This window comes from Microbulbifer sp. HZ11 (assembly GCF_000708675.1).
Lineage (GTDB): Bacteria > Pseudomonadota > Gammaproteobacteria > Pseudomonadales > Cellvibrionaceae > Microbulbifer.
Map to the genome: position 1 here is coordinate 1 of NZ_JELR01000006.1, position 57,671 is coordinate 57,671.

Genomic DNA, 57,671 nt, shown 5'->3' on the forward strand with positions numbered 1-57,671 from the left:
TCTTTAACTTTACTCAGTAAATGAGGAGACACGTTCCATTTTTGGCCGCCTTCCGTAATAACTGTGACCGTCTTTTTATTGTACTTTACTAACGTACCGATTTGGCGGCCGCGACCTGGAGGCTCAAAGCTAACCTTCTCACCTGGATTGAACTGCATCATCTCTTTATGAGTATGCATAGATTCAAGAAATTTCAGGCGCTCAACGATTCTTTGATTGAGAACGATCAACTCATCTTCCGACAAACTGTCTATATCTATATTCATTGCTTTACTCGATACCGAGATTCATAACGCCCAGCGCAGGCGCAGCCAGCGCGGAGCGCATTTTGTGTTAATGTTTGAGCGCCAGCGAGTAACACAAAAGGTGCGTAGCGTTGGCTGTCGCTCTGCCGCTGATTGTTATGGGGATTACTCCTCGGCAACGTAAATTGCTTTGCCCTTAGCCACCTTACCTTTGCTGGTGTCTGTAATAAATGTGCCATAGCCATTTCCGGCAGGAACATAGACAGTATTAGAAGAACCACTTTCAGAGCCGACGGTAGCGATTAGAACTCCATTAGCTCCCAGGCTTGCTGCCTCCATTTTCAATCTCCGAATAGCCTCATCTACTAATGCTTGATCACTTTGGAAGTCGTGTGCAGCCGTAGATTCAATTAAAGCAATTTCTTCAAATTGTTTTGGAGGATTGCTATATACCTTAACTTGACTTATATCAATGGCTGGACGAGCCTGACCGACCAGAACGTGAGAACTATCAGCAATGATACAGCCAGACAAAAAGAGAGCAAAAAGTAGCGCCGTGTATTTCATATTTGTTTCCTTTCTTCGCACCATTAAAGTAGCGAGAACAGCTGATTCACTCTACTATTCCAAAAACGTGAAGAATATTTCAAGATCGTCTGATGGCTTGTAGCTATTATTCAGTTTTGAGTGAAATGCCATCTGCGCACGTTTTCTGTGATTGATGTTGTCAATGCTATCTATTTCTGACTGATTGTATTTCATAGTCATTAACGTATCGCCTTGGTCATTTTTGACTTCAACTAGTACATGAGCCACTTCTTAAGTTCCTCAATAGTCCAGGGGCATCCGAAGAGCCCCATAACGCCGCAATCAGCCGCGGCTTACTTTATGCGCTTTTTGCGTTTTTTGCGTTTTTTGCGTTTTTTGCGAGAAAATGGGAGCGTAGCGACCGCGCAAAAGGTGCAGAAAGTAAGACGTCGGCTGCATTGCATTGTTAGGCTCACCAGAATAAGGAGAAACCACTTTTATTACAGGCGCTTTGTTCGAGGTTCACGTATGCAGAATCTGAATGATACTCTAACTCAGCATATAGCGGAAAATGATCTGACGGCCACCTGTATTCATTGTCAATACTATCGAAGTACGAATAGCGGACAATTTCTGGTCCACCAACCACTTCCAGTCCGCGCAGAAAGATATAATCTAATTTGGCGTCATGTTTACAGTCGACGCAGAATCCGTTAAATGTGGCATTATAGTCAGTTCCCGAAGCATCGAACATGGGCTTCTGATTTTCATGAAAGCCCTTTTCGAAAGTACATATTTCATACCCACCATATAGAGAATTTAGGTCTCCCAACAATATTACCGGCAAACCTATTGATTGAACTTCAATATGATTACGAATGCACTCCATCTGCTTTACTCTAATTTCAGTATCTCTTGCTTTGTGGTGAAGATGCACGTTAACAACGAATAGCTTATTACCTGATTCCAAATCAACTAGCGTTGCCCAAGTTATGCTTCTGGCTTTGCCTTCTCCATTCGACCCGGGACATATATTTGATCTCGAGTCCGGCCATATATAATCGGCACCAGAATTTTCATGCTCCACACTAAATTTTGTTTTCCTGTAGAAAATATCTTTAGGCGATCCTCCAATACCCTTATAGAAATCGTATTCGAACTCTAAGTGAGTGCGCACGTAATCACGCGGATCAATTGTAGTTGATGGATCCGCTGCCATTTCCTGAACACCCAATATGTCAGGAATTTTAGATAGGACCGCATTAATGACTTGCTGATCACGCTTTCCTTCCCATTTATTGCCATTTTCAGCATCTACTTCTTCGCCGGAATGACGTAAGTTAAACGTCATAACGGAAAATGCAGAATCTGCAAAACTCAGAGGAGAACCGATAATGATTAAGAACTTCAGAAGTACAAATGATAGAAACATTCTCATACAGGAAACCTATTCACTGGCATAAACCCTGATATATTCCGGTGTTTTGGCATCACCCCACTCTCCAATATCGCTACCTTTACAGCTAGTAACGTCTTCATATTTCAGTTTTATCTGCATATGAAACTTTGCAGCGTCTTGAACAGTTAACATCCAAGCCTTGCAAGCCTCTGCACTTACTCCTCCCATAGAACCATCGAGCTTACATAAACCTTGGGAATTATCAGATTCGTTCCAGTCACTATCTATGTAAAGCGTTCCCCAGCGGGCGACCTCCCAGTCTTGTATATAACCAGTACAATATTGTACGTTGGCATAAATTTTGCTCGAGAAAATGACCAACTGGATAACAACGATCTTTGAAATATTTCTCATAATAAGTCTCATTAAGTACAAGATTAGTAAAAACAACTATCAGCCTAACGCCCGCAGCAGGGGCGACCAATGCTATGCACATTTTGTGCGAAACTGGGAGCGCAGCGACCCGCACAAAATGTGCATAGCGTTGGGCGTCCCGCGGAGGCCCGAAGGGCCGTAGCAAACTGCCTGCGTTTGTTAAGTGTTCAATATTTTGTAGATTACCCAGAAACAAAAGAACCCTGAAAAAATAGCGACCAATATAGGAATACTCTTTATTTTCGCTAGCAGCACTTTATCTAGAAATAAATATGCTTCAATAACAACCTTTTCAAAAGCATGCTTAGATTTTCGATACTCTCCATTCTCCACGTAATCAAGCCAGTAATTTCCGGGATAGTTATCTTCATAGAACAATCGGAGAATATCTAGCGCTAACTTTCGCACAAAAAGTGGAGCGACAATCGCCACCACGAAAACCAGGACGAAAAATCCTTTTAGATTTTCAACGCTCATAGACACTTAACGCCGCGCTCAGCCGCGGCTAACTTTGTGCGCTTTATGCGCGAAAATGGGAGCGTAGCGACCGCGCAGAAAGTGCACAAAGTTAGACGTCGGCCTGCAGCGCATTGTTAGCGTTTTCTACTTGGAAAACCCTGCAGAACCCAATGAAAGGATGCCCAAAGCCCGTAAGAAATAAGCCAAATAAGCGCAGGGATTACGATAGTGTAAAGGAGCCACGCACCCATCTTCGGAAGAATTACATACGAATTAGGTTCCGATCCGTCAACAGTTTCCCAAAAAACTCTTGGGTTAGCTGAAACTTCATATAGCACTTTATTAACTTGACTCAAAGTGCTGGTGTCTGTTCCAGGCATGTCATAAAGCTCATACGCCGCATATGAAACTATAGAAATTATGTAAATCGCAGTAACGACAACACCCAGCCGGATATACCCACTCATTTTTGAGCCCTATACATTTAATCTTTTAATAACATCTGCAAGCGAAATCTGAACTCTACTACCGTCACTCATCTCCACCTCCACATATCCATTATGAGGAGTAGATAGTACGGTTGCTATTACAACTTGACTTGCTGATTGGCTATCAATCTTAATTTGATCACCAGGTTTTAAATTTTTTTCCATCAGATTCTCCAAAACCACATGAAACGCTAACGCCGCGCTCAGCCGCGGCTTGCTTTGGGCGCTTTACGCGCGAAAATGGGAGCGCAGCGACCGCGCGTAAAGTGCACAAAGTGAGCCGTCGGCTGCAGCGCTTGGTTATGAGCGCTTACGAAGTGCACCTCTTACCCCACCCAACTTAACCGGACCAAATCTTCTGAATAGTTGGTCTACCAATAGTGGCAGAATTACAAGCACGACAAAAAGCCCGACCCAACTAAAGTAAAACAATAAATAAAAGAAGGCCGCCGTACCAAGTGCTGATGCAACCATTGCCTCTAGTAAGTTGGCCCACCATGGTTGATGAAATATTGACACGCACTCTGAGCATACGTAGTTGTTGCTCAACACTGGCACACTCAGTGTCTTCCGAGAGCAATTTGGGCAGTTCCGTTTAAGCATACTCGATTAGCTCATAACGAGCCTGTAGAAAAACAACTCCCAGCAGTCGTCGCCTCAAGGCTCTTTTCTCGTTTACATACTGACCGCCATTTAACCACACTAATTTCACTTACTCACGCATGCGCGTATTTTCACCATATCGCCCCAAAATTAATGCAGAAGCCCCTAGGAATTAATGTACTGCGCCGTATCGCATCAACTTTTCGATATTATGCACCAAGCAGAACATCTGCCACTGTCCCTGCACCTTGTGTTTTCCACGCAACGAGAAGCGACTCAGTCGCTTGTTTGTGCCAATATTACCGAAGACTGGCTCGACCACCGACATGCGATGACTGTAAATTGTCTTGCCTTCCACGCTATCGACCCGTCTTTTCATCCAGTCCGTTGCTGTTTTACCATTCGTCCAAGTAAAAGAGACTTGTCGTCCGTGGCCATCCCGGGTATCCGCCGATTCGGGATTGCGCATACATTGGCTTTTTAGCGGGCAGTGTCGACAGTCTGTGAGTCGCCCTTCAAAGTGAAGTTTTTGCTTCCCCTCGCTGACGCGCTCATCTCGGTAGAGCAACATTTCATTGCCGGCGGGGCAGATACAGGTCTTACTTCTTTTATTGAGTCTGAACTCGCTAGCGGGCAGAACCTGCTTAACGCCCTTTACCGTATCTTGGTGACGCTTACCGTGTTTTTCTTTTTGCTTGGCAAACGCCTTGTCGCGGGAACGGAACTGGTTGTCGGGAATGAAGGCATTGACACCTTCACTTCTCAGCATCTCGTTATTAGATTCACTTGAGAATCCGGTATCTGCGGTAACAATGACCTGGTCCGAAAGAATATCCTCGGCGATACCTGCGTTCCGATAACGCGTGTTAATGCCGTCAAGAATCGGCTTTAAGGTATGCGCTTCCTGCCCTTCCCCGAAGGCTTGCGCCTCCACGACAATCTGATGTTTCTTGTCGACCGCCGCAATTCCGTTATAGCCCTGGATGGTGCCTTTACTAGTCTTCATCTTGGCCGACTCGTTGTCGGTGATGTTACTTTTTACTTCTTTCGGTTTCTTGCCCTGCCCCATCCTTGGGGCTTGCGTCTTTAGGAAGTTGTCGATCTTTTCAAAGTGCTTCTCCAAGGTCTTCTGCGCCTGCTCGAGACGCTGCTTTCGCTCCCGTTCGGCGGGCTTCCTTCCATCCAGCTTCTTATGCTCTGAGAGACAATGACGGATCTTCTTGCGGATCTTCGCCTGCTTTTGCTCGAGCTCTTTAAAAGTTCCAGAGTGTGACTTGCTGGCATTCGACGACATCTTGCAGCCATCAATGGCAAAGAGTTCATTACCCAAAAGACCTTCCTGGTCGCAAACCATCAGCACCTGCTCAAAGACAGACTGTATGGCATCGGGATAACTACTGACAAAGCTGGCAATGCTGGTGAAGTGCGGCACGCTGTCACAGGACAGAGCTTTGAACAGTATATTATGCTCACACTGCCATTGGATCTCCCGGCTAGACGTGATGCCTTTGGAGTAAGCGAACAGGATAATCTTCAAGAGAATAGCCGGATCGTATGCAGACCGCCCACCACCTTCATTCTTGTACTTGTCGTAGAAAGCGGAAAGATTGATACGGTTATCGATCAGGTGATGCAGCGTGTACTCGAAGGTATTCGGCTGCAATTGATCTTCGAAATTGATTACAACCATTGTGTCCTGGCTGTAATTATAGGGCTTGAAGTTGGGCATGACGGGATCTCGGAACCGGGCCCGCAGATTTTATCAAAATCTACTAGGTTTTTAGAGTTTTTCTACAGCCTGAACGCCCACAGCAGGGGCGGCTTACCTTATGCGCGTTTTGCGCGAAAATGGGAGCGAAGCGACCGCGCAAAACGTGCATAAGGTAAGACGTCCCGCGGAGGCCCGAAGGGCCGGAGCTTTACTGCCTGTGATTGTTAGCAACTTGGTGGCACTCACTCTGCAGCAACTACCCCACCATATGGCGATTTAGGGAGCTTCGCACCACACCAAGGGCAATACGATATGAGATTCCCTCCGCCAATCACTCTTTCGGGAACCTCAATGTACCAGACTGAATCTCCCTGGAATGATCTGGTGTATTTAACAATAACTTCATCACCACTCACGGCTTCTTCAACAGAAGAAAACAGGCCTACACAGCAGTAATTTTGTAACTTCTCGACTCTATCCATATTACTCAGCGAAAAGAAAGTTCACGTCATTCGTATTGCTAACGCCGCCGGCAGGGGCAGCTTACCTAGTGCGCGTTTTGCGCGAAAATGGGAGCGCAGCGACCCGCGCAAAACGTGCACTAGGTAAGCTGTCCCGCGGAGGGCCGCAGGCCCGGAGCGAATTGCCCGGCCTTGTATGGTCAAATTCCCCATATCTTCGATAAAGTGAGGCCCGTAACTTGCCTCCACAAGTTACCGGTGTGGCAGCTCGATGCCTGGCAGGAGCAGGTTCTACCTAGCCCGTTAACAAGCGTGTAGCGCCACACCGACCCTATGTATAACCCGAACAGTCGAATGGGCCTCATGAGCCCGAATGTAGCAAGGATGGGATGATCTCACAATGCGCGAAATAGCTACAAAAGGGGTAAACGTCGGTGCAGATATTGGAAAGGCTTTTCTTGATATCTACATCCACGAGCGAGACCGGTATTGGCAGATTGATAACACCAAAACCGAGATCAATAAATGGATCAAGGCGATACGCCGGTTCAAGGTCGAAAGGGTCGTGCTAGAAGCGACTGGCCGGTATGAGCGCTTATTTTACGAGCAGTTGGCTGAGGCCGGTATTCCCGTCGTCATAGTCAACCCTTTAAAGGTCCGACGCTATGCAGGAGCTGCCGGCATCCTCGCCAAAACCGATAAAGTCGATGCCAAGCTGATTGCCGAATTTGGTGCGGTAATGCAGCCAGAGGTGATGCCTCCGGAGTCAAAAATTCAGCGTCAAATCAAAGACTTACTGGTTAGGCGGCGGCAGCTTATGACGATGCGAACGATGGAGAAGAACAGAGGCAAGATAATGCCGAAGTGCCTCCAAGCTGATTACCGCCGCCACATTAAATTCCTCGAAAAGGAAACTGAGAGAATCGACGAAAAGCTCGATAAAGCAATTAAAGCGGAGGAGCTTTGGCGCGCCAAGCGCGAGCAGCTCGAATCGGTTCCTGGGGTAGGCAAATTACTGGCTACTACGCTAATAGCGGAACTGCCGGAGCTGGGTAACCTGAGCCCCAAGGAGATCGCAGCACTCGTCGGCGTAGCACCATTTAATAGAGACAGCGGATCACTCAGGGGGAAGCGTCGAATAAGAGGTGGCAGAGCATCTGTTCGAACGATTCTCTATATGGCGACCCTTTCATCGACGATTCACAATCCGATGATCCGAGAGTTTTATAAACGGCTCGTGAACCAGGGCAAACATAAAAAAGTCGCCCTCACGGCCTGCATGCGGAAGATGATCGTAATACTAAATGCCATGGTGAGAGACGGAACTTACTGGGGAGAAAGCGACCTCAAGTTGGCAGCTTGACATCACAGTCGCTTGTTAATTGGCGCCACCACTTTTTCCGCGGGTCCTATTTTCTATTACCACGATTTAACCACCAAAAGCGGACAGTCGCTACAAAACTGATTGCTAGTGCTAACGGAACTCCAATTCCTAGAAAGAGAAGTTCTGGGTACGACTCATCGGGCTTACCCGAAACTATCCAAACAATAGGCGTAAATGAAAAAACCAGCATGATGACAAGCAAAGTAAAGCTCGCGACTAAGGTTTTTAATCCCTGTCTCATCATGGGGTTATACTCCTTGCTCGCGCCAATTAACGCCGCCAGCAGGGGCAGCTTACCTTGTGCGCTTTTTGCGCAAAAATGGGAGCGCAGCGACCGCGCAAAAAGTGCATAAGGTAAGCTGTCCCGCGCAGGCCCGAAGGGCCGGAGCCTCGCTGCCTGGCCTAGTTATAGCAGGCGCGCTCGGACTACCTTAGTGGCACGATGCCAGCCGCTCACGGCTGGCCGCCCCCGAAAAGAATGAGAGGAATAATTTGAACTCCCCTCACCCACTAAAATTCCCAATGGCATTCCACAATACTGCAGCGGGCTTGCCGATTCCCATTGCGCCCAAAAGAAAGCACAAGGAACGAAACTGCTCAACTGAATCTCGGCACTTTCTCCGTTACCGGACTCTCCCCTATTGGCACGCTCTCCCTGGTTGACCGCAAACCATTTTAAAAATTGAACCCGCCTCTATAACGCCCACGGCAGGGGCGGATTACCTTATGCGCGTTTTGCGCAAAAATGGGAGCGAAGCGACCGCGCAAAACGTGCATAAGGTAAGCCGTCCCGCGGAGGCCCGAAGGGCCGGAGCATCACTGCCCGTGATTGTTAATGTTGGAGGCCTGAAAGTGACTTACCAACTTAAAAACCGCCAATCCTGAACTCGCTAACTACCAGCGAACTACGGGTGGCACGATTGGCTGTACCCTACCACGCTTTCCCTGGAGCGGCTTATACGCCCAAAAGGAAAACCCTACAAAATTTCTTCCGCCGCCAGTAAATACCTTAACGAAGGGAAGCCACTGCTGGCTATTTATATCAACCGTCAATCCCTGCTAGCGATGCAGCTTCTACAACGACATAAGCCGCCAAATGGCTCATCAAGCACACTGAAAATTTTAGGCGGCGGCATGATGAACCTGAACATTAACGCCCACGGCAGGGGCGGATTACCTTATGCGCGATTTACGCGAAAATGGGAGCGAAGCGACCCGCGTAAAACGTGCATAAGGTAAGCCGTCCCGCGGAGGCCCGAAGGGCCGGAGCATCACTGCCCGTGATTGTTAATGTTGGGAAACTTAAAGTGACTTTGCCTCTTTAAATCACCAAACCTGAAGCCAGCAAAGGCTAACATACTACAAACGGCACAATTGGCTGTACCATGCCACGCTTTCCCTGGAGCGGCTAATGAGCCAAACAGGACTGCTCCCCTACTCTACTTCCGGCGCCACCAATAAATGCAAAGAATGGAAGCCACTGCTGTCGATTAAAATCAACCGTAAAATCCTGCCAGCGATTACGCCGCAACAAGGCCGACAGCCGCCGAATCACTAGTAAATTGCCTCACAACTCTCGATGGCGCCGGCATGATGAACCGGAACATTAACGCCGCGCACAGGGGCGGCTTACTTTATGTGTTTTTTGCGCAAAAATGGGAGCGTAGCGAGCAGCGCAAAAGACGCATAAAGTAAGCTGTCCCTCTGCTGCGCTTTGTTAGCACCGTTGCCAAAAAATTGTAATTAATACACCACAGGAACGATTGTTACCTTTTCAACCGGACCAGATTTAATCTCTGACTCTTTATTGCCAGTTTCAGACTCGATCCAGAAAGTAGCTAAACCCCCACTTCGTCTGGCCTTTAACACGTACGATTTTCCTGCCTCAGCCAATAGCTCAGTATTTGATTCAAGCACGTAGTGAAAAGTATTTTGAAAACCTATTTTTTGCGCAGTAGTTTTTTCTGGTGTAAATACAACTCTTACACCAATGTCTCTTTTTCCTGGAGAAACTGGAAAAATTGCCTCAACAGGTGCTGTCCATGGCCCTGGACGAAGCCTTTTGCCATCGACTGATGTAAAGATGAGAGAAACACCACCATCTGTTTTTTCCCGACTATTTTCTAATACACCGTTTTCGGTTCGATCAATTGCTGGGTTCGTAGAACATCCACATATCGCCACCAATACCAGCAAAAATAATTTCGTTTTCATCGTTTATCCGAATTAGTGCTAACGCCGTGCTCAGCGGCGGCTTACTTTATGCGAATTTTGCGCGAAAATAGGAGCGTAGCGACTGCGCAAAAGGCGTATAAAGTAAGACGTCAGCTGCAGCACCTTGTTAAGTGGAATTACGCTAGGCTACCTTTGCCATGAGATGAACATCCGCGTACTCGCCGTCTCTGAAAGCATAGGCCTTAGCAGTTCCCTCAATTTTAAAGCCGAACTTCTCATAGAGGCCTATAGCGTGCTCATTATCAGTATAAACCTCTAACTCTATGCGCCGAATTGCCAGCCAGTTTATGGCGAGGTTTAGCATAGCCTCAAGGAGCTTAGAGCCAACACCAATTTTCTGATGTTCCTCGCTAACCGCCATGCCCATATTCGAGACATGCTTCCTTCGCGGATTGGTAAACACCTCCATTCCAATTTGGCCCACTACTTTTCCATCTAATACCGCAACTAAGCTATAGAAATTTTCCGGAGTATTTCCAAGAAATTTTTCCCACTTATCAATTGATGGATAAGGCAACTGCAGCGTGCCCGCATAGCATGACGACTGAGCGTAGATATCCCGAATCTCCGGAATATCTTCTTTATTGCTATGCCTGATTTCAACGCTCATAGTTTATTTCTCGTGACACTTAACGCCCAGCGCAGGCGCAGCCAACGCGGAGCGCCTTTTGTGTTAATGTTTGAGCGACAGCGAGTAACACAAAAGGCGCGTAGTGTTGGCTGTCGCTCTGCCGCTGATTGTTATGTGAGCTCTACAATGGATGAAGTTAAGCACACCAATGCGATGGCCAAGTATGTAAACTGGGACAATCTAAACAAAACTTTATCACGTTTCTTTTGAATAATCGCGTATGGTAAAAATATAACCCCGCTAAACTCAGACTTCAGGATAGCGAATGGTATATACAGGGAAATTTCCAAAAACCATATTGTTCCCGCAACTCCTGAATCACCCTCATAAAATGACGCAACGATGAACCCTGACACTATAAATACGGCGAGAGAAATTGCAGCATATCTATGTATTCTCGACACCGTTTCTATATCCATGAACCATGAACCATGACCAATCACATAACGCCGCGCTCAGCCGCAGCTTACTTTGGGCGCTTTGTTGCGCAAAATAGGAGCGGAGCGACCGCGCAACAAAGTGCACAAAGTAAGATGTCGGCTGCAGCGCCTGGTTATGGCTGACGCGCTCCGAACTACCTACGCGCACCGAATGCGCCGAAGCTCCTTAAAAACGAGGAAAGAAATTCCAACTTCCCCAACCAATTGTTTTCTTATTGGCACACCATCTTACTGCAGCGGAGTTGCCGTGTTTCCCATGAGATTAAACGAAAGCTCTAGGAACGAAACTGCTTAATTTTATCATGGCAGATAGCCAAATGCTGCGTGCCAAAATAGAGCTCTAAATTACACGCTGGCACAGACCACCATTTTTACAGCCCGGCACCATAACGTCCGCAACAGGGGCGACCAATGCTATGCACATTTTGTGCGAAATTGGGAGCGCAGCGACCCGCACAAAATGTGCATAGCGTTGGGCGTCCCGCGGAGGCCCGAAGGGCCGTAGCATCCTGCTTGCGTTTGTTAAGTGTGGAACTTGGCACGTATCTCTGACTTGCTATTTTCTGGAACATTTTGCCAGATTGTATTATTTGTGAGATACAAAGAAATGCCCAACCCTGAAGCAGCGACGCTTACTATGTACTCGTACCAATCTGAATAGCTCCATTTTCTAGGTTGAGGTGATTTGAAACCTTTCATACCTTCTACCCAGCACACTTCTTCGGCTTCACGATAGATATACTGATACATCGGTTTTCCACCATTTTTCAAAATGACGTACATCTCACCGCTTTCAACTATCTCTACTTTCGATATTTCTTCTGTTTCCATGGACACTTAACGCCGCGCTCAGCCGCAGCTTACTTTGGGCGCTTTGTTGCGCAAAATAGGAGCGGAGCGACCGCGCAACAAAGTGCACAAAGTAAGATGTCGGCTGCAGCGCCTGGTTATGGCTGACGCGCTCCGAACTACCTACGCGCACCGAATGCGCCGAAGCTCCTTAAAAACGAGGAAAGAAATTCCAACTTCCCCAACCAATTGTTTTCTTATTGGCACACCATCTTACTGCAGCGGAGTTGCCGTGTTTCCCATGAGATTAAACGAAAGCTCTAGGAACGAAACTGCTTAATTTTATCATGGCAGATAGCCAAATGCTGCGTGCCAAAATAGAGCTCTAAATTACACGCTGGCACAGACCACCATTTTTACAGCCCGGCACCATAACGCCCTGCGCAGGCGCAGCCAACGCGGAGCGCCTTTTGTGTTAATGTTTGAGCGACAGCGAGTAACACAAAAGGCGCGTAGAGTTGGCTGTCGCTCTGCCGCAGCTTGTTAGTGTTTCGGGCCTCTTCCTGACTATATTTTGTACGCCCTAGTTCGACGCAACCACTGACAAGAACGAACGGTTTAACCCCTACAATACCTGAAAATACCCCGGTGCGGTGCCGCCAACTTGGCACACACTTTCCGGCTATACCCAAATCGTGGGCGAAGCCGACGTTTAGCTTTTGCGGCACGGCACAAATAAAGTTGCCGGAAATTGTGCTGAAGCCGACTTGCCAATGTTCAATAGTGGAACCACGATTTCACGTTACCAATTCTGGCCACACCAGGAGCCGGAACCACCGTTTGTTGCACCAGACTTCCGAAAACCAAAACCCAAAATTCCACTGCTGTAAAAAACACTAACGCCGCGCTCAGCCGCAGCTTACTTTGGGCGCATTTTGCGCGAAAATGGGAGCGCAGCGACCGCGCAAAAGGTGCACAAAGTAAGATGTCGGCTGCAGCATATTGTTAGTGTTGTGGCCCTCTACGAGCGCCCCGTCCTGGTTTATTGCCCGCCGCAACCACTATGGGGAACGAACGGCACAAATCTATGCGAAATTGAAATATACCACGGTGCGGCGCCGCGCTCACTGGCACAATGCTTCAGCCTGGGATCGTGGGCGAAGCCGACGATGGACTAAATTCGCGGCGCGGCACAAGTAGATTTGCTGATAAGAAATCTAATGCCTGACAGCAAAGGCCAAATATTGGAACCACGTTGTTTCCATTGCCTCGGAAGAACCCGGCCCTATAAGCGGCCCCTTTTCCCATCGTTGCTTTCTACGAAGCACGATAATTTTTATTTAAGTTGCAGTAAAACACTAACGCCTTGCTCAGCGGCGGCTTACTTTATGCAACTTTTGCGCGAAACTGGGAGCGTAGCGACCGCGCAAAAGATGCATAAAGTAAGACGTCAGCTGCAGCAACTTGTTAGGCATTTTTTGACCACCTTGCGTAGATTAGTGAGGAGGCAACCAAAAAAGGAATGCCTACTAATAAAACACTCAGTACTGAGGCAAAGTATTGTGGAAGGTTTACTCCACCCTGAAGTAAATAACATACAAAAAATGCCGTGACTACCATCGGCAGAATGCTAGATAGCAAACCCGAAATCAATACGTTGAGATAGTGATTAAGATGCGAGAAAAACTTTGTGGAAACCTTGAATATCGGAAATCCAATTAAGCAAACCCCAACAGCTGTAGGGAGTGCGAACAGTAGAATAACCATTGCTATAACATGGAAATCCGGCACAAAAATCATACCAATCATGAAAATTACAAACCAAGTTGCCATCGTCCCAACGATTGCAGATGCGATGTATTTAACGACTTGGTGCTCGATCATTCCTGATGCCTAACGCCCACGGCAGGGGCGGCTTACCTTATGCGCGATTTACGCGAAAATGGGAGCGAAGCGACCCGCGTAAAACGTGCATAAGGTAAGCCGTCCCGCGGAGGCCCGAAGGGCCGGAGCATCACTGCCCGTGATTGTTAATGTTGGGGAGCTAAAAGCTACATGGCGCCTAAAAAACCACCAAACCTAACCCCGGTAATGGCTAACATACTTCGGGCGCCACAATTGGTTTTACCCTACCACGCTTTCCCTAGAGCGGCTTAAAAGCCAAGCAGGAAACATCCACACTACCTCTTCCGCCGCCACCCCGAACCATAAAGAATGGAGGCCACTACTGGCTATTTATATCAACCGTCAATCCCTGCTAGCGATGCAGCTTCTACAACGACAGAAGCCGCCGAATGGCTCATCAAACACGCTAAAATTTTTAGGCGGCGGCATGATGAACCTGAACATTAACGCCCAGCGCAGGCGCAGCCAGCGCGGAGCGCTTTTTGTGTTAATGTTTGAGCGCAGCGAGTACACAAAAAGTGCGTAGAGTTGGCTGTCGCTCTGCCGCTGCTTGTTAAGCAGCTTTGGCACGGTCTTGCTCGAGCCAGGCAGCTACAAATTGTGTGTAGTCATTGAAAGTCATTTCCTTTGGCTTGATCTTTGCGGCTTTGCAAAGCTCTGGTAATTCCTCTCTAAACTCTCTATAACGGCGTACAATTTCAGTGCCGCCTGAAATCTTCCGCTTAGGGTTAGCATTCCTCAGCCAAGCAGAAACAACTTTGATGGACTCTTCTGGATCTCCATTATGAGAGCGAATATCCTGCCCCGCTATATCCGAAAGAAATATTTGATAGCGCCAAGGCTCTTTATCTAGAACCATGCATAATTTTCTCTTCTGATCGGAATTTCCATACTTCTTTGCACCCAAAAATATTCCGAGCTCTAGCGGCATATTGAATCTTGGTAAGCTTGTTTTCTTGCAAAGCTCGGTTCTACTGATGTCGTGTATTCCGTATTTGCACTGAGAAATTATTTTTGAAATTTTCTCTATTCGGACTTCACCTGCATCCTCCACCTCTTGCGCGCAGCGCGCAATAAAGCCGCAATCGAAAATACAAAATATTTTTGCGTGAAAGTGATTGATGTAATCATCATCAAAAGGGCAGTTTATGAATACGCTGTCATTGTAATTTTTTGCTGCCATTTTACTTCCTCCGAACTGGAGATTTTCGCTTGACAGCAGATTTTTTGGCCGGCGCTTTCTTTGCCGGTGCTTTCTTAACTGCAGCTTTCTTAGTAGTTACTTTTTTTACCGCTGCCTTTTTTGCTGCGGCTTTTTTCGCGACAACCTTTTTGACGGCTGCTACGGCTACAGATCTTGTCACCTTTCCCGATTTTGCAGGCTTAAGAACCTTTGCCTTTGCTTTAGCCTTTTTGGCTACCACCTTTTTTGGTGGAGACTTCTTTGTTGGCACAATATTCTCCGAATTGATGCTTAACGCCGCGCTCAGTCGCGGCTAACTTTGGGTGATTTATGCGCGATAATGGGAGCGCAGCGACCGCGCATAAAGTGCGCAAAGTTAGCCGTCGGCCTGCAGCGCTTTGTTAACTTTACAGGGCCTCGCGGGAGAAGTTGACAATATTCTCGCCATACTTTTCTATTGCTTTTTCTCTTAGTGGATCTAAAAGCAGCCTTACCTCAATTAAGTCATTACCAACATCTGCTATTTCATCTTCATTATGAGATGTTTCACAAATTTTTGACATTTTTGACTCTAGCTCACACAGCGCCTCTAGAACAATCTTTACTTCGGACTCAACAAGAGAAAGTTCAAATTTTTTCATACGACTTGACCTTCTTTCTTAAAGACTCTTGTTGCAGAAAGAGCCATCTCCTCAAGTAAGCCTTTGTATTTATCCAAAGGCATATTCTGAACAGGTGAAATACAATAGTGGTGAGGCTTATCTTGAACCATTTTCAACCCGATGGGCGGGCGTGTATTTGGAGAAAAGCGCCACACCCACCCAGTCATTGGCGATTTCTTAATACCCTAAAGATCAAAAACGCTGATTCCTTTTCCGTTGGCAATAATTACCGTAATGCCGTTGACGTCCATTGTATCTATATCTCTTGGTCTGATATTCCCCAGCTTAGGGGAGGAGGAATTTCCAAGACGAAATAGCTCTTCTGGAAGAATGTAAAACTCTTGTGGGAACATGATGAACTCCATTTCATGGGAAAAGTTAACAGTTTTATTCATACGCCAAGGGCTTGTTTTGTAAACACGATTGTCCTGTGGCGGAAAAAGCCACATCCCCTCTCAAATAGCCAACAGATCAATACTTTATATTCGGCCCTTCGGTATTCTTGCCCTCAAAAAGAAGCCTATGGCTTTTGTTCTTGATATTGATACCGGCGCCCTTCGAACCTGTGAATTCGATATATATCAAGGGGTTAGGCTACCCCATTACTTGTACACACGCCATAGGCTGCTGAATCTAGGGTTGACGGCCTGCCCGAACAAAACTACTGTATATAAAAACAGTCGTCGTGGGTGATTTATGGACAACATCAGACAGCGGATTCCTGTACGGCCGGTTCGTTTTTTGGATACCCTGCGATTACACATGCGTGACGCTGGGCTGGCATATACGACAGAACGGACTTACATACACTGGATTAAGCGTTTTATTCTGTTTCACGATAAAAGGCACCCTCAGGATATGGGCGTGCCCGAGGTCGAACATTTTCTGACCCACTTGTCGGAAGAGCGCGACTGCTCGGTGGGAACTCAGCGCATTGTACTGAACGCGCTGGTTTACCTGTTTACTCGCTTTCTCGGAGTCGAACTGGAGGGGCTTTCGTTTACTCAGGCGAAACGGCCCCGCAGGTTGCCAGTGGTATATAGTCGCTCGGAGATTACACAAATTTTATCCCACCTATCCGGACCGGGCCGGTTGCGTGTACAACTGCTTTACGGGTCCGGTTTGCGCTCGGCGGAGCTGCTCTCACTGCGGGTCAAAGACATCGATTTTGGCAGCAATAATATTTTTGTGCGCGCGGGAAAAGGCAATAAAGATCGCACGACTATTTTGCCCCAGGGGCTCGTAGCGGATCTGAAGCGTCAGATTGAGCGTGTGCGCATCCTGCATGAGGAAGATTTGGCAGACGGCGTGGGAAATGTTTACCTGCCGGATGCTCTTGCAAAAAAATACCCCAATGCGGTGAAGGAGCTCGCGTGGCAATATCTATTCCCGGCCTCCCAGACCGGCCCCTGCCCCCGTACTGGAGAGGTGCGACGACATCACCTTCACCCAACAGCACTGTCGAAGCAGATTCGCCGTGCTGTAAAAGCGGCGGGTATTCACAAACCTGCGCGGGCCCATGCGTTTCGGCACAGTTTTGCGACGCACCTGCTCGAGTCAGGGTATGACCTGCGAACAATTCAGGAGCTGCTCGGGCACTCGGATATCAGTATTACCGAGATTTATACGCATGTGGTAAACCGTGGCAGTAAGGGTGTCCTGAGCCCAATGGATTGCCTGAATCACGGACTTTCCGCCTTGAGCGCCGCAGACAATCGCCTACCCAGAAACAAGGTAACGGAGCCTGAGCCGATATATCGGATCGCCTGTTGATGCGCTCTCCAAACTGGAGGTCACGGCTATTCATGCATAAAAAAACCCCGCTAAAGCGGGGTTTTTTTATGGTTTGGCTGGAGGCCGGCTTACATCATGCCGCCCATGCCACCCATTCCGCCCATGCCACCCATGTCAGGCGCAGCCGGCTTGTCTTCCGGAATTTCTGCAACCATGGCTTCGGTGGTGATCATCAGGCCAGCGATAGAGGCTGCTGCCTGCAATGCAGAACGGGTTACCTTGGCTGGGTCGAGAATGCCCATTTCCAGCATGTCGCCGTACTCGCCAGTACCGGCGTTGTAGCCGAAGTTGCCTTCACCCTGCTTCACTTTGTCCACAACAACGGAAGCTTCGTCGCCGGCGTTGGTGACGATCTGACGCAGCGGCATTTCCATCGCACGCAGTGCAGCAGCAATACCGTGGTTCTGGTCTTCGTTGTCACCAGTCACTTTGATCGCCTGGGTCGCGCGAACAAGTGCAGTACCACCACCAGGAACAACGCCTTCTTCTACCGCAGCGCGAGTTGCATGCAAGGCGTCTTCTACGCGGGCTTTCTTCTCTTTCATTTCGACTTCGGTGGCGGCGCCAACCTTGATCACCGCAACACCGCCGGCCAGTTTGGCAACACGCTCTTGCAGTTTTTCTTTGTCGTAGTCGGAAGAGGATTCTTCGATCTGGGCGCGGATCTGCTTAACGCGCGCTTCAATATCGGCAACGTCGCCGGCACCGTCAACGATTACGGTGTTCTCTTTGGACAGGGTGACGCGCTTGGCAGTACCCAGGTGCTCCAGAGTGGTGGATTCCAGTTCCAGGCCAACTTCTTCAGAGATCACGGTGCCGCCTGTCAGGATTGCGATGTCCTGTAGCATAGCCTTACGACGGTCGCCAAAGCCAGGTGCTTTAACCGCAGCTACTTTCACGATGCCGCGCATGCTGTTGACTACCAGAGTGGCCAGCGCTTCACCTTCTACGTCTTCAGCAATGATCAGCAGCGGCTTGGAAGCCTTGGCTACTTGCTCCAGCAGAGGCAGCAGGTCACGAATATTGGAAATTTTCTTGTCAACCAGCAGGATGAACGGGCTGTCCAGCTCGGCGGTCATGTTTTCCTGGTTGGTGATGAAGTAAGGAGACAGGTAGCCGCGATCGAACTGCATGCCTTCTACGACGTCCAGCTCGTTTTCCAGGCCGGAACCTTCTTCAACAGTGATGACACCTTCTTTGCCCACTTTTTCCATTGCTTCTGCGATGATGGTACCAACCTGCTCGTCGCTGTTGGCGGAGATGGTGCCTACCTGGGCAATGGATTTACTGTCTTCACAAGGAGTAGACAGGCTGGCAATGTGCTCAACGGCCGCAGCGACAGCTTTGTCGATACCGCGCTTCAGATCCATCGGGTTGAAGCCAGCAGCCACGGATTTGAGACCTTCGGTTACGATGGCTTGGGCCAGTACGGTAGCAGTGGTGGTGCCGTCACCGGCGGTGTCAGATGCTTTGGAAGCAACTTCTTTCACCATCTGTGCGCCCATGTTTTCGAACTTGTCTTTCAGTTCGATTTCTTTGGCTACGGATACACCATCTTTGGTTACGGTCGGCGCACCGAACGCTTTGTCCAGAACCACGTTGCGGCCTTTCGGGCCCAGGGTGGTTTTTACGGCGTCGGCCAGGATGTTTACGCCGTTCAGCATTTTTTGGCGAGCGTCATCACCAAATTTAACGTCTTTTGCTGCCATGGTCTTAATTCCTCAATTCTGTTCGTCGTTATCAGATACTGGAGCTAATGGCCGAGCCCTTAGCCTTCCAGTACGCCGTAGATGTCACCTTCGCTCATGATGATCAGCTCTTCGCCGTCCACCTTGAGGGTGTTGCTGTCGGCATAGCGACCGAAAACTACGGTGTCGCCGACTTTTACGGACAGTGCACGAACGTCGCCGTTCTCCAGCTGCTTGCCTTCGCCCACGGCAACCACTTCGCCCTGATTCGGCTTTTCTTTCGCTGCGCCTGGCAGAACAATGCCGCCTGCGGTTTTCTGTTCTTCTTCCTTACGGCGTACGACTACACGGTCGTGTAAAGGACGAATTTTCATGGATTGGATCTCCAATGCGTCGATTTAGGGTTGCAATTACAAGGGGCCGCCCCTTGCGAAAGGGCCCGGCCAGCCCCAGTTCCGGTATCCGGCCCTGGGAAAAATCTTGAGTGGAGCCTATATGTGGGGGCGCAAGAGCAATTTCAACAGCGGTGGAGAAAAAAACTGGGAAATTTGAGAAACAGGGCCACTGGAGCATAAGACGCCAGTAACTCGATAGTAGAAGAGGCCGGGAAATCGCTGGACAGATGACCTGTTAGCCGCGACCAGTCAGGCTTGGACCGCTTCAAGCCCAGCAGCGGTACAAATTTTAATCAGGGTTATGCTTGGAATCCGGGTCATCGCGCTCGAAATCCCCCTCGATTACGTTACGCGCCCCCTGCCCCTCACGGCGGTTGTTCGTACGGCTATCCGGGCCTTGACCGGATTGCTGCTGGTATCCAGCACCGCGAACCACAACAACGTGGTTCAGAAGGCGACCCAGTACCAGCTGGCGGATACCGGGGATCAGGCAGATAAAACCAAAGGCATCGGTAATAAATCCTGGAGTCAACAACAGCACACCACCTACCGCGAGAAAAATGCCTTCAGCCATTTCTTTGGCGGGCAACTCGCCCACCTGCATCTTTTGCTGGGCCCGCATAATGGTCGAGATACCCTGGCGTTTGAGCAATGCCAGTCCGACAACCGCAGTCAACAGGACCAGGCCAATGGTGGGCAATGCGCCGATTTCCTCTCCGACACTGATCAATACCCACATTTCGAGAATGGGTAAAATAATAAACAACAGTAATAGAGGACGCATGAGCCCGGACTCCAGAGGAAAAATGGTGTGATGGCGACGCTTTCTTTAGCCTGGCCTGCAAAGTCAGGGGCCTTCGCCAAATCAATTACATGCGGGCGCCGCCGTCAATTTCCACCACTCGCCCCGTCAAATAATCATTTTCGATAATGAACGAGACGGTGCTGGCAATTTCGTCCGGCTCGCCAATTCGGCGCAGTGGAACCTGCTTGACCAGGCTATCCAATATTTCCGGACGCATCTGGGCCACCATATCGGTACCGATGAAGCCCGGGGCAATGGCGGCCACCCGCACGCCGAAGCGTGCCAGCTCCTTCGCCCAGGTAACGGTCATGGTAGCAACGCCGGCCTTGGAGGCGGAATAGTTGGTCTGCCCCATGTTGCCCGCGCGGGATACGCTGGAAATATTGATGATCACACCGCCGCCACCCTTCTCCGCCATGATTCCCGCTGCGGCACGGGTACAGAGGAAAACCCCGGTCAGGTTCACATCGATCACAGACTGCCACTGGGCCAGCGACATACGTTCGGTCACTTTGCCGTCTTTTACTTTGAGCAGCATGCCATCACGCATGATTCCGGCATTGTTAATCAATACATCCAGTGCACCGAAATCTGCGCTAACCGCCTCAAAGCAGTGGTCTACCGCGTCCTCACTGGACACATCCACCACGTAGCTTTTGGCTTCTGCGCCAACGGCTTCGCAGGCGGCGACGCTCTCGTCAAGCCCCTGCTGATTTACGTCCAGTAGCGCCAAACGCGCTCCGCGCTGGGCAAGATACACCGCCATTGAACGCCCGAGGCCCTGGCCGGCACCGGTTATGACTACAACACTCTTTTCCACGTTCATAATTTATATATTCCTGAAAGCCTATCCTAGAAACTCCAATGCCGGGGTTTCATCTGGCCAGCCAAGGTACACGACCGGCCGCATAAAATTGCATGCTGCCACGCTACCAGGAGTAACCCACGCCAACCGTCATCTTGGTGTCTTGCTTCTCACTATCGATAGAGGGCGTATTATCGTATTGCCACGCGTATTTCACCTCCATCAATATACCTTTGACCAGTGGCGTACGGACGCCGATTTCAGCGGTACTCTGGTAGTCGTCACTGGACTCAAAGGATTGCAACAGTTCCTGGTTGTAGTAGACCTCTGGGCCCATATCGAACTTATAGCGGTAATTCCACGCGGAGCGGCCGGCAGCGTAGCGGTTATCCCCGGTTTCGTTGAGGCTCGGGTCAATATATTCATCCTTAAGGCTGCTCACACCGCCCTGGATCGAGAACGCTGACTTGTCGGTATCGAAAAACAGGTAACCGAGGCCAAGACCGAGAGTCGTCGTCAAGTCGATATTTCGCGCCTCCTCATGTACCAGAGAACTGTTACCCGCAGCAAACCACTTTTCAGCAAAGATCCACCGCAGATCGTAGCTCAGGCGGTATTTTTCCAGATCATCAATTTCCGGATTGTTCTGGTTCTGGTACTGAGTGCCGATAATGTGATGGAAATCGCCATTGCGCACGTCGAAGTTGGCGTTGATGTCCCAGTCTTCCCGCTCACGGTTACCTTCTTCAAAAATCCCGGAGGCGGCGACGTTGCCGTGGAAAATGACCGGATTTCCAACAAAATTAACGTAGGGCTCAGCACGATCAATCGCCGGGAAGTCCATCACCCAGCCAGAGCCTTCATCACAATACAGCTCCCACTGCTCCTGGCGGTGGCCAGCCAACGCACAGGGCTCATCGCGCCCGGCAATCTTGAGATCTTTATCGGTCTCCAGTGACAGGATCTTGCCTTTCTCGACCGTAATCTCGCCAAAGGTTTCTGAATTCCAGACCACATTGTCTTTTTCCACCAGTACCAGCTCACCGTAAATTCGGTCGCCATTGGAAAGGCTCAGCACCCCGGCTTGCACCGGCGAGGCAGCCGCGATAAAGGCGAATAGAATGGCCGCACTCTTGATGGAGAAAAATGCGGAAATCTTTGTGGTAAACGGGGAAAATCGGGGGACAACAGACAGCACGAAACAACCTTTCGATAGCTTTACATTATTAATTGTTCGAAACTAATAATCTAAGAGTTCGACACAGCGCAGAAGTTCAAACGACTTCAGGAACGGAATTGGTGCAGAAACCTACATCAACTGACAATGATGCCACAACTCGCATCTACCTTGCACTCGCGCAGGTTCCGGAAGGACGGGTAGTCACCTATGGGAGGCTGGCGGAATTGGCGGGGCTACCGCGAGCAGCCCGGCTCGTTGGCAGCACCCTGCGGAAACTCCCCAAAGACACCTCCCTGCCCTGGCACCGGGTACTCAATGCCCAGGGAAAGATCTCTCTTCCCCAGCCCGGTTTTCAACGGCAGAGGGATCGCCTGCAGGCGGAAGGTGTCGCATTGATCAGCGGCAGGGTGGATTTGACTCTGTATGGGTGGCCACGGCAGGGCGAACTTTAGGCTTCGAGCCACAGCGCGGGTGCGCGCCTCTCTACGAACCCTAAAAGTGAACCAACCGTCCAATCACCGCCGGCCGGTTCAGCCGGGTGCCGCTTCTTTTGCCAACACCTCTTCGCGACGGCTGCGCCACCATAGATAGATGGCCAGCAGAATCGCGGGCAGTCCGATAAGCGCGGCATAAGTAAAGAACAGGTTGTACCCCTCTGCATCCACCACGATACCGGAAAAACCACTGATAAATTTTCCGGGTAAGGTCATTAGCGAACTGAACAACGCGTACTGGGTGGCCGTGTAGGCCTGGTTGGCGAGGCTTGAGAGATAGGCAATAAATACCGCATTGGATAACCCGGCACTGACATTGTCGGCGCTGATCACCAGTGCCAGCCAGGTTTTATCAGGACCGATATTCGCCAAGTGAGCGAACAGCAGGTTGGTTGCTGCCACCATAACCGCACCGAGAATCAATGGGCGCATGATGCCAAAACGCACTACCAGCAGCCCCCCCAGGAAAGACCCGAATATAGTGAAGAAGAAACCAAATACCTTGGTAATCTGGGCAATGTCACTTTTGCTGAAGCCGAGGTCCAGATAGAAAGGATTTGCCATCACCCCCATGGCGATATCACTGAGCCGGTACACACCGATAAACAAAAGCAGAACCAGAGCGAAACGACCATTACGCTGGAAGAACTCGATAAACGGGCAGGCCACCGCACGTACGAACCACTCCCAGATACGGCTGTGCTGACCGCCACCCAGCATCCGGTCCACCCAGGCGTGCTGGAATTCTTCTGCCATGGCTTTGACTTTGGCGTGATCCGGCTCCGAGATTAGCAAAGTGGTGATGACACCGACCCCCATCAACCCCGCCATGGTGGCATAGGCCACGGACCAGTTTGCCAACTCCGCCACGTACAGAGCCCCGGCTCCCGCAACCAGCAAGGCTATCCGATAACCGAACACGTAGTTCGCGGCCATTGCCCCCTGCAAGTCCCGATCCACCGACTCAATGCGAAACGCATCGATCACAACATCCTGGGATGCGGAGCAGAACGCCACGATAACCGCGAGAACTGCCACCTGAGTCAGAGCCAGTTGCGGATTGACACTCGCCATCCCCAGCAGGCCAAGGGCCACGCCGATCTGCGCGGCAAGCATCCAGCTGCGTCGCTTGCCCATCACCCGCGTCAACACGGGGATTTTCAGGTAGTCGATGACCGGCGCCCAAAGCACCTTGATAGAAAAGGTAATACCCACCCAGGCAAAGAAGCCGATTGCGGTGCGGCTAACGCCGTAGTCGCGCAACCAAGCTGTCAGGGTAGAAAACACAAGCAGCAACGGCAGGCCGGCGGAGAAGCCGAGAAAAAACATCGCCAGCACTTTGGGCTTGAGGTAGACCCTAAGTGCTTCACCCCAGGTCATGTTTTGTTTTTGCATGGGCAGGCTCTGGTTCCTTTTATGGGCTTGCCTGATGTGCGGTACCGCCGCCAACGCTCAAGCGGCGGCTAGCGTCCAAATTTTAGTTCCAGTTGCGCTTCTGCCAGCTTATTGGCATTGATCTGATACGCCACCATCGCTGCGGGGCTGCTCTCATCCAACAGCAACTGTTCAACCTTGAGCGCATATACGCGAAATTGGTAACGATGCTCACCCTGCCCCTTCGGCGGACAGGCACCGCCATAACCGGGGCTGCCAAAATCCGTGCGACTCTGAATCGCCTCTGGAATCAGCCCATTCTTGGGGTCTCCCGAGCCTTCGGGCAGGCTGCTCACCTGGGCCGGAATATTGAAAACCACCCAGTGCCACCAGCCGCTACCGGTGGGCGCATCCGGATCGTGCATCACCACGGCAAAACTGCGGGTCCCCTCGGGGGCACCGGACCACTTCAGGTGCGGAGAGATATTCTCGCCATTGCAGCCAAAGCCGTAATACAGGTGCGCAGCGCGCATTTTGTCGCCCTCGGCATAATCCGGCGACGTCAGTACGAACGATTCAGCACCGACATTCAACGGGAGCGCCAGAGCGAATGCAGCAATTGCCGGGAACAATATTCTCCCCAGTGTAGCAGTCCGCGAGCGACCGCCGCGCCAGAGGCAAAATGCCAGATCCTTCATACCACTCCTCCCAAATGGCAACCACAAACAGCGCTTAATTGTCCGTCGTCATCATGTTCGCTACTGCGGCCAAATCCATATTGCCACCGGTTAATACTACGACAACCCGCTTGCCCCGAAATCGCCCAGAGTGCTCCAGAACTGCCGCCAGCCCAGTTGCCGCAGATGGCTCCACCAGTTGCTTGGTACGCCCCCATAGCAAAGACAGCGCCTGTACAATACCTTGCTCGGACACTGTCACGATGTCGTTGACAGTTTCCCGGATCACCGCAAAATTCCGCTCACCCAGTGTGGTACGCAGGCCGTCGGCAATGGTGTGGGGAGTTTGTTCAGTCACGCGCACGCCACCGCGAAAGGAGCGGTGTGCATCGTCAGCCCCGGCGGGCTCGGCACCCAGAACCTTGATTTGCGGCGCCAAAGCCGAAACCGCCAACCCCACACCAGCCAACAAGCCGCCACCACCTACCGGTGCCACCAAAAGGTCCGGCGCAAAACCCAATGCCCGGCACTGTCCGATAACCTCCTGAGCCACAGTCCCCTGACCTGCAATAATGCGCGGATCATCAAACGGCGGCACTTCATGAGCACCGGTCTCTTTGACCACCTGCGTCAGTGTTGACGCTCGAGCGGCCAACGTTGGCGCGCACAGCACAATATCGGCGCCATACGCAGCAACGGCGTTTTTTTTGGCTTGCGGCGCATTTTCCGGCATCACCACCGTACAGCGGAGATCTCGCTGTGCTGCAGCCCAGGCCAGTGCGGCACCGTGATTTCCCGAAGAATGCGTCGCCACCACCGTTGTGCCCGGCGGCAAGGAAAACAGAGCATTGGCCGCACCACGCGCCTTGAAGGCACCGACCTTTTGCAGGTGTTCACACTTGAAATAAATCTCCGCCCCCAGGCTCTCATTGAGTGTGGACGAGTAAATCAAGGGTGTGCAGTGAACTAACCCGGTGAGACGCTCAGCAGCGGTGAAAATGTCTGCCGCCTCTGGCAGGTCCAGAGAGGGAGAAGGAGAGCAGGATGAAAATTCAGACACAGAGATTCGGATTCCGCAGGTAGCCGGTTACCAAAACAGCACATACAGTGCCATCAGTGTAATCCACATCAACAGCGCCCGTGAAAGTAGCGCCTGCATGGCCTCCACCTCGGCGCCGCACAGGCGCTGCCCCTCGTTGACCGCCACACCGGCACTGCATTCACTGCTATCGATACCTCCGAGCGCTCCTTCCATATAATGCTCGAGTACGTCCTGGGTAGTGGTTTCACGGCAGGTAAGGCGTTCGCGCCAGACGCGATAACAACCGGCAAAGTTGCCCACGATCGCCAGAGTGAACCCGAGAGCACGCACGGGCAGCCATTCAATCAGCCACAGCCAGCGTGTTGCCAGGGCTTCATTCTGTTCGCTTATGCCGCTGACGGCCGACTCCTGAGAATTGCGAGAAAAAGACTCCAAAGCCATCTGACTCATTCGGTACAGCAACGCACCGGGCACGCCCAGTAACAGGAACCAGAACAGCACCGCAAACAGGCGCTCGAAGGCACGATAAATAGTCGCCCGGAACACCACCCGATGGAGAGTCTGAGCATCCGGCGCCTGCGCCGCAGCATCAGTATCCCGTGCCGTCATCAGCGGAGCGGCAGCGTCTCTCGCAGCCTCCAGGTCCCCCTGGTACCAGGCGCGCAGATAATTAGACAGCGCATCATTAAAATGGCCTCGCCCGAAGCTGTACAGCAGTGCGGGCACACTCACAAGAATGGCCCCAAGCCAGCCGAGCAGCAACTCCGCCAGGGCCAGTACAACGGCCACGGCCACTACCGGCGCAAGTACTAATACTCCGAAGCCAATTCCGGCTCTTTCCCGCAAGGCCTGCCGCCGAAATACCAGTGATTGCCAGTGTCCAAACCAGGCGTCGCGGTGCAGAGGTCCGCCAGACCCCCAGATCTGAACCAGCCCCAATGCCAACAGCACGATCAGAAGTGCCATAGCTCCCTCGCTATCGTTTATCGGTTCAACCCGGGTCCGGGTCTTCTACCCGCAGGACTAGGTGCCCGTGGCCGGCCCGGTCAGTTGATCCAATTTATTAAAATAAAGGTCCCAGTCAAACCCCGGACCAGGATCCAGCTTGCGCCCCGGTGCAATGTCGGAGTGCCCAGTAATCCGCGACCGCTCGATGGCCGGGTAGGCTTGCTGAATGGCTACAGTGACCTCCGCCAATGCCTCGTACTGCGCCGGAGTGTAAGTGTCGGTCTCCAGGCCTTCCAGCTCGATACCGATGGAAAAATCATTGCAGTTTTCACGTCCGCAAAACATCGACTGCCCCGCGTGCCAGGCACGTGCATCAAAGGGGACGTACTGAGTAACCCGCCCATTGCGGTCAATCACCAGGTGGGCAGAAACTCGCAAAGTGGCGATTTCAGAAAAATAGGGATGGGCGTCGATGTCCAGATGACCGAGAAAAAACTGGTCAATGTAGGCGCCGCCGTACTCACCGGGCGGAAGGCTGATGCTGTGGATAACCAACAGATCCACTTCGGTATCGTCCGGACGGGCATTGCAATGCGGACTTGCCACGCGGCGAACGCCGGACAGCCACCCTGACTGGACCTGATATTTCAAAACTGAACTCCACCGGAACTGAGCAGGGAGCTATTTTATGGAAGCGACGAAGTATCTGCCAATAGCGGCCCACGTTTATGGTCAATCATATACCAATCCGGTGTACCGCTGGCAGTTATCGGAAGGTCAGACTCGAATAGGGATCTTGCTGTCGCCGCAACTGCCCACCACATATTGCAGAGCTCGCTCAAACAGTGGCCCCTGCTCCAGTGGCAGTAATTCTTCGTCGCGCAGCGCGTGTGCAAGTTCAAGGCGGGAGTAAACACCCACTTTCGCACCCTGGCGGTTTACAAACATAAACTGATCCAGTTCGCGGATGATCGCCGCAAGACGACAGCGCACCGGCAGCTTTTCCGGATGACGCAGTAAAAACCAGCTGTCTTTGAGGTGGTAGGTTTGCTGCCAGTGGTTGTCGTCGCTGGGCAGCGGCTTGAGATCAGCCGGTGCCAGTACCGCAGCCTCTGTCACCACCTGCTGGATTTCCTCCACATCGGGCAGAGCCTTCTGATCGGCAGGCAGCTCCCGAACCTCATCCAGCACCTCAGTGTCGAGCGCTCCTTTATCTTCGGGCGCGACTGCCTCCACCACTGGAATAGCCAGCACACTGTCCGCTTCCCGGCGCAACTCCTGCACCAGTCGTTCACGGGTACGACGCTCCCGTTCGGACTCCACTCGTTCCCCCAGGGTCTGGCGCTCGCGGTACAGGACTTCCAGGCCACCCATCAGGCGCTGGCGGTCGCCGGCGCTCATGGAGAGAGATTGGGCACCCTCCTCCAGCCGCTTTTTCAGGCCCGGTAACAAGCGCTGCATTTTCACACTGCTCTCGGGCATCGGCGCCACCACGCTCCAGATCAGGTCGCGCGCAGTAAGTACATGCTGACGCCACACACCACTATCGGTACCCTCTTTCAGACAGGCGCGGAACAGCACGCTGCTCCACACGCGATTCAACCACTCGTGTACGATCTTAGGCAGTTTCCGCTCCGCCGTCAGGGTGTCGTAAACCGCCGCTACCCGGGCTTTGGCAGCCTCTACCCGCGCCGTGCCCTGCGCCTCATCAATGGTACGGCGTTCCATAACCTCCGCACGCTTGCGCTCTCGCATAGAAAACGCACGGAAAGACTCCAGCAGACGCAGGAAAACACGGTCATCCTGGTCGTACCGGGACAGTACCTCTTCTACAATCGTACAAACCTCGCGATACAACGGGTCATTCAGGTAATTTTCCCCCGGCTGCCAGCCAATTGCAGCATCGGCCAATTCGTTCAACAGACGCCTGGCGGGGTGCCCGCTCTTGCTGAAAAACGCTTTGTCACTAACCGCCAACTTCAACATTGGCAACTGCATGCGAATCAGCTGAACCTTTATCGGCTCCGCGAGGTTGCGGTCCTCGAGCATAAACGAGAACAGCATGTCCACCAGCCGAATGACTTCGCTATCGAGCTCGTGAAGTGAAGCGCTCTGGCGGTTTTCAACCAGGTGCTGCTGTAGCAACTCTGTGACGTTGATCAGTTGGCCTGACACACCACTCTGTGCGGGCAGCGACATCTGGAATTGACCCAGATGCTGCAACAAGGTGGGCGTAGCCATAGCCGGCGCACCGGCACCCGCAGGAACAAGCCCGGGTACACCGGTATAGCTACCCTCCGAGACGGTACCGGCATTGCTTCCGGCAACACTGCTTGCCGCGACACTGGCTCCAGCAGGATCTGATCCGCCCCCAGTAAGCACGTGTCCCGCCGGCGCATAACTGCCAGACGGAGCACCCGACACGCCACCTGGTACCGCTCCCGGCGACAGCGCGGAATCGGCCATTTGCGAAGGCATTGCCGCGGCAACCGGCGGTACATTCGCTCCACTCGCCGGCCCACCGGCAGCGGGGGCGTTTGAACGGTTTCGATGGCGCAGCGGGTCTTCAATGGTGGGCAGAACCCCCTGCTCTATGAGTAGCTGGTTACAGGCTTCATACAGCTCGCCCAGGCGGTTTACCAGATGTAATTCAAACTTTTTCAGCAGGGTCATGCGCGCGCGCAACGACACCTCAACATCATCCAGCACTTCGGCAAAGGCACTGCAGATCGCAGCGGGCCCCAGGGGCAGATTTTCATCGTAAATTTTGCATGAGACCAAGGTGTCAAGACGCAGGGATAAAGCAGCGATCGCCTCCGCGTGATCGCGACGGATATTCGACACCATTGAGCGGATCGCAACCTGCTGCTCCAGATCGTCATTATTTACCAGGGAAAGGTTCTTCAGGGAGCTGCCCAGGTCTGGGCTGACATCCTCACCGGGTGCATCATTACGCGGGTTGTGAAAACGATCCTCGATGCCATCGCAAAAACCATCGATCAGGTTGCTCTGTTCGACCCGAATAACGCGAATCGCCTGAAAAAGTTGATCCTGCTCTTCCTGCTGATGGGCCTTTTCCGCCATCATAAACAGAGAGTCGTCCACCTGCGTAAAGACTTCCTCCACACGGGACTGGATCCACTGAATTGTTTTCTGATTTACGAGACTCACATTTCTAGACAACTGTCTGGTATTTGGGGATCCCGATAGGTTAGACTGCCTGGCAGCCCCACCTTTTCCACCACCGGTAATCACAAATAGTTCGTTATTATTTCTTTCCATTTCGTCCTTGCTCACCCCGGCACGCCCTCCTGGCATCGGTTACGCCACTCTCATCAATGAGAAACCGTTGCGCGCAATCCCCCTAAACAAATACCCCGTAAAGCGCCCGCAACAGAAACTACAACTGGCAGCCGCCACAGAACCCCGGCACCGACACACTGATCAGTGCGGAACTGCGACAAGCTGATACATAAAGATTGAGAAAATCCTGACTTCCGCGGCGGTCATACCGGCGGAATTGAAGCTGAGATCCAATATCCAGCAATCCTAAACGACACGCAAGTGCCAGAAAGGGCCATTTTTCGTGAATTTCTTTGAAAATTGTGCCGATATTGCGACACGACAGGAAAGACAGGAGAAAAAGTAGGACAGTATTGCTAAAAGCTTCTGATTGAAAAGGGGCTAGCTGAATTGTTGCACTTTTTTGACAGACTGCGAAAGCGTCATTTGTGAACGCTCGTCATAATTCCCGGCGCAGTGTCAACAACGTTGTTACGCGCCGGGAATTACACGGATTTTCACCACCGGCGAATCAGCGCATTTCACCACGGGACTGACGTACGGTACCGATTACCGACTGCAATGCACGCTCGAATAACATACCGTCATCCATCGACATCAGCTCCCCTTTGCGCAGCGCTATCGCCAGCTCCGCACGGGTAAACTCCGCCACCTTGGCACCGTTGCGGTTCACGAAGATGAACTGGTCGATATCTTTGATAACCGCTGCAAGGCGGCAGCGGAACTGCTCTTCATCACCACGTTTCAGCTCAAACCAACTTCCCTGGGCGAGGCGGAAGGTCTGCTGCCAGTGGGAGTCCGTCTCAGAAATCTCTTCACTGACGTGTGAATCTGCCTGCAGCGCTACTTCCGCCACAGCCTGCTCAAGCTCTTCCATTTGCGGCAGCTCCACAACCGGCTCAGGCTTGACCTCACTCACATTCACTGGCGCCGTATCGCCCACCTCTTCCGCCAGGGCTGCTTCCTGCCCCGCCGCTTCGGCGGCCATAGCGCGCGCCTCTTTCTCGACTTCGCGGCTGCGCTCTTCCAACAGCCGCTGTGCCAGGGCAAAGCGCTCGCGGTAAATTTCCTTGAGGCCGGCGAACATACGGCGCGCTTCAAAGGTGTTGAGTGATACCGCTTCCACACCGGCTTTCAGTCGCCCCTGCAGCGTCGGCAATAATCCCAGCAATTGCTTGCGGCTCTCAGGCATAGGAGCGTGGACACTCCACACGAGATCCCGTGCGGTGCGCACATCACGGCTCCAGCTTTCGCTCTCCGTACCCTCTTTGATACAGGTCAGGAACAGCATATTGGCCCAGACTTTTTCCAGCCATTCGGATACCACCGGCGGCAGGTCGCGCTCGGCCATCAATGCATCCATCACCGCCGCTACCCGCGCGCGCGCAGCTTTGGTTTTTGCCTTGCCGTCGGCCTCGTCCACAATACGCTGCTCAAGGCGCTGAGCACGCTTGCGCTCGCGCTCGATAAAGTCGCGGAACGAATCCAGCAATGCAGAAAATATATTGATGTCCTGATCAAATTCCGCCAGTACGCGGCCAACCACTTCGCTGATTTTCTTGTACAGCGGATCTTTTTCGTAATTGTCCTTTGCCTGCCAACCGGTGCAGGCATCTGCCAACTCGTTCAGGAGCTTGCGTGCAGGGTGGCCGCCCTTGCTGAAAAAGGATTTGTCCGCGATGGCCACCTTGAGCAGTGGCAACTGCAGGCGCCCAAGCTGGGATTTGACTGGCTCGGCGAGATTGCGATCTTCCAGAATAAAAGAGAACAGCATCTCCACCAGTTTGATGATATCGCTGTCCATTTTCGCCAACGCTGCCGACTGGCGCACTTCCACCAGGCGTTCCTGCAGCATGCTGTTGACGTTTAGAAGCTGAACTTCACCCTCGCCATAGCTCTGAGGCAGATGTGACTGCAGCGCCCCCAAATGCGACAGCAGATCTTGCGGTGGCATCGGCGCTGCGCCACTACCCAGCGGCATCAGACCGTGACCGGCATAGCCCCCGGATTGTGACTCCGCATAACCACTCTGCGGTGCACTGGAGCCCGCTGGTTGCTGAGGGCGCGAAGCCGGGCGCTGTTGACGGGCGGCACGGCGCTGCTGTTTTAGTGAGGGCAAAACCCCCTTCTCGATAAACAGATCATTACACTGATCATATATTTTGCCCAGATTCAGCATGACCAGCTGCTCAAACTTTTTCAGCAGGGTCAGGCGGGCGCGGATATGAAGATCCAGCGACCGTGAGGCCTCGACAAACGCATCGCAGATGGCGTCGGGACCCAGCGGGTTGTTCTTATCGTAAATCTTGACGGAAAGCAGCGTGTTGAGACGCAGGGAAATTTCGGTGAGAGGCTCGGCAAAGTCACGTTTGGCATTGGCGACCATGGTATCCACAGCCACCAGCTGCTCCAGGTCATCGTTGTGTACCAGAGACAGATTGTCCGCTGAATAGGGATCTTCCTCGTCCGCACTGACTTCGCGCACCTGGAACCCCTGATCGAGCGCTTCGGCAAATCGATCCACCACCCGGCGGCGCTCGACGCGCAGCAAGCGCAGCGCCTGAAAGAGCCCATCCTGCTCATCCTGACCATGGGCTTTTTCCGCCATGGCAAACAGGGAGTCATCGACTTTGGCAAACACCTGCTTGGCGTGATCCGTCAACAGAGCCTTCGCCTTATCGCGTACCGCCACAACCGGCGGCGGGAGGGTAACCGGGCCACCGCGGCGGTTCTGCCCCTGCTCTCCCTGGGCACCGCGCATGGAAACCACATTGGACGCGACGTTAGTAGCTACGCTATCGGTGTCTTTCATTGCCATCTAGCCTCGCCGGCAGTCACCTTCATCTATGAAGTGGCCGGGTGATGCGACACAGCGGCTCTGGGAAGCCCACTGTGAATGGTTTATTTAATTTCCAACCCTTTTGCCTGAATACCTATCTGCTCAATTTCCGATCACCTGCAGTGATCAGCAGAAGAGGAGCACAAAAGAACGGAGCAACCTATATTGGTCGACCGTTGATTCTAAGTACAGCCACCATGAAAGCACAACCTCGGGCTACCTGGCACTATCGTTTTTGCGACCCTATTCACAGGCACTGAGTAGATCTGGCGCCCGCTGGATAACAGAAAAAGCATCCAGTGAACACTCGCTGCTCGGCCAGATTTGCTAATATTGCCGCCGTCTGGCCGCAGACTCCAGGCTTACCCTTTCCCGCCCTCAATACCGGACAGGTTGTGGGCGCAGTACTATCGAGGTCCCAGCATGACACCGGCCGCCACCAGGATTCCCAACCTTTTCTCGGATATCGAGCGCTCAGTGAGAGACGCGCTGACGGAAGATGTGGGGGATGGCGATATCACCGCGCAACTGATTCCTGCGGACCGCTGCGCCCGTGCTCGCGTGATTACCCGCGAGGACTGCGTGTTCTGCGGCCGGCCGTGGGTGGACGAGATCTTCCGGCAACTGGATCCCCACATGCGGGTTATCTGGCATGTGCAAGATGGTGAACGAGTGGCCGCTAACAGTGTGCTGTTCGAACTCGACGGTAACGCCCGCAGCATCCTCACCGGCGAACGTTGCGCACTGAATTTCGTGCAAACTCTATCCGGCACCGCCACCACTGCGGCCGACTATGCGGCCCTGGCGGCGGGCACCGAAATCAAAATCCTCGATACCCGCAAAACCATTCCCGGCTTGCGCACCGCGCAGAAGTACGCCGTATTGTGCGGGGGCTGTGAAAATCACCGCATCGGCCTGTTCGATGCATTCCTGATCAAGGAAAACCACATTGCAGCCGCTGGAGGAATCCACAATGCGATTAAACAGGCACACCAGATCAAACCCGGCGCGCTGGTGGAAGTAGAGGTGGAAAACCTGGAAGAGCTGGCACAGGCACTGGACGCCGGTGCCGATGTCATCATGCTCGACGAGTTCACTGATGCAATGACTGCAGAAGCGCTGACTCTCGCGAAAGGTCGCGCGAAAATCGAAATTTCCGGCAGCGTGAACGAGGCTCGCCTGCAACAGTTGGCCGGCCTTGAGGTGGACTATATATCCTCCGGAAGCCTGACCAAGCATCTGCGGGCGATTGACCTGTCATTGCGGCTGGAATCCGGCACCGATTGAAAATGCCCGACCACCTCTCGCAGGTGGTAACGCGGACGGCGCTTGACCTCTTCGTAGATCTTGCCCAGATATTCGCCAATCACCCCCAGGCAAAGCAACTGCACGCTGCCGATAAACAGGACGGGGACCATGATCGAGGCCCAACCGGGGACTGCACTGCCGGAGAAGATTTTCACACCAAGCACCCAGGCAATCAGCGCCAGGGATACCGTACCGGCCAGTAGTCCCAGCACGGTAATGGCGCGCAGAGGTGCAATCGAATAGGCGGTTACCCCTCGCCACGCGAGGGACAACATCCTCCGCAGCGGGTACTTACTTTCCCCCGCCAAACGCCGGCGGCGCGCGTAAGACACACTGGTGGAGCGAAACCCGAGCTCCCGCACCATTCCCCGTAAAAACAGGTTGGTTTCCGGGTATTCGAGCAGCGTATCGACGGCTCGCCGGGACATCAGGCGAAAGTCTGCATGATTGAACACCAGATCAACCCCGAGACGCTGCATCACCCGGTAATACCCTTCAGCGGTCATGCGCTTGAACCAGGTATCCGTTTCCCGCTCTGTGCGCACGCCAAATACCACTTCATTGCCCGCGGAAAATGCGTCAATCATTGCTGCAATATTTTCCGGACCATCCTGCAAGTCGGCATCGATACTGACGACCATGTCTTCCGAGGTCTGAGACAGTCCGGCGTAGAGAGCGTTCTGGTGACCGCGGTTGCGGGACAGTGCTACCGCGACTATACGCGGGTTCTCCTGGGCGAGATGCTGCATTATTGGCCAGGTTGCGTCGCGACTGCCGTCGTCGACAAAATATATTTTTGAGGCCGCGTGGATTCGCCCGTCCGCTTCAAGCCCCGCCACAACATTCAGCAATTCTTCCGCCGAATCAGACAACACCTCCTCTTCGTTGTAACAGGGCACAACAATCGCCAGAGAAGGCGGTGGACAGACACCCGAAGGGTCGATTACGGACTCCATTTTCGCTCCCGGTATACCCAGAATTGATGCAGAACAAAATTACACACCAGGGTGACCAGCGTGGCCCCCACCTGCGCCAGCAAATAAGGGAACAGGATCAGCAACAGTGTGAAACTGACCGTGTTCACCCCCAACCCGACCATGACCACGCCGGCAAAACGCGGCAAGGCCTGCCGGTGCCCCGCCTGCCCCTCAAACGTAATGTAGAAATTCAGCAGGTAATTGATCACTGCGGAAGCACCGTACGCTATAACGGATGCCATCACAGCGAACATCCCGACCACCTCAACCAGCAATATCAACAGCAGATACTGGACCCCGGTAGCCAGCCCGCCTACCAACAGGAAACTGCTGAACCTGCGCAACAGTCCTTTCGTCAACCGCCACCACAAGGGTCTTTCACCCGGCTCGGTGGCGGGGCCGCCAGACTCAGGCGCTGACATGATTCTGCGACCGCAACGGAGCGGCCAGGGGGGGCGCCAAAGGCGGCTCAGCAGTACCGCTACTCACTGGAATCCCGCCCTCTAGCTCCACATGGTCGGACGAGGACACCTTCGCCGCAACCTGGTCCCGGCTGCGCCGCAGTGCCCCGGCCAACACCACGGCCTGGACCAGTAAAAAACCTTCCAGTGGCTTGCGGTAGCGCCCTTCATTTACCGCGATGGGCAGTACGCCCTGTACCAGAAACCAGGTGGCAACCAGCACGGTAAAAAGGCGCACACCCTGTAATCGTCGCCAGCATAGCAGCGTGCCGACCATCAACAGGAAAAACAGCGGCGCCCAGAGCCAACGAATATGGTGGTTGAGTAATTCAATGGGACGCTCGCGGTTGTTATCCGGCCACGATGAACCAAATAACAGGTAGATCAGGTTCTCGCTGGCCAGGTGAAAATATCGCTCTGGTGTCAGTGGGTAGCGGTTCAGCGCGTTACTCCAGTCCTCCACACCATTGGCGATTTCAATTCGCGCGTGTACAGCGCCCTCACGTGTGGTAGTCCAGTCACTCAGCGGCGCCAGGGGTTTTTCTCCGGTGGAAGGAGAGCCAAACCAATAGTTCCATTGCGCCCCATCCTCGCGCAGGTAATGCACATGAATTTCCCGCTTTCCCGAGCGCAGATAGAGGGCCACCAGCTGTCCGATCCCGTGTGGGGAAACCATATTCATTACCGCATGACTACGGTACGCCAGGGGGCCCATCAGCAGCGTCAACACCAGAAGACTGAATCCGGCCTTGGCGATCTTCTGCGGCTGGACCAGCCACAGCCAGGTCGTGACTACCGCAGCCAGAGGAATCGCGATACCCCGGGTGAGCCCTGCCAGGGTCCACAGCACCACCATCAGCATAAAACTCGCCAGGGTCTGCTTGCGCCTGCACCGCCAGCTGGCGTAAAGCGCAGCGCCCAGTAAGGGCAACAACAGGGTTTCCTGCATGAAGTAGCCATATATCCCAATCCAGGACGGCAGCAGGGAAATCGCCGCCCACACCACAGTAGCCTGCAACCGGGACGGCAATAACTCGCGGGCGAAGCGATACCAGATCCAGGGAGTAAGACAGGCGAGCAGCGCAGTGTAAAACGCAATCAGCAGGGGCTCTTTCAGCGTCAGTTTGGCGAGAACACCAATGTAAAGCTGATACATCACCGGATCGGTGAGTGTCATAGGATCGGCACGCAGAGTTTCCGTACCCTGCTCCCAATGCCGCTGGGGGTCACTCCATATGTAGTCGATGGGGTTATAGGTAAAGACGTGATCGATACGCAGCCAGATACCCAGCGCAATCAGAAAATACAGGCCAGCGTACGCGAGCCAACGCCCGTCGGCACGGGATACCCGCAGGGGGAAACGGCGCAGCGCGCCGCACTGGTTCCAGTTCATCGGAGTCATCAGGTCAAGCGGGCCTGGCCGGAACGGAGGGCCCGCCAGGCCCCGTTACCAGGGGCTCCACCGCCGGCGCATCTTTACCGCGATAGAACAGGCGGCCGTGGCCAAACCTCAGCAGGGGGAACCAGCGCCCGAGGAATGCGAAAATCCCCCGCTCACCAATGTATTGCGCGTACGCCACGTATGTGGGGTCCCAGGACAGGTGTCGTTCTTCGGTGCGGGCGCGCATGAAATAGATAAAGTTCACCATCAACAACAGCAATGACTGCCGTAGTGCCTCAGAGCCACTGGCGCTGACCATAAACGGCATGGAGATCATCCACCATGACAGATTCTTGCTGATATACGCCGGATGTTTGGTGAAACGATAGGGCCCGTTGGTCAGGATGCCGCGGTGAGTGAGGTTGGAGAAGCGGATACCGAACGGAATACTGGCCCACACATAAATCGCGATCAATAGCAGAATCATCGACCCCCATAGGGTATAAGCCCAAGGGGTATCCCAGAACCAGTAGCCCCATGCCGGCGCGTCGTCGTATTTGAGATAGGTCCCGGAAAACAGGCTCCAGAACGGCTGATACCCGATCAGCGCCACCCCCCAACCGAGAAAGCTAGGCTCGGCGGTGCGGATATGGGAGTCGAATAGCCGCAGGGTGCACACATACCCCACGGTGACAAATAGCAGATCAATGTAAAACAGAAAATTGAAGGTAAAATCAAAAACCGACTTGAAACTGACCAACAGTCGGGAAAAATCAACATTCAACAGATTGGTCAGGTTGTTGCCGAGATACACGAACATCAGTGGCAGGAAAAAAAGTTTCACCAGCCAGCCCAGGTACAGCTGACCAATGGCTTTCCCCGATACTCCCTTGCGGTTGCCCATGACCCAGCTTCCCAGCTGCCAGTAACTGTCTTTCGGGGACTGCATGGCCCCGTCCACCAGATAAAAATACGGCACGGCCAGCAGCATCCACCAGGGGAATACGGCTTTCACCACGGTAAAATAATTGTCGTAAAAGGAGCCGTGATACTCGGGGAACAGCCAGTACACGAACGCTACGCTGCCAACACTGAGGTAGAAGCCGAGCAGCTTGAGTGCAGTGCGCCCAAGACTGTAATTTGCTCGGCGAAAATCCAGCCCTGCAGACGGATTGCGCCAGGGTTTCAGGAACAGCCACTCCAGCACGATGATCGGCAGCGCCAGAGCCACTGCCACCACCACCAGAGACTGTGTTTTCACGTGCAGATCCTGTCCGTACTCACGCAGCCAGAATACGGCCGCCAGGGATACGCCCAGAGCAAACAGGTTGATCCAGATATTCGTCGGTGCATCGGGACAGGAAGGAACCACATCGGGTGGAGAGACCGGGGGCTTGCCCTCTGCACCGGTCGACTTGGTGGTGGCTTTTTTATTTTTTATTTTTTTCATATTCGGTCCAGAGGGAACTACCAGCTACATACGGGTCGCATCTATTCCAGTCATAAAGGCCAGCCAAGGCGGCCAGACCACCGGTCATAATTGCGCCAGTTTACCCCTATCCCCCGACCGCGGCCAGAATCGGGCGGACGCCAAACTCGAAGGAGAGAATCAGTCAACAGCTCCGTCGCCAGACTCAACATCCAAACCTGGATGAGCGGTGTGATGGCGATGAGAATGCGGGCCGCTCTGCGGCTCCGATCCGGGGGACGAATGGGACTGGGGATGGTGCATGTGCTGCTCCCCATGGCCGCTGTGCTGACCGTGATCGCCGTGACCTAGCCCGCCCCATAGAGTCCACACTCCGAACACCAGTACCAGAGAAGCCATCGAGAGGCGAACCCCCGGCCTTTGTACCAGTGTGCGCAGGTGCGCTGCTGCCACCCCCGTTGCCAGCACGGCAGGTGCCGTACCCAGACCAAACGCCAACATGGCAAGCGCCGCCTGCGACGCACTACCCTGTGCCAGCGCATAGGTGAGCGCGCTGTACACCAACCCGCAGGGCAGCCAGCCCCACAGAGCACCCAAAGCAAGTGCCTGCGGAGTAGATTGAACCGGCAGCAGTCGGCGCGAGAGCGGCTGCACACTGCGCCACAATACGGCACCACCTCGCTCCAGCCACACCAGGCCTCGCCACCAATTCGCCAGATACAGCGCCATCGCAATCAGCATCAGGCCCGCAACAACGCGCAGTGGAGCAAGACCAGCAGCGAGGTCCACCGCGAGAAAAGCACCGACAGTCCCAACGATCAACCCCATCAGCGCATAACTGGCGATCCGGCCCGCAGAATAACCGAGTAACCGTGGCCACTGGGGACTCTCGCCCGGCACCGCCAGCCCCAGTGCACCGGAAATTCCCCCGCACATGCCGATACAGTGGCTGCTGCCAAAAAAGCCAATTGCCAACGCCGCGGCCAGCACACTCCATTCAGGCATCAGTCGGCCTTCCGTTCGTCATTTTCGGCGGATAGGCGTTTGGCGTCAGGTGAGGCGGAAGGAGGCACGTCGTCATCAAACAGGATGCGGCGGCCTTCGGTCTCCAGGTCGTCGTACTGACCGCTGTTGACCGCCCAGAAAAACAGCTTTACCGCGCCGGCAACAAACAGAATCACAATGGGTACTAATAAAAAGATACTGTCCACTCACACCTCGCGCTGGACGTAAAAACGGGTAGCCGGTGCGCCGGTCGCTTTAGTGCGCCGGCTGCCAGCGGGATAAACGCAGAGCGTTGATCACCACGATCAGAGAGCTCAGAGACATGCCAATAGCCGCAGCCCAGGGCGGAACAAGCCCGAGGAACGCCAGTGGTAATGCCAGGGCGTTATACAGGATCGCCCAACCCAGGTTCTGGCGAATAATTGTGCGACATTTGCCCGCCAAGGCAAAGGCCCGCGGCACTGCTCGCAGATCGCCCTGGAGGAGAATGGCGTCCGCACGGGATTGGGCCAGATCTGCCGCAGACATCATCGCCACTGAGACATCGGCTCCCGACAACACCGGTATATCGTTGATGCCGTCGCCAATCATCAGCACCCGCTCGCCCTCCTCCTGTAGTGCCTTCAGGCGGCGGAGCTTGTCTTCCGGCGAGGCTCCGGCGCGATAATCGCCAATTCCGGCGGACTCCGCGATACGTGGCACTTCGTCGGATTGGTCGCCGCTGAGTAACTCGGCTGACACGCCCGCTGAGGCCAACATCGACACAGAGTCCGGTGCGCTCGGACGCAGTTCATCACCCAGCCCCAGCCAGGCCACAGGCCCTCGGGAGTCCCCCAGCATCAGCCACTGCCCTTGCGCGGTCGGCGCCCGGCACGACGCGGTAGCCACGGAGGTTTCCGCAAGCGCCAGCACAAACTCGGGCAAACCGAGACGATAAACCGTGTTATCGCAAACCCCCTCTACCCCACGGCCTGTAACCGAGCGCAGTCTGCTGGCTGCAAGATTCCCAAACCAGGGACGAAACGCCCTCGCCAGCGGGTGATTGTTCTGGGCCTCCAGTGCCGCTGCAATATCGCGCGCGGTCGCCTCGTTCATCCCTTCGCGCAATGGCAGGATAGCGCGCAGCTGAGGTGTGCCTTCGGTCAGCGTCCCCGTCTTGTCAAATATCACGCGCGTCACTCTGGGCAAAGCTTCCAGCACATGCCCCCGTGCCACCAGCAACCCGAGTTGCTGCAGGCGTAGTGTCGCCGCAGCGAGCGCCGCGGGGGTTGCCAGTGACAGGGCGCAAGGGCAAGTAACAACCAGCACAGAAAGTGCCACCCAGAAGGCGCGCCCCGGCTCCTGTTGCCACCAGAATACAAAAGCCGCCACCGAAATCATCAAGACTGCGGCAATAAACCGCCCGGCAATACGGTCTGCCAGCGCCGCCTGGGCGGGCTTATCCAGTTGTGCCTGCTCCACCAGCTTTTCAATAGCCGACAGGCGGGTGCCGCTGCCCGCCGCGGTAATACGCACCGTCAGGGAGGAATCGCCATTGACGCTACCGGCGAATACCAGGCTGCCCACTTGCTTCTGCTGCAGTGCAGATTCCCCGGTCAACACGGATTCATCCACCCCGCTGGCGCCGTCTGTGACCACTCCATCTACCGGCACCGTATCCCCCGGCCGCAACAGGATCAGCTCACCCTCGGTCAGGGCGGCAACCGGAACCGATTCCACCGTGCTGTCGCTTCCCAACCTCAGCGCAGCCAGCGGCAGCAGTTGAGCGAGGCCACCGCTGGCCAGGCCCGCTTTGTGCCGAGCTCGCATCTCCACAAAGCGGCCCAATAGCAGGAAAAAGGTGAACATGGAAACCGACTCGAAATACACCTCACCGGTATCAAATACCGTGGCGTATACGCTGGCACCATATGCAAGACCGATGGCGAGGGAAACCGGAACATCCATTACCAGGTGGCCGCTGCGCAGTGCGCGCCAGGCAGCGCCAAAAAATGGCTGTGCCGCGTAACAGACCACCGGGGTGGCGACCACCAGTGACACCCAGCGAAAAAACTGCTCAAACTGCAGATCGATACCTTTGCTGCCACCAAAATACAGGGCGATGGCAAACATCATTACCTGCATGGTGCCCAGCCCCGCGACGCCGAGACGGCGGATGGCCGCACGGCGCTCCTGCTGCAGCAAGCGTTCACTGTTCGCAGCGGTGGCCGGTGACGGGCGATAGCCGATGGAGGCAAGGGCAGAAAAAATGGTGCTGAGCGCCACCCTGCCCGGGTCAAACACGATCTGTGCGCGGTGAGTACTGGCATTGACCGATACCCGCTCAACACCGGCGAGCGACAGCAGCTGCTTTTCGATCAGCCATACACAGGCGGCACAGGTGATTCCCCCCACCAGCAGACTTGCCACCTGCGGGGACTGAAGGCTTTCAACGCCGGGCAGAGTATCGGAAAACGCGCGCACAAACTCACTCTGCACCTGTGGCAGATCGTAGGCGTGCCAGCGTTGCTGTTCGGGCGCCTCCTCCGGGCGTTCGCTGTTCTGCTCGCGAAAGCGATAAAAATTATCCAGCCCACCTGCCACGATCGCACCCGCCACCGCCTCGCAACCGGGGCAGCACATGGCGCGATCCACGCCATCGATGGTAACGGAGTAGTTGCTGCCCTCGGCCACAGGAAGCCCACAGTGAAAGCAGCCGTCTTCGATTGCCGGGGATTGCGAGGAGGCGGTAGCCGACTTCTTGGCGGGTATATCGCCGGAGTTTAAGAGTGATCCATTCATCGAGTCACTGCTCGGCGGGCTTCAGGGGCACTCCGTTGCCGATATTGAAATTGATTTCGCCCTTTAGGCGCCACTCAGGCGCCTGCGCGCCCTCCGCGTCTACTTCTGGCGTCACCTGCAGATACCAGCGATGCTGCAGGGGAGCTGCGACCTGCCCCCGGTAGCGGCCGGTGGATATTTCTTCCAGCACGATGCGCTCATCCAGATCCGCCTCCACCGGATGACTCAGTATCAGTACCAGCGATGCAGGGTAAGTGGACAGTTCACCACGCAGGTCCAGAGAGACGGACTGATCTTGCGGGGAGAACAGAATCATCCCTGCCAGGTTCAAATCTTTTGCCCGCTGATCCTGTTCAGCACTGTAGTGGTACAGGCGGCTGTCTTTGTAATAGGTATCACTGACCACATCGTCACCATGACGCACGGCAATCGACACCAAAACGAACGAAACAATCACCACCAGAATCAATGGTGACATCACCATCCAGAACCAGGGTTCCCGAAACCAGGGCGCAGACTTGCTGGAATTTGCTTTTTGTGACACTGAATCAATCAACCAAAATCTGATAAAAATTGTTGGAGCGGTAATGCTGTAAGGTGCTCATCCCTGGCCACTTTATTCGCACCTACTTGGGGCCAATAAATACGGTCTTGTGCCGATCATTGAGCTCCGGCGCGTCCTTTGCCTCAATCTCGATATAGATATCGTGCTTGGTGTCCCGCAGCTGCTTCTTCGGCACACTGACCCGGATGGGCACGGAGTATAACTCCCCGGGGTTCACCAGTGGATTCTGTTGCATCCGCAGGGAGTAATCGTATCCGGGCTTACCGGTAACACGGATGCTGAATTCGTGGGGCCGCTGGTCCATGTTATTGATCTTGACCGTGTAGACATTCTGCACCATACCCTGAGACACGCGATACATGCGTGCCCCGCGGTCGCGCAGCACTTCCGCCTGAACCGGAGAACGGGTAACCACCTGATAGGAAAAGGCGCCAATCAACAACAGTAATATCAGCCCGTAGCCCAGTAACCTCGGGCGTACAAACTGGGTCTTGCCGGTTTCCAACTCGTCTTCCGAGGTAAACCGGATCAACCCCCGCGGATACTGCATTTTGTCCATCACACTGTTGCAGGCGTCGACGCAGAGGCCGCAGTTGATACACTCGTACTGCATGCCATCGCGGATATCGATATCCACGGGGCACACCTGCACACACCAATAACAATCAATACAGTCACCCATGCCCTGGGCCTTGTGATCCACACCTTTTTTACGCGGCCCACGCGCTTCTCCGCGGCGGGCATCGTAATACACCGCGAGGGTATCCTTGTCATACATGACCGACTGGAAGCGGGCATAAGGACACATGTATTTGCACACCTGCTCACGCATAAAACCGGCGTTGAAGTAAGTCGCAAACATAAAGAATGCAACCCAGAATGCCCCTTGTGGGTGCGCGGTGAAGGTTGCAAGGTCCACCACCAGATCACGGATCCCGTAAAAGTAGCCAACGAACGCCAATGCCGTTGCGAGGGATATCAGCAACCAGATGGTATGGGTACCGCCCTTGCGCAATACCTTCTCGAGGCTCCAGGGCGCCGCATCCAGCTTCATCCGTTTCGCGCGGTCCCCTTCGCACACCCGCTCAGCCCAGATAAACATCAGTGTCCACACCGTTTGCGGACAGGTAAACCCACACCAGACCCGCCCCAGCCAGGTAGTGACCGCAAAAAGGGCAAAGGCGGAAATAATCAGCAGAGCTGCGAGCAGGATGCCATCCTGTGGACCGAAGGTCGCCCAGAGAATATGAAACTGCCGCGCAGGCAAATCAAAATGCACCGCCTGACGCCCATCGATGTTGAGCCAGGGGATAAAGAAAAAAGCGAGAAGTAGTGGAAGGCCGGTATATTTGCGAATACGGGTGTAGACACCGCGAATATGGCGGATATAGACCTTGTCGTCGGACTCGTAGAGCATGCGATAGCGGACTTCACCACCACCTTCCTGCTCTTCCCGGGTAGGGATTCTATCGCTCACAAAACCTCACTTGCCCGAAGGGACTCGGGATGGAAACTGCAATCATTGCAATGAGGCTTGTTCTTCTTCCCTGCAGTGCCCTTCCCTGTGGATAAAGGGGGCCGGAAGCCCCCTTACCTGGCGCGGCGCAAGCGGAGTTACGCCGGATCTTTCTGTTACTGCTGCACGTCTTCCTGACGCGACAGACTGTAGACATAGGCAGCGACCAGACGGATCTTGTCTTCACGCAGCTTGTCTTTCTGAGAGGGCATATTGTTACTCCGCCCACCGCGCACGGTGTGCTGAATTTCTTCGCGAGTACCGCCGTAAAGCCAGATATCATCGGTCAGATTTGGCGCACCCAGCGCCTGGTTGCCCTTGCCATCTGCGCCGTGACACGCCATACACACGGTACCGAATACCTGTTTGCCCTGCTCGGCGAGCGCTGCATCGTGCTCCAGACCATTCATTGCCAGAACGTACTCGGTCACATTCTTCACACCGTCTTCACCAATGATCGGGCCTTGTGGTGGCATCAGCCCCTGGCGACCGTTGTGCAGAGTTTCCAGGATTTTCTCCGGGGTACCACCGTACAGCCAGTCACTGTCGGTCAGGTTCGGGAAACCGTAGTTTCCACCACCGTCGGCACCATGACAGACCGCGCAGTTATTGGCAAAGATTCGCGCGCCCATTTTCAGTGCTTCGCGATTTTCAGCAATTTTCTCGATTGGCATATCCACGTACTGGCCAAAGTTCTCTTTGAACTCAGCCTGTGCTTTGGCTTCAGATGCCTTCAGCGCACCAACAGAGGTCCAGCCGGCAATACCCTTGAAGTTACCCATGCCCGGGTAAATCACCAGATATACCGCGGAAAACACCAGCGTGAAGATGAACAGCAGGAACCACCACTTCGGCAGCGGGTTGTCGTATTCCTCAATACCATCGTACACGTGGCCGGTGGTGCGGTTTTCCGGATCGTCCTGATCGTCCACCGCCACTTTGCGGTTTGCAAAAAGAACCCAAGTTACCAATGCGAGATTGGCGAGGGTGAGCACAATTACCCAAACACTCCAAAATGTACTCATTTGTCCTGCCCCTGTTCCTGTTTCTTACCGGCCTCGTCGCCAGTGGTGCTTTCGCTCTCGCGAGCGGACTTGTCTAAAGTTTCCTGCTCATCGGCGAACGGCAGCTTTGCATCTTCCTCAAAACGCTTTTTACGCTTGGGAGAGAAAGCCCACCAGCACACCGCGAGGAATGCCAGTGCGCCGAGAACAACGGCGATCTGCCGCAGAATATCGATAGTCACCGATTACCTCGCTTAGCGCTTCTGCTGTACCAGGGTGCCCAGCTGCTGCAAGTAGGCAACCAGCGCATCAATCTCGGTAACGCGCCCGCCCACAAAGGGCTTGCTGGCGTTGGCGATATCTTCGTCGGTGTAGGGCACTCCGACAGAGCGCAGTGCTCTCATCTTTCTCGCCGTATGTTCCCCAGTGACGATATTGTCGAACAACCAGGGGTAAGACGGCATGATGGATTCCGGGACCACATTGCGTGGATCGTACAGGTGCGCGCGGTGCCATTCGTCAGAGTAACGGCCACCTACGCGAGCGAGATCCGGGCCGGTTCGTTTGGAGCCCCACAGGAAGGGGTGCTCGTACACGAACTCTTGCGCCATAGAGTAGTGACCGTAACGCTCCACTTCTGCACGCAGCGGACGCACCATCTGGGTGTGACACACATGGCAGCCTTCACGGATATAGATATCGCGCCCTTCCAGCTCTACCGGACCCAGCGGTTTCAGACCCGCAATCGGTTCATTGTTATTGGTGGTGAAGAACTGGGGAACGATTTCCACCAGGGCACCGAAGCTGATCGCTACAACGATCAGCACCATCATCAGGCCGATGTTCTTTTCTACGATGTCATGATTTTTCACGATCGTTTCCCCTTAAGCATTCTTCGCGATCGGCAGGTTTTCATCGTGACGCACTTCGCCTTCTTTAGGCTCGTCGGTGACGGTGCGGAATACGTTGTACGCCATCAGGAACATACCGGTCAGGAAGAAGGCACCACCCAACCAGCGAACGATGTAGCCCGGGTGGCTGGCGATCACGCTCTCCACAAAGCTGTAGGTCAGGGTGCCGTCGGCGTTGAAGGCGCGCCACATCAGGCCCTGGGTAATACCATTCACCCACATCGCCGCGATGTACAGAACAGTGCCCACGGTAGCGAGCCAGAAATGCGCATTGATCAGCTTGACGCTGTACATCTCTTTACGGCCCCAGAGTACAGGTACCAGGTGATACAGGGCGCCGATGGAGATCATCGCAACCCAGCCCAGCGCACCGGAATGCACGTGGCCAATGGTCCAGTCGGTGTTGTGGGACAGTGCGTTCACGGTCTTGATGGACATCATCGGGCCTTCAAACGTGGACATGCCGTAGAAGGACAGGGATACCACCAGGAAACGCAGGGTCGGGTCGGTGCGCAGTTTGTGCCAGGCGCCAGACAAAGTCATGATGCCGTTAATCATGCCGCCCCAGGACGGAGCCAGCAGAATCACCGACATAATCATCGCCAAGCTCTGGGTCCAGTCCGGCAGTGCCGAGTAATGCAGGTGGTGGCCACCGGCCCATACATAAATGGAGATCAGCGCCCAGAAGTGCACAATAGAAAGCTGGTAGGAGTAGACCGGGCGACCGGCCTGCTTCGGTACGAAGTAGTACATGATGCCGAGGAAGGCAGCGGTCAGGAAGAAACCAACCGCGTTGTGTCCATACCACCACTGGATCATGGCGTCCTTGGTACCGGAGTATATGGAATAGGACTTGAACGGCGCGACCGGCACTTCCAGGTTGTTGACGATATGTAGCGCGGCAATGGTGATGATGTAGGCACCAAAGAACCAGTTGGCTACATAGATATGGGAAGTACGACGCTTGGCAATGGTGCCAAAGAACACGATTGCATAAGCAATCCACACCAGTGCGATCAGGATATCAATTGGCCACTCCAGTTCTGCGTACTCTTTACTGGAGGTGTAACCCAACGGCAGAGTAATCGCGGCGGCAATGATGACGACCTGCCAGCCCCAGAAAGTGAAGGGAATGAGCCAACCGCCCCACAGGCGAGTCTGACAGGTGCGCTGGACCACATAGTACGAGGTCGCAAACAGTACGCTGCCGCCAAATGCGAAGATAACCGCATTGGTGTGTAACGGACGCAGACGACCAAAATGCGTGAACGGCTGCCACAGGTCATTCAGCGCAGGCCAGGCCAGCTGGGCGGCGATCAGGACACCCACGCCCATACCAAAAATACCCCAGACCACCGACATGATGGTGAACTGGCGCACAATGTTGTAGTCATAGTCCGGCAGCTTGCCGGCCTCTGCCACTGTAGTCGTCATTGTGTTACTTCCGTTGCTTTTAGAGATTCGTTTCCGTCAAACGCGGGGTACTCGCCATAATCACCAATAGGGGGGCGGCTATACCCTTCACGGTAGACCGGGTGGGCACAGGAACGACGATTTAAACGCTGTAATCGCCCTTCCCGGCTGATTTAGATCAAGTCTCTGCCTTTACCCGCTGCGATACGCAGGCGCAGGGCGTTCAATTTGATAAAGCCCTCGGCATCTTTCTGGTCGTAAGCGCCCGCATCGTCTTCAAAGGTGGCGATTTTCTCGTCGAAGAGACTGTCATCGGAGCGGCGACCAACGGCGGAAACACTGCCTTTATACAGTTTCAGGCGCACCTCACCGTTCACCACAGACTGGGACTGGTCGATTGCCGCCTGTAGCATTTCGCGCTCGGGGGACCACCAGTAACCGTTGTAAATCAGCTTTGCGTAGCGCGGCATCAGCTCGTCTTTCAGGTGTGCGACTTCGCGATCCAGAGTGATGGATTCGATGGCGCGGTGCGCCTTCATCATGATGGTGCCACCGGGTGTTTCGTAGCAGCCGCGGGACTTCATGCCCACATAGCGGTTTTCCACGATATCCAGACGACCGATACCATTGGCACCACCGAGCTTGTTCAGTTTCTCCAGCAGGGTCGCTGGGCTCATCCGCTCGCCGTCGATGGCAACCGGATCGCCATTCTCATACTGCAGGGTGATGTAAGTAGGCTTGTCCGGTGCGGCTTCCGGGCTGACACTCCAGCGCCACATATCTTCTTCTGCTTCCGCCCAGGGTTCCTCGAGCACTCCGCCTTCATAGGAGATATGCAACAGGTTGGCATCCATGGAATACGGGGACTTTTTCTTCTTGTTGGAAAAATCCACCGGAATCTTGTGCTGCTCACAGTATTCCATCAGTTTCTCGCGGGAATTCAGATCCCACTCACGCCAAGGGGCGATCACCTGGATACCGGGCTTCAGAGCGTAGGCGCCGAGTTCGAAACGCACCTGATCGTTACCCTTGCCGGTGGCACCGTGGGAAATGGCATCGGCACCGGTTTCGTTGGCAATTTCGATCAGTCGCTTGGCGATCAGAGGGCGGGCGATAGATGTACCCAGCAGGTACTCACCTTCGTAAATCGTATTAGCGCGGAACATAGGAAAGACGAAGTCGCGCACGAACTCTTCGCGCAGATCGTCGATGTAGATCTCTTTTACGCCCAGGGCTTCCGCTTTGGCGCGTGCCGGCTCCACTTCCTCACCCTGACCGATATCGGCGGTAAAGGTAACAACCTCACACCCATAGGTATCCTGCAACCAGCGTACGATCACCGAAGTATCGAGCCCGCCGGAATATGCCAATACCACCTTATCGATCTTGCTCATTACTATCCTCTGTATAGTGGGCCCGTGCTTTCGGGCTGTGCCTTCACTACAGGTACACTGCCGCCCTACCGGGGCGTTGCACCTGTGAAATGTCTCGAACTGGGGGGATTATTTTTGGATGTGTGCCCAGGAACTGCGGGTAGGCCGCCTTTTTTCGGGGCGCGATTGTAGCGCCTAGAACGGCATACGACTAGCACCAGACGGCCAGCCGAATGATTGCGTAAAAAGCAGCCCGTCAACCTGTCTACTTTACATTCAATCTGGTGAGAAATGAGACATTCACCGCAGTTTTCGCAATTTTTTGGCGCTTCGGGTAGCATCGGCGCCGCGATCAATCCGGGAGGAGATATTCGGTGGAGCCCAAACAGCAAATCACGCTGCGCAAACCTGACGACTGGCACATTCATTTACGCGATGGCGCCGCCTTGCCGCGCACTGTGGGAGACGCCGCTGACCAGTTTCGACGGGCCATCGTCATGCCCAACCTGGTACCGCCGGTAGTCAACGCAGGTGACGCTCTCGCTTATAAAGAGCGTATTGCAGCCGCGATCCCGGAAGGGAACCCGTTCACCCCATTAATGGTGATCTACCTGACCGACAATACCACCCCAGAGGTGGTAGAGCGCGCGCATTCCGCCGGAGTCGTAGCCGCCAAACTCTATCCGGCCGGCGCTACCACCAATTCTGACTCCGGTGTCACGGATATCGCCAATATCTACCCTGCACTGGAGGCCATGCAGTCCTGTGGCATGAAATTGCTGCTGCACGGCGAGGTAACCACCAGCGAAATCGATATTTTCGACCGCGAGCGGGTCTTTATCGAAAACATTCTGGGGCCGGTAGTAGACGATTTCCCCACTCTGAAAATTGTTCTGGAACATATCACGACGGCGCATGCGGCCGAGTTTGTCGCTCAAGCCCGCGACGGTGTTGCTGCAACCATTACCGCGCATCACCTGCTGTACAATCGTAATCACATGCTGGTGGGGGGCATCCGACCGCATTACTACTGCCTACCCATCCTGAAACGCGGCTATCACCAGAACGCGCTGATCGAAGCGGCGACCAGTGGCAACCCTAAATTTTTCCTGGGTACGGATTCAGCGCCCCACGCTCAGGGCAAAAAAGAAACGACCTGCGGCTGCGCCGGCTGCTACACCGCGTTCAGTGCCATCGAGCTCTACGCTGAAGCCTTCGAGCGCGCCGGCAAACTGGATATGCTCGAGGGGTTCGCGAGCGACTTTGGCCCCGACTTCTATGGCCTCCCGCGCAATAGCGATACCATCACCCTGGTGCGGGAGCCCTGGACACTTCCCTCCGGGCTACAGATGGGTGACGACGCCCTGATCCCGTTGGCCGCAGGCGAAACATTGAACTGGCGCCGGGTATAATCCCCAGCCCCGCCGCAAATTTGAATTGGTTTAGCTCTCAGGATACCCGTGACCCCAGCAGAAACGCCCAACGGCCCCAAAAGTCTTCTGGCCCAGCGCTTTCGTGGCTTTCTGCCCGTAGTGCTGGACCTGGAAACGGCGGGCTTCAACGCCCGCACCGACGCCCTGCTGGAAGTGTCAGCGGTTATCCTGAATATGGATGACCACGGCACCCTCTACCCAGAGGAAACCCACAGCTTTCATATAGAGCCATTTGAAGGCGCCAATATCGAGCAATCCGCCCTGGATTTCATTGGCGTAGATCTCGACTCCCCGGACCGCGACGCTTGGCCTGAAGAGATCGCCCTTCCGGAGCTGTTTCGGCAGATTCGCCGCGCCATCAAGAGCCACAGCTGCACCCGCGCCATTATGGTTGCGCACAACGCGCACTTCGACCTCGGCTTTATCAACGCGGCGGTCGCGCGCTGCGGCCTGAAACGCAACCCTTTCCACCCCTTCTCGTGCCTGGACACCGCCACTCTGGCGGGACTGGCCTACGGACAGACCGTACTCGCCAAAGCCTGCCAGACGGCCGGAATGGCCTTCGACAATAGCGCTGCCCACTCCGCGGAATACGATGCGGAGAAAACCGCCGAACTGTTCTGCGGCATCGTCAACCGCTGGCGCGACTTGGGCGGCTGGCCCCTGCCATCCGCTGCGGACGACCCACAGGCAGAAGGCGAAGACGCGGACTGATCCACCTTCTCCCGTACGACTTTGGTCGCATATTCACCGTTTCGCCCCCTCGCTAGGCTGGGGTTGCTTCCAATAAAAATAACGGTGAAAGCGATGAAACTTTTCAAGCAGCGCAAGCTCCTGGGCGCCGGCCTGGGTCTATCCATAATGCTGGGTGCGGCAGCGGCAGACGCCGGCAGCTGGCAACAGAACGTCGCCATCGGCGGCTTCAACAAGGTCCATATTTACACCCCGGACTCCTCCTCACCAATTGGTGACGGCAAGGCACTGCTGGTGGTACTGCACGGGTGCACCCAATCCATCGACGCCTACCTGAGCGCGAACCTGGAACAGGCCGCGGAAGAATACGGCATGGTCGTGGCAGTGCCCGATGCCATGAATAAGGCCGGCTTCAGTTGCTGGTCCTACTGGCAGGGCACCCGCTCTCGCACCGCCGGAGATTACAAAAATCTGGTCAACCTGGCCAATACCATGAGCGGTGATTCCAGTCGGGGCATCGACCCGAATCAGGTGTACATTGCCGGTCTATCCTCCGGTGCCGCCTTCGCCAATACCACCGCGTGTATCGCCCCGGATGTGTTTGCAGGCATGGGTATCAGTGCCGGCCCGAGTATCGGCACCAGCTCCAGTGGCGCCATCGGTAGCTGTGAAACCGCTAATGTCGCCAGCCGCTGCAACTCTTACGCCGGTAGCTACGCCGACCATTTCGATACACAAATCGCCTCCATTGCCCACGGCACCAACGACACCACAGTGGATGACTGCTACAACACCCAAAACGCGGAAGGGATGGCCGGCGTTTACGGTGTGAGTCAGCTGCCAGGCACCGACACTTACACCGACGGCGGCCGCAGCGCGACAGAAACTCTATGGCAGGACGGGCGCGTCTCCATGCTCTGGCTGAATGGTGTCGATCACGCCTGGTCTGGCGGTCAGGGCGCCAGCGGGAGCTATATCAGTGGTGCGGGCATCAATTACGCCAGCTACCTGGGTCAGTACTTCGTGGATAACAACAAGCGCGTCGATCGCAACAGCGGCCCGGTTATCAGCGACATCAGCATCAGCACCAGCGGTAGTCAGGTCCTGGTCAGTGGCAACGCGACCGACGCGGAAGGCAGTGTGCAAAGCGTTGATGCCACCTTTGACGGAGACACCAGCAGTTCGGTGAGTGGAGGCACCGACGCCAGTGGTTTTTTTTCATTGACCAGCCCGGCGCTGGCGGATGGTCTTTATGAAGTCACCGTCACCGCAACAGACGATGAAGGGGCCGCTGGGGAACCCTACCTGTCTACTGTGCGCGTAGGGCCGGAGCCGCCGGCCATGGCGCCAGAGCTGAGCAACCTCAGCGCCCATGTGGCCGGTCAGTGCGTTTCAGTGAGTGGCAATGTGGTCGATCAGAATCAGGACCTCGAAAGCGTCTCCATCGCATTCAGCAATGGCAGTATCACCGCTGCAGTAGTTGGCACTGAGTTCTCTGGCGAACAGTGCGATCTGCCCGGCGGAGCGGGGTCCGCTACGGTCACCGCGACGGATATGACGGGCCTGAGCAGTAGCGCGAGTGTAAGCTTCGTCGCCGATGCGGGTGTCACCGCGACCCTCGACCAGCATATTGCCGCAGGCCGCCTCGATTACACCAACTACGCCAATTGTTACCTGGAATACAGTAGCGCCAGCTTCCGCCTGGATGAGTTTTCCGTCGGTGGCGGCCAGTGCCAATGGCGCGATAACGATGCCTCCTGTAACGGTCCACAAGTGGCCTGCACTGGCGGTGGTGGCAGCTCCAGCGGAGGAAGCTCCGGAGGCAGTAGCTCTGGTGGCAGCGGCTCCGGCGGTGAGACCTGCACCGAACACAGTACGTACAACTACTACCAGAAAACCGCGGGCCGTGCATACAGTACCGGCAACCCCATGGCACCGGACTATTTCGCCGAGGGAAGCGATGAACCCATGGCCGGCTCTACCTGGGGACTGAACACGCTGCACAGCACCGATGGTAGCAATTGGTCGGTGGGCAACTGTCCCTGACGCCCATCACCGCACCGCCATCAATAACGGATAAAGGCCTGATAAATCAGGCCTTTATCCATTCCGGGAGCAGAAAATTCTGCGCTCGCCTCTTCCCGTGGGAACATACTTGAAGAAGCAAAATCGTGGCGGGTGATTTTTTGCACAGATTGCGGTATTATCTGCCGTTCATGCATAAAAGTGGACAGAATTGTGGCTAAAAAAGCATCCAGCGCCAGCAAACGCGGCAAGGAAACCGTTTCTACGGAGTCGCGCGAAGCCATCGAAGCTCAGATTCAGGCGTTCCTTGCCAGCGGTGGCGAGATTGAGCAGGTGCCCAAAGGGGTCAGTGGTCAAACCAACACTTCTGGTCCCAAGCATATTACTCTCGGTAAGAAGCCCCGCGCCTGATTCCAGCGGTCGAGTGACCTCGACTGCTACCTCCATTCTTCTCGCCAGCATTGAGCCCGCGCAATCCGGTAGGGTTTCGCGCGCCCCAGGGGGCCGTGTGACGCCCAAGTCGCGATACAACCAGGTCCGCGGACAATCAACCGGTAGCGACACCAATCTTTCGGTCTGCGAGACATAAAAAAGGCGGGTAACACCCGCCTTTTTTATGTCTGCCGTCAAATCTCTGTATTACGGCATCTCATCCAATTCCGCACCTTCCTTCACCGGTGGCATCAGGTCTTCTTTGGAAATCTTCATCGCCATCAGAACATTGGCAGCCACATATACGGAGGAAAAGGTACCAATGACCACGCCCACAATCAGCGCCAGCGAGAAATTGTGGATCAGCTCACCGCCAAAGAACTGCAGCGCCCACAGTACCAGCAAGGTGGTGAACGAGGTCATAAAGGTCCGACTGAGCGTCTGACTGATCGAGATATTGATCACCTCCTCAGGGTCCGCCTGACGCACCCTACGGAAGTTTTCCCGCACCCGGTCATAAACCACGATGGTGTCATTGATGGAATAGCCCACCACTGCCAGCACTGCGGCAAGCACGGTCAAATCGAAGTCCAGACGCAGAATAGCGAAGAAGCCCAGCACGATAATCACGTCGTGGATCAGAGCCACCACCGCGCCCACGGCGAATTTGTACTGAAAGCGCAGCGCTACATACGCCATTACCACCGCCAGCGCGAACAGCATGCCGAGGCCGCCATCATCGCGCAGCTCTTCACCAATCTGCGGCCCAACCATTTCCACCCGGCGCAGATCAATGCTGCCATCACTATGCTGACGCAGCACACCGACCACCTTGTCACCGATGGAGTTATTGGCCTCCGCTTCCCGCGCATTCTGCTGCGCCTGCTGTTCCGCCACCTCCGGCGGCAACTTGATCAGTAGCTCACTGTCCGATCCAAAGCGCACGACCGCCGCGCCTTCAAATCCCGCATCCTCAAGCTGACTGCGTACATCTTCGATTTTAGGGGCGTTCTGGTAGCCCACTTCAATCTGCGTACCACCGGTGAAATCGAGGCCGAGCTTCAGTCCGTTCATTGCCAGCGCAGCGATCGAGGCAATGACCAGCGCAATGGAAATGGCGGCCGCAACTTTGCGCCAGCGCATAAAGTCATACACGCGCTTACCCATATACTCGGTGATCTTGCCGTTTTCTTCTTTGGTATTGCTACTCATCACCGTCCCCTTAAATCCAGAGTTTCTGTACACGGCGACCGCCGTAGAACAAATTGATCAACGCACGGGTGCCCATGATGGCACTGAACATTGAGGTCAGGATGCCGATAGACAGGGTGACCGCGAAGCCCTGAACTGGGCCGGAGCCGATGGCATACAGAATGACCGCCACGATCAGGGTAGTGATATTGGCATCGACAATGGCACTGTAGGCATTGTCAAAGCCGGAATTGATCGCCGATTGCGGCGGCAGCCCATTGCGCAACTCCTCCCGTATTCGCGAGAAGATCAGTACATTGGCATCAACTGCCATACCGATAGTCAGAACCATGCCCGCGATACCCGGGAGGGTCAGTGTGGCGCCGAGAATGGACATGACCGCGACCAGAAGCACCAGGTTGACCGCCAGTGCAATATTTGCGGCCAGGCCAAATGCCCGATAGAAAAGCAGCATACAGATCACTACGGCGAGCAGACCGATCTGCACCGAAGTAACCCCCACCTTGATATTGTCCGCGCCGAGAGAGGGGCCAATCACTCGCTCTTCAACGAAGTACATGGGCGCGGCCAGTGCACCGGAGCGCAGCAACAGTGCCAGTTCCTGGGCTTCCGCCGGGCTGCCCAAGCCGGTGGTGCGGAACTGGCGACCCAGGGGGCTCTGAACCGTCGCCAGGCTGATGATCTTCTTGTCGTCAGTGCGCTTCTGCACCACCACTTCATTACCCTCTGCGTCGATCTGGGTCTCGGGGGTAAACCGGCTTTCCACAAACAGAGTGCCCATGCGGCGACCGACGTTCTTCCAGGTAGCCCGATGCATCAGTTCGCCACCGCGGGCATCGAGGGTAATGTTCACCTGGGGGAAGCCGCTTTCGTCGTATCCCACCCGGGCATCGGTCACGCGCTCGCCGGAAATGATGATTTTCCGCTCCAGCCAGGCGCCACCATAAGCCGCTCGCTCCTGCTCATTGCGGTACTCGAAGTATTCTTTATTGGTTACCAGGGCGTCCTGCTTCGCTTCCATGCGGTATTCAAGGTTCGCGGTTTTACCAATAATCCGCTTTGCCTCTGCGGTATCCTGAACACCGGGCAACTCCACCACAATGCGATTGCGCCCCTGGCGTTGCACAATGGGTTCGGCGACACCCAGCTCGTTCACACGATTGCGCAGGGTGGTCAGGTTCTGGGTAACCGCATAATCTTCCAGCTGTTTGATTTCCTGATCAGACAGTGTGGCGCGAATTTCCAGATTACTGCCGCCGCCACTTTCGGTGAGCTGCAGGGTGGGAAATTCACTGCGCAGTGTCCGCATCCCCAGGCTACGCAGATCTTCACTGCGGAATCTGGCTACGATCTCTCGATCGTTTTCCAGCTCCACACTGCGGTATCGGGCTTTGGCTCCGCGCAGCTTGGATTTCACGTCGGAGACGTAACCTTCCATATTGGTCTTAACGATGGAGTTGGTGTCCACTTCCATCAGGAAGTGCACACCGCCCGCCAGGTCGAGACCGAGCTTCATCGGGCTGGCGCCCATATTCATCAGCCACTCGGGCGTCGTGGGCGCCAGGTTCAATGCAACCACGTAGTCGCTGTGACCGAGCGCCTCCTGAATCGCACGCTTTGCCGGCAGCTGCTCCTCAATGGACTTCAGACGCAGCAACACTGATTTGTCCTGTACTTCGCCGCCGAAGTACGCGATACCAGCGTCATCTAATGCTTTCTGGGCTTCACTGAGCACGTTCTGATCAATTTTCAGGGCACTGGATTGACCGGAAACCTGTACCGCAGGATCCGGTGGATACAGATTCGGCGCTGCATACAACAGCCCCAATCCGACGATGATCAGAATCAGGAGATATTTCCAGAGGGGGAAGCGATTCATGCTGTTCTCATTGTTGGACTGGCCCGCTTGCACGAATACAGTACGGGCACGTTTTTTTGGTAACTGACGATATGCGGACGCCCGTGCACAATTACAAGCCACGAGGCGATCCGATCAGATTTGGGAGCTGATTATACGGGGATAGGCAGGTGGCACAAATCGCCACGCTACTCCTTGGGTCCACTCAACTCAGCGGAGGCACCTCTCGCCCCAACCCTTTATAGAAAGACGCCACAAAGTCTTCCAGCGTTCCCGCGGCAATGGCGTCCCGCAATCGTTGCATCAAACGCTGATAGTGGCGTAGGTTGTGAATAGTGTTCAATTGCGAGCCGAGGATTTCACCACACTTGTCCAGGTGGTGCAGATAACTGCGAGAAAAATTCTCACAGGTGTAACAATCGCAGCCCTCCTCCAGCGGACCGGTATCGTGGCGGTGCTTGGCATTGCGAATCTTCACCACTCCTTTAAAGGTAAACAGGTGTCCATTGCGCGCATTGCGCGTCGGCATGACACAGTCGAACATATCCACACCGCGACGTACGCCCTCCACCAGGTCCTCAGGCTTGCCCACTCCCATGAGATAACGGGGCTTATCCGCCGGCATTTGATGGGCCAGGTGATCGAGAACCTTGATCATCTCGTCTTTCGGCTCCCCCACTGACAGTCCACCGATGGCGTATCCGTCAAACCCGATTTCGGTCAGTCCTGCCAGAGAAACATCACGCAATTCCGGATACATCCCCCCCTGCACAATGCCAAACAGAGCCGAAGGATTGTCACCGTGGGCATCTTTGGAGCGCTTGGCCCAGCGCAGGGACAATTCCATCGACTTGCGCGCTTCATCCGGTGTGGCCGGGTAAGGGGTGCACTCATCAAAAATCATTACCACATCGGAACCCAGGTCGCGCTGCACCTGCATGGACTCCTCCGGGCCGACAAATACCGGACTGCCATCCACAGGAGACTTGAAA

Annotated in this window: 52 protein-coding genes (1 of these 52 running past the window's edge); 9 read left to right on the forward strand and 43 right to left on the reverse strand. The window is 54.3% G+C overall.

Going from position 1 to position 57,671, the window contains the following annotated elements; all coding sequences use genetic code 11:
• The 7 genes from AU11_RS17300 to AU11_RS17330 form a co-directional block, all read right to left on the reverse strand.
• Positions 1–266 (reverse strand): hypothetical protein (locus AU11_RS17300; protein ID WP_043321004.1); only part of this gene is annotated, 266 nt, incomplete at its 3' end.
• Between the two features lie 144 nt (positions 267–410).
• A complete protein-coding gene (locus AU11_RS17305; RefSeq protein ID WP_043321006.1) occupies positions 411–812 on the reverse strand; it encodes a hypothetical protein in 402 nt (133 codons plus the stop codon).
• Between the two features lie 433 nt (positions 813–1,245).
• Entirely contained in the window at positions 1,246–2,211 is a 966-nt protein-coding gene (locus AU11_RS17315; protein WP_043321010.1) for an endonuclease/exonuclease/phosphatase family protein, read from the reverse strand.
• A 9-nt stretch (positions 2,212–2,220) separates the two neighbouring features.
• A complete protein-coding gene (locus tag AU11_RS17320) occupies positions 2,221–2,586 on the reverse strand; it encodes a hypothetical protein (RefSeq protein WP_043321011.1) in 366 nt (121 codons plus the stop codon).
• Between the two features lie 180 nt (positions 2,587–2,766).
• Positions 2,767–3,084, reverse strand: coding sequence for a hypothetical protein (locus AU11_RS17325; RefSeq protein WP_043321014.1), 318 nt, complete (start codon positions 3,082–3,084; stop codon positions 2,767–2,769).
• 458 nt (positions 3,085–3,542) lie between these two features.
• A complete protein-coding gene (locus AU11_RS18395) occupies positions 3,543–3,719 on the reverse strand; it encodes a hypothetical protein (RefSeq protein WP_156035433.1) in 177 nt (58 codons plus the stop codon).
• A 610-nt stretch (positions 3,720–4,329) separates the two neighbouring features.
• Positions 4,330–5,886 (reverse strand): IS1182 family transposase, encoded by a 1,557-nt coding sequence (locus tag AU11_RS17330; protein WP_043315428.1) that lies wholly within the window; start codon positions 5,884–5,886, stop codon positions 4,330–4,332.
• Positions 5,887–6,729: 843 nt separating this feature from the next.
• Between AU11_RS17330 and AU11_RS17335 the strand changes: the two genes are divergently transcribed.
• Positions 6,730–7,692 carry an IS110 family transposase gene (locus AU11_RS17335; protein WP_081847844.1) on the forward strand — a complete coding sequence of 321 codons (963 nt, stop codon included), beginning with the start codon at positions 6,730–6,732 and terminating at the stop codon, positions 7,690–7,692.
• 1,764 nt (positions 7,693–9,456) lie between these two features.
• Here AU11_RS17335 and AU11_RS18400 read toward each other — a convergent pair.
• From AU11_RS18400 to AU11_RS17355, 5 genes are all read right to left on the reverse strand, one after another.
• Positions 9,457–9,927 (reverse strand): hypothetical protein, encoded by a 471-nt coding sequence (locus tag AU11_RS18400; protein ID WP_156035435.1) that lies wholly within the window; start codon positions 9,925–9,927, stop codon positions 9,457–9,459.
• Positions 9,928–10,069: 142 nt separating this feature from the next.
• Positions 10,070–10,558 (reverse strand): GNAT family N-acetyltransferase, encoded by a 489-nt coding sequence (locus AU11_RS17340; RefSeq protein ID WP_043321016.1) that lies wholly within the window; start codon positions 10,556–10,558, stop codon positions 10,070–10,072.
• Positions 10,559–11,541: 983 nt separating this feature from the next.
• Positions 11,542–11,850, reverse strand: coding sequence for a hypothetical protein (locus tag AU11_RS18405; protein WP_156035437.1), 309 nt, complete (start codon positions 11,848–11,850; stop codon positions 11,542–11,544).
• 1,425 nt (positions 11,851–13,275) lie between these two features.
• The gene (locus AU11_RS17350) at positions 13,276–13,692 is read right to left on the reverse strand and encodes a hypothetical protein (protein WP_043320698.1); all 417 of its coding nucleotides are present in this window, start codon (positions 13,690–13,692) and stop codon (positions 13,276–13,278) included.
• A gap of 574 nt (positions 13,693–14,266) precedes the next feature.
• Positions 14,267–14,896: a hypothetical protein gene (locus AU11_RS17355; protein ID WP_043321020.1), complete on the reverse strand. Its 630-nt coding sequence runs from the start codon at positions 14,894–14,896 to the stop codon at positions 14,267–14,269.
• Positions 14,897–14,925: 29 nt separating this feature from the next.
• Here AU11_RS17355 and AU11_RS18410 point away from each other — a divergent pair, with 29 nt between their 5' ends.
• Positions 14,926–15,213, forward strand: a complete 288-nt coding sequence (locus AU11_RS18410; RefSeq protein ID WP_051687422.1) for a hypothetical protein — start codon at positions 14,926–14,928, stop codon at positions 15,211–15,213.
• Between the two features lie 90 nt (positions 15,214–15,303).
• Here AU11_RS18410 and AU11_RS17365 read toward each other — a convergent pair whose 3' ends face one another.
• Together AU11_RS17365 and AU11_RS18605 are read right to left on the reverse strand one after the other, a co-directional pair.
• Entirely contained in the window at positions 15,304–15,537 is a 234-nt protein-coding gene (locus tag AU11_RS17365; protein WP_043321022.1) for a hypothetical protein, read from the reverse strand.
• A gap of 206 nt (positions 15,538–15,743) precedes the next feature.
• Positions 15,744–15,911 (reverse strand): hypothetical protein, encoded by a 168-nt coding sequence (locus AU11_RS18605; protein WP_231492140.1) that lies wholly within the window; start codon positions 15,909–15,911, stop codon positions 15,744–15,746.
• Positions 15,912–16,254: 343 nt separating this feature from the next.
• Between AU11_RS18605 and AU11_RS17375 the strand changes: the two genes are divergently transcribed.
• A complete protein-coding gene (locus AU11_RS17375; protein ID WP_081848230.1) occupies positions 16,255–17,331 on the forward strand; it encodes an integron integrase in 1,077 nt (358 codons plus the stop codon).
• 89 nt (positions 17,332–17,420) lie between these two features.
• Here AU11_RS17375 and groL read toward each other — a convergent pair whose 3' ends face one another.
• From groL to AU11_RS17400, 5 genes are all read right to left on the reverse strand, one after another.
• A complete protein-coding gene (groL, locus tag AU11_RS17380; protein ID WP_043321023.1) occupies positions 17,421–19,061 on the reverse strand; it encodes a chaperonin GroEL in 1,641 nt (546 codons plus the stop codon).
• Between the two features lie 59 nt (positions 19,062–19,120).
• Entirely contained in the window at positions 19,121–19,414 is a 294-nt protein-coding gene (locus tag AU11_RS17385) for a co-chaperone GroES (RefSeq protein WP_043321025.1), read from the reverse strand.
• 310 nt (positions 19,415–19,724) lie between these two features.
• Positions 19,725–20,219, reverse strand: coding sequence for an FxsA family protein (locus AU11_RS17390; RefSeq protein ID WP_043321027.1), 495 nt, complete (start codon positions 20,217–20,219; stop codon positions 19,725–19,727).
• An 85-nt stretch (positions 20,220–20,304) separates the two neighbouring features.
• Positions 20,305–21,066, reverse strand: coding sequence for an SDR family oxidoreductase (locus tag AU11_RS17395; protein WP_043321029.1), 762 nt, complete (start codon positions 21,064–21,066; stop codon positions 20,305–20,307).
• 103 nt (positions 21,067–21,169) lie between these two features.
• On the reverse strand, positions 21,170–22,243 hold the full coding sequence (locus AU11_RS17400) for a DUF481 domain-containing protein (protein ID WP_043321030.1): 1,074 nt from the start codon (positions 22,241–22,243) through the stop codon (positions 21,170–21,172).
• Positions 22,244–22,344: 101 nt separating this feature from the next.
• On the opposite strand from AU11_RS17400, the gene AU11_RS17405 reads away from it, so the two are divergent.
• Positions 22,345–22,677 (forward strand): MGMT family protein, encoded by a 333-nt coding sequence (locus tag AU11_RS17405; protein ID WP_043321060.1) that lies wholly within the window; start codon positions 22,345–22,347, stop codon positions 22,675–22,677.
• A gap of 78 nt (positions 22,678–22,755) precedes the next feature.
• Here the strand turns inward: AU11_RS17405 and AU11_RS17410 are convergent, their stop codons facing one another.
• From AU11_RS17410 to AU11_RS17440, 7 genes are all read right to left on the reverse strand, one after another.
• Complete coding sequence (locus tag AU11_RS17410; RefSeq protein ID WP_043321032.1) at positions 22,756–24,114, reverse strand: MFS transporter; 1,359 nt, start codon at positions 24,112–24,114, stop codon at positions 22,756–22,758.
• 68 nt (positions 24,115–24,182) lie between these two features.
• Positions 24,183–24,791 carry a YbhB/YbcL family Raf kinase inhibitor-like protein gene (locus AU11_RS17415; protein WP_081848231.1) on the reverse strand — a complete coding sequence of 203 codons (609 nt, stop codon included), beginning with the start codon at positions 24,789–24,791 and terminating at the stop codon, positions 24,183–24,185.
• 34 nt (positions 24,792–24,825) lie between these two features.
• Positions 24,826–25,830, reverse strand: a complete 1,005-nt coding sequence (locus AU11_RS17420) for a threonine/serine dehydratase (RefSeq protein ID WP_081848232.1) — start codon at positions 25,828–25,830, stop codon at positions 24,826–24,828.
• A 27-nt stretch (positions 25,831–25,857) separates the two neighbouring features.
• Positions 25,858–26,778, reverse strand: a complete 921-nt coding sequence (gene ampE, locus AU11_RS17425) for a regulatory signaling modulator protein AmpE (RefSeq protein ID WP_043321034.1) — start codon at positions 26,776–26,778, stop codon at positions 25,858–25,860.
• Between the two features lie 57 nt (positions 26,779–26,835).
• Positions 26,836–27,411, reverse strand: a complete 576-nt coding sequence (ampD, locus tag AU11_RS17430) for a 1,6-anhydro-N-acetylmuramyl-L-alanine amidase AmpD (RefSeq protein ID WP_043321036.1) — start codon at positions 27,409–27,411, stop codon at positions 26,836–26,838.
• 126 nt (positions 27,412–27,537) lie between these two features.
• Positions 27,538–29,931 (reverse strand): DUF1631 domain-containing protein, encoded by a 2,394-nt coding sequence (locus AU11_RS17435; protein WP_051687423.1) that lies wholly within the window; start codon positions 29,929–29,931, stop codon positions 27,538–27,540.
• A gap of 643 nt (positions 29,932–30,574) precedes the next feature.
• Positions 30,575–32,881, reverse strand: coding sequence for a DUF1631 domain-containing protein (locus AU11_RS17440; RefSeq protein WP_231492143.1), 2,307 nt, complete (start codon positions 32,879–32,881; stop codon positions 30,575–30,577).
• 444 nt (positions 32,882–33,325) lie between these two features.
• On the opposite strand from AU11_RS17440, the gene nadC reads away from it, so the two are divergent.
• The gene (gene nadC / locus AU11_RS17445) at positions 33,326–34,189 is read left to right on the forward strand and encodes a carboxylating nicotinate-nucleotide diphosphorylase (protein WP_043321039.1); all 864 of its coding nucleotides are present in this window, start codon (positions 33,326–33,328) and stop codon (positions 34,187–34,189) included.
• On the opposite strand, the gene AU11_RS17450 is transcribed toward nadC, so the two are convergent.
• The 14 genes from AU11_RS17450 to AU11_RS17515 form a co-directional block, all read right to left on the reverse strand.
• The gene (locus AU11_RS17450; RefSeq protein WP_081848233.1) at positions 34,111–35,166 is read right to left on the reverse strand and encodes a glycosyltransferase family 2 protein; all 1,056 of its coding nucleotides are present in this window, start codon (positions 35,164–35,166) and stop codon (positions 34,111–34,113) included. The genes nadC and AU11_RS17450 overlap by 79 nt on opposite strands.
• Positions 35,154–35,531 (reverse strand): GtrA family protein, encoded by a 378-nt coding sequence (locus AU11_RS17455; protein ID WP_051687424.1) that lies wholly within the window; start codon positions 35,529–35,531, stop codon positions 35,154–35,156. Before AU11_RS17455 ends, AU11_RS17450 begins: the two co-directional genes overlap by 13 nt.
• A gap of 64 nt (positions 35,532–35,595) precedes the next feature.
• Positions 35,596–37,041 carry a hypothetical protein gene (locus tag AU11_RS17460; RefSeq protein WP_081848235.1) on the reverse strand — a complete coding sequence of 482 codons (1,446 nt, stop codon included), beginning with the start codon at positions 37,039–37,041 and terminating at the stop codon, positions 35,596–35,598.
• Positions 37,042–37,054: 13 nt separating this feature from the next.
• Positions 37,055–38,479: an isoprenylcysteine carboxylmethyltransferase family protein gene (locus tag AU11_RS17465; RefSeq protein WP_231492146.1), complete on the reverse strand. Its 1,425-nt coding sequence runs from the start codon at positions 38,477–38,479 to the stop codon at positions 37,055–37,057.
• 159 nt (positions 38,480–38,638) lie between these two features.
• Positions 38,639–39,463, reverse strand: coding sequence for a sulfite exporter TauE/SafE family protein (locus AU11_RS17470; RefSeq protein WP_081848236.1), 825 nt, complete (start codon positions 39,461–39,463; stop codon positions 38,639–38,641).
• Positions 39,463–39,669 (reverse strand): cbb3-type cytochrome oxidase assembly protein CcoS, encoded by a 207-nt coding sequence (gene ccoS, locus AU11_RS17475; protein WP_043321040.1) that lies wholly within the window; start codon positions 39,667–39,669, stop codon positions 39,463–39,465. Before ccoS ends, AU11_RS17470 begins: the two co-directional genes overlap by 1 nt.
• Positions 39,670–39,718: 49 nt before the next feature.
• A complete protein-coding gene (locus tag AU11_RS17480; protein WP_051687425.1) occupies positions 39,719–42,244 on the reverse strand; it encodes a heavy metal translocating P-type ATPase in 2,526 nt (841 codons plus the stop codon).
• A gap of 4 nt (positions 42,245–42,248) precedes the next feature.
• Positions 42,249–42,788, reverse strand: coding sequence for a FixH family protein (locus tag AU11_RS17485; protein ID WP_231492149.1), 540 nt, complete (start codon positions 42,786–42,788; stop codon positions 42,249–42,251).
• A gap of 82 nt (positions 42,789–42,870) precedes the next feature.
• Positions 42,871–44,286 carry a cytochrome c oxidase accessory protein CcoG gene (gene ccoG, locus AU11_RS17490; RefSeq protein WP_043321042.1) on the reverse strand — a complete coding sequence of 472 codons (1,416 nt, stop codon included), beginning with the start codon at positions 44,284–44,286 and terminating at the stop codon, positions 42,871–42,873.
• 155 nt (positions 44,287–44,441) lie between these two features.
• Positions 44,442–45,350, reverse strand: a complete 909-nt coding sequence (gene ccoP / locus AU11_RS17495; RefSeq protein ID WP_197023902.1) for a cytochrome-c oxidase, cbb3-type subunit III — start codon at positions 45,348–45,350, stop codon at positions 44,442–44,444.
• On the reverse strand, positions 45,347–45,571 hold the full coding sequence (locus tag AU11_RS17500; RefSeq protein WP_043321044.1) for a CcoQ/FixQ family Cbb3-type cytochrome c oxidase assembly chaperone: 225 nt from the start codon (positions 45,569–45,571) through the stop codon (positions 45,347–45,349). Before AU11_RS17500 ends, ccoP begins: the two co-directional genes overlap by 4 nt.
• A gap of 12 nt (positions 45,572–45,583) precedes the next feature.
• Positions 45,584–46,201, reverse strand: coding sequence for a cytochrome-c oxidase, cbb3-type subunit II (gene ccoO, locus AU11_RS17505; protein WP_043321046.1), 618 nt, complete (start codon positions 46,199–46,201; stop codon positions 45,584–45,586).
• A gap of 12 nt (positions 46,202–46,213) precedes the next feature.
• Positions 46,214–47,674: a cytochrome-c oxidase, cbb3-type subunit I gene (ccoN, locus tag AU11_RS17510; protein ID WP_043321047.1), complete on the reverse strand. Its 1,461-nt coding sequence runs from the start codon at positions 47,672–47,674 to the stop codon at positions 46,214–46,216.
• A 152-nt stretch (positions 47,675–47,826) separates the two neighbouring features.
• Positions 47,827–49,047 carry an argininosuccinate synthase gene (locus AU11_RS17515; protein WP_043321049.1) on the reverse strand — a complete coding sequence of 407 codons (1,221 nt, stop codon included), beginning with the start codon at positions 49,045–49,047 and terminating at the stop codon, positions 47,827–47,829.
• A gap of 353 nt (positions 49,048–49,400) precedes the next feature.
• Between AU11_RS17515 and pyrC the strand changes: the two genes are divergently transcribed.
• The 4 genes from pyrC to AU11_RS17535 all read left to right on the forward strand — a co-directional run bounded on the left by pyrC (position 49,401) and on the right by AU11_RS17535 (position 53,588).
• Complete coding sequence (gene pyrC / locus AU11_RS17520) at positions 49,401–50,438, forward strand: dihydroorotase (RefSeq protein ID WP_043321050.1); 1,038 nt, start codon at positions 49,401–49,403, stop codon at positions 50,436–50,438.
• A gap of 48 nt (positions 50,439–50,486) precedes the next feature.
• Entirely contained in the window at positions 50,487–51,173 is a 687-nt protein-coding gene (gene rnt, locus AU11_RS17525; protein WP_043321051.1) for a ribonuclease T, read from the forward strand.
• Between the two features lie 93 nt (positions 51,174–51,266).
• Entirely contained in the window at positions 51,267–53,198 is a 1,932-nt protein-coding gene (locus tag AU11_RS17530) for a PHB depolymerase family esterase (RefSeq protein ID WP_043321053.1), read from the forward strand.
• 192 nt (positions 53,199–53,390) lie between these two features.
• Positions 53,391–53,588 (forward strand): hypothetical protein, encoded by a 198-nt coding sequence (locus AU11_RS17535; RefSeq protein WP_043321079.1) that lies wholly within the window; start codon positions 53,391–53,393, stop codon positions 53,586–53,588.
• A 228-nt stretch (positions 53,589–53,816) separates the two neighbouring features.
• Here the strand turns inward: AU11_RS17535 and secF are convergent, their stop codons facing one another.
• The 3 genes from secF to tgt form a co-directional block, all read right to left on the reverse strand.
• Positions 53,817–54,821 carry a protein translocase subunit SecF gene (gene secF, locus AU11_RS17540; protein ID WP_051687427.1) on the reverse strand — a complete coding sequence of 335 codons (1,005 nt, stop codon included), beginning with the start codon at positions 54,819–54,821 and terminating at the stop codon, positions 53,817–53,819.
• A 10-nt stretch (positions 54,822–54,831) separates the two neighbouring features.
• Entirely contained in the window at positions 54,832–56,700 is a 1,869-nt protein-coding gene (secD, locus tag AU11_RS17545; RefSeq protein WP_043321083.1) for a protein translocase subunit SecD, read from the reverse strand.
• A 184-nt stretch (positions 56,701–56,884) separates the two neighbouring features.
• Positions 56,885–57,671, reverse strand: the 3' portion of a protein-coding gene (tgt, locus tag AU11_RS17550) for a tRNA guanosine(34) transglycosylase Tgt (protein WP_043321055.1). The gene runs 347 nt beyond the window's last position; only the last 787 of its 1,134 coding nucleotides appear in the window; its start codon lies off the right edge, out of view; the stop codon is at positions 56,885–56,887.

Coding starts and splice junctions, on each gene's coding strand:
- AU11_RS17330 (WP_043315428.1), bottom strand. CDS start 5,886: ATGCCCAACTTCAAGCCCTATAATTACAGCCAGGACACAATGGTTGTA.
- AU11_RS17350 (WP_043320698.1), bottom strand. CDS start 13,692: ATGATCGAGCACCAAGTCGTTAAATACATCGCATCTGCAATCGTTGGG.
- AU11_RS17450 (WP_081848233.1), bottom strand. CDS start 35,166: ATGGAGTCCGTAATCGACCCTTCGGGTGTCTGTCCACCGCCTTCTCTG.
- nadC (WP_043321039.1), top strand. CDS start 33,326: ATGACACCGGCCGCCACCAGGATTCCCAACCTTTTCTCGGATATCGAG.
- AU11_RS17415 (WP_081848231.1), bottom strand. CDS start 24,791: ATGAAGGATCTGGCATTTTGCCTCTGGCGCGGCGGTCGCTCGCGGACT.
- secF (WP_051687427.1), bottom strand. CDS start 54,821: ATGAGTAGCAATACCAAAGAAGAAAACGGCAAGATCACCGAGTATATG.
- AU11_RS17515 (WP_043321049.1), bottom strand. CDS start 49,047: ATGAGCAAGATCGATAAGGTGGTATTGGCATATTCCGGCGGGCTCGAT.
- AU11_RS18605 (WP_231492140.1), bottom strand. CDS start 15,911: ATGTTCCCACAAGAGTTTTACATTCTTCCAGAAGAGCTATTTCGTCTT.
- AU11_RS17440 (WP_231492143.1), bottom strand. CDS start 32,881: ATGGCAATGAAAGACACCGATAGCGTAGCTACTAACGTCGCGTCCAAT.
- AU11_RS18400 (WP_156035435.1), bottom strand. CDS start 9,927: ATGAAAACGAAATTATTTTTGCTGGTATTGGTGGCGATATGTGGATGT.
- groL (WP_043321023.1), bottom strand. CDS start 19,061: ATGGCAGCAAAAGACGTTAAATTTGGTGATGACGCTCGCCAAAAAATG.
- AU11_RS17365 (WP_043321022.1), bottom strand. CDS start 15,537: ATGAAAAAATTTGAACTTTCTCTTGTTGAGTCCGAAGTAAAGATTGTT.
- AU11_RS17385 (WP_043321025.1), bottom strand. CDS start 19,414: ATGAAAATTCGTCCTTTACACGACCGTGTAGTCGTACGCCGTAAGGAA.
- ccoN (WP_043321047.1), bottom strand. CDS start 47,674: ATGACGACTACAGTGGCAGAGGCCGGCAAGCTGCCGGACTATGACTAC.
- AU11_RS17375 (WP_081848230.1), top strand. CDS start 16,255: ATGGACAACATCAGACAGCGGATTCCTGTACGGCCGGTTCGTTTTTTG.
- secD (WP_043321083.1), bottom strand. CDS start 56,700: ATGAATCGCTTCCCCCTCTGGAAATATCTCCTGATTCTGATCATCGTC.
- AU11_RS17470 (WP_081848236.1), bottom strand. CDS start 39,463: ATGCCTGAATGGAGTGTGCTGGCCGCGGCGTTGGCAATTGGCTTTTTT.
- AU11_RS17305 (WP_043321006.1), bottom strand. CDS start 812: ATGAAATACACGGCGCTACTTTTTGCTCTCTTTTTGTCTGGCTGTATC.
- AU11_RS17340 (WP_043321016.1), bottom strand. CDS start 10,558: ATGAGCGTTGAAATCAGGCATAGCAATAAAGAAGATATTCCGGAGATT.
- AU11_RS17355 (WP_043321020.1), bottom strand. CDS start 14,896: ATGGCAGCAAAAAATTACAATGACAGCGTATTCATAAACTGCCCTTTT.
- AU11_RS17530 (WP_043321053.1), top strand. CDS start 51,267: ATGAAACTTTTCAAGCAGCGCAAGCTCCTGGGCGCCGGCCTGGGTCTA.
- AU11_RS17390 (WP_043321027.1), bottom strand. CDS start 20,219: ATGCGTCCTCTATTACTGTTGTTTATTATTTTACCCATTCTCGAAATG.
- AU11_RS17410 (WP_043321032.1), bottom strand. CDS start 24,114: ATGCAAAAACAAAACATGACCTGGGGTGAAGCACTTAGGGTCTACCTC.
- AU11_RS17320 (WP_043321011.1), bottom strand. CDS start 2,586: ATGAGAAATATTTCAAAGATCGTTGTTATCCAGTTGGTCATTTTCTCG.
- AU11_RS17315 (WP_043321010.1), bottom strand. CDS start 2,211: ATGAGAATGTTTCTATCATTTGTACTTCTGAAGTTCTTAATCATTATC.
- ampE (WP_043321034.1), bottom strand. CDS start 26,778: ATGGCACTTCTGATCGTGCTGTTGGCATTGGGGCTGGTTCAGATCTGG.
- AU11_RS17325 (WP_043321014.1), bottom strand. CDS start 3,084: ATGAGCGTTGAAAATCTAAAAGGATTTTTCGTCCTGGTTTTCGTGGTG.
- AU11_RS17460 (WP_081848235.1), bottom strand. CDS start 37,041: ATGAACTGGAACCAGTGCGGCGCGCTGCGCCGTTTCCCCCTGCGGGTA.
- AU11_RS18405 (WP_156035437.1), bottom strand. CDS start 11,850: ATGGAAACAGAAGAAATATCGAAAGTAGAGATAGTTGAAAGCGGTGAG.
- AU11_RS17395 (WP_043321029.1), bottom strand. CDS start 21,066: ATGAACGTGGAAAAGAGTGTTGTAGTCATAACCGGTGCCGGCCAGGGC.
- ccoP (WP_197023902.1), bottom strand. CDS start 45,350: ATGAGTACATTTTGGAGTGTTTGGGTAATTGTGCTCACCCTCGCCAAT.
- AU11_RS18395 (WP_156035433.1), bottom strand. CDS start 3,719: ATGGAAAAAAATTTAAAACCTGGTGATCAAATTAAGATTGATAGCCAA.
- AU11_RS17480 (WP_051687425.1), bottom strand. CDS start 42,244: ATGAATGGATCACTCTTAAACTCCGGCGATATACCCGCCAAGAAGTCG.
- AU11_RS17335 (WP_081847844.1), top strand. CDS start 6,730: ATGCGCGAAATAGCTACAAAAGGGGTAAACGTCGGTGCAGATATTGGA.
- AU11_RS17465 (WP_231492146.1), bottom strand. CDS start 38,479: ATGAAAAAAATAAAAAATAAAAAAGCCACCACCAAGTCGACCGGTGCA.